This window comes from Achromobacter kerstersii, from assembly GCF_902859595.1.
In the GTDB taxonomy this organism is placed as follows: domain Bacteria; phylum Pseudomonadota; class Gammaproteobacteria; order Burkholderiales; family Burkholderiaceae_B; genus Achromobacter; species Achromobacter kerstersii.
Genome location: NZ_CADIJQ010000004.1, coordinates 1 through 56,322, shown reverse-complemented (window position 1 = coordinate 56,322; position 56,322 = coordinate 1). Strand labels below are relative to the sequence as shown.

Below are 56,322 nucleotides of genomic sequence, written 5' to 3'. Positions count from 1 at the left end.
CAAAGGCGTAAGGCGTGCCTTGGGTGGCCGACAGCACTTGCGGCGCGCCCGCCGCGCCGCGTGCCAGCACCACGTCCTGGCCCGCGTTGCGCGCCCAGCTCAACTCACGCGGGGCGGAGGGCAGGGCGGCGATCAGATCGCGTGGCGACGCCAGCGGCGCGTTGGCCGCCGCATTGGCCGACCCAGCGGCCCACCCATTGGGCGACCCAGCGGCAGCCCCAGCGGCAGACCCATCGGCAGACCCAGCGGCCGACCCATCGGCATAGGCGCTGCGCGCTAGCGGGGCGGCGGTGCTGGTGAACACCTTCCACGGGTTCATCGACATCAGCCCGCTGAAAATCCACGTGATGGTGATGGCGGCAAACAGCAAACCACTGATGTGATGCCAGCGCATCATGTTGTCGCGGTAGGGCGACCGGCTGCCACTGGCGTAAGGCCGCGAAAACCGCCAGCGCAGCATGCCCACGATGGTGCCCGTCAATGCCAGCACCACGCCCGCGACCGACAGCCACACCACGATGTCATGCCACCACGGGTCCAGCGCGTTGCCGCGAAACATGTACAGCCAATGGACCCACGCGCCCACATAATTCCAGGCGCGCTCGTTGCGGGTGGCGTCCAGCACCACCGCGCCCGTCGCCGACGACACGTACAAGCGCGTGCGCGCGGGGTCGCTCATGTCGATGCGGTGCAAAGGGCGATGCACATCCAGTGCGCCCGAGTGGGTATAGACGTCCTCGTCCACCAGCCCGTCGTAGTGCGCGGCGTACGCGTCACCGAACCAGGCAAGCGCCGTGGCCTGCGCTGTCGTGGCGTCCGCCTTGGGCAGCAGCAGGCCGGTGGCGGCGTCGACGACTTTGGGCGCGGCGGGGCTTGAACCCGGGGCGGAACCCGGCATCGACGCCGGCACCACATACACCGGCGCGCCGCCCTGGCTGGCAGATAGCTGCAAGCCGGGCGCGTCTGCGCGCGTTTTCCCGGCAGCCGCCAGCGCCTGCTCGGGCGTGATGGCGATCCGCGTGGCGTCCAACGGCGCCAGATGGGTCAGGCGTTCATGAGGCGTGAGCTTGGGATAACCCACATACATCATCACCACGCCGCTCACGAACCACATGGCGAAGAACAGGCACAGCACGACGCCGGCCCAGCGATGGATCAGATAGAGCCAGCGCTTGGCGCGCGTGGACAGCGGCGGCCCGGCGGGGCGAGCGGAAGAACGGGGCGATGTGGCGCTCATGGCATCTCTACACGGCGGAGCTAGGGGCGGACTAGAAGCGGGCTTGCAGCGACAGTTCAAACGTGCGCGGCGCGCCCAGGTAGAACATCGTCGGGCTGGCGTTGGCCGCGTAGACCTTGTCGGTCAGGTTGCGCACGCGCGCGGTCACGTTCAGGTTGCGGTTCACCCGATGCGACAAGGAGGCGTCAAACACCGTGTACGAGGGCGCCCACACCGTGTTGGCGGCATCCGCGTAGGCGCGGCCCACGTAGCGGGCGGCGACGCTGGCGTTCCAATCCGGCACGAACGCGTAGTCCAGCCACACGTTGGCCAGACGGCGCGGCGTGTTGACCGGCACGTTGCCATTGCGCGAGACGGACACGCCGCCCACCGATTGCGAGAAGTCGTCGTACTGCGGGTCAACAAAGGCCACGTTGCCTTGCAAGGACAGCTTGGACGTCAGCTGCAAACCGCCCGCCAGTTCAACGCCGCGCGCCGACTGTGCGCCCACCGGAACGCTCACGCCCGGGTTGTTGGGGTCGGTCGTCGAGATGTGTTTGCGCTTGATCTCGTAGAGCGCCACGGTGGCGGAACCGCGCCCGTCCCAGAAGTCGAACTTGCCGCCCACTTCGGCCTGCGTGCCGGTTGTGAGCTGGTCGTTGTTCAGCACGTCGGCAAACGATGCGGTGGCCAGCAGGCCCGACGGAGGGTCCGCCGCCGTGGCGTACTGCGCGTACAGCGACGCTTCGGGGCTGACCTGCCAGTTCACGCCCAGCCGCCCGGTCAGCGGCGAATAGCTGCGCGACGCGCTGGCGGGCGAGGCGGCGGTGACGGCGCGGCGGTTGGTCAGATCCAGGTCGATGAAGTCCTTGCGCAAGGCCGACACGATGGCCACGCCGGGCAGCACTTCGGTGCGGTTCTCCAGCGTCATCGCAAAGGTGCGGATGCGGTTGTCGCGGTCGGCTTTGTGGCCGCGCGTCATGCCGGGGATGTCGTAGAAGTTGCCGGGCGAAAAGTCATAAGGGTCGACGGCGTCGACTTGCGCGGGCAGGCTGGTGGGAAAGCGCGTGACCTTGTTCACGCTGATGTCGGCGCCAAACGACCAGTCGCTGGGCAGGCCGGCCACGGAAGAACGCACCAGCCCTTCCACACGGTTGCCCACCAGGCGTTGTTCGTGACGCTGCAACAGCGCGCCGGAGCGCTGCACCAGCGTGTTGCCCGTATTGAAGCGGTAAGTTTCCAGATTGCGGAAATCGCGCTCGGCCTGGTAGTAGTACAGCGTGTTCTTCATCGTCAGGGCCGAACTCGCGCGCCATTCGGTCATGGACCGCGCCCACCACACCGTCTGTTCGTACAGCCCATCATTGACGTTGTAGTTCTTGAAGCGCGTGCCATCCATGATGTGGCCCGCGCCTTGCACAACGCCCTGCGCGTTCGTCATCAGCGGCGTGCCCCAATACGGGCGGTCGACTTGTTCGCGTTGATATTCGAAGGCGAAGGTTTGCGTCACGTCGCTGCCCAGGTCGGACAACACCGATGCCGCAATCTGGCTGGCGTGCGAACGGTTGCCGTCCACCCAGCCGTGGCTGGACCCGGTGTTGGCGTCGATGCGCAGATAGTGGCCACGCCCGCCGGCATCGCCCGCCAGCTGCTGGTTCAAGCCCACCGACACCTGGCGGCTGTCGAAGGAACCCAGGCGCAACTGGCCGTCGTAAAACGTATCGCGCTCGGGCAGCTTGGTGACGTAGTTGATGGCGCCGCCCACCGCGCCCGCACCGAACAGGAAGGTCGACGGGCCGCCGATGGCTTCCACGCGGTCGTAGATCCAGCTGTCCACCGGACGCCCGGCAATGGCGTCGTATTGCACCGAGATGCCGTTGAACAACTGCGACACCTGGCCGCCCGAGAAACCCCGGTAGCTGACCGCGCCGGCGTTGCCGGGGGGCGATGCGTTGTCCACGCCGGGAATGCCGCGCGCAATCTCTTGCGTGCTGAGCGAGCCGCGCGCTTCGATCTGCTCGCGCGAGATCACGGTGACGCTGGCGGGCGTTTCGCGCAAGGTCAGGCCCAGGCGGCTGCCGGTGCTGTCGCGGGCATCCAGGTTGACGGGGCCGTTGGGCGCGGGGTCAACGTGGCCCGCGCCGTAGACGGTGGTGGCCGACAGCGTTTCCACGGCGGGTTCGGAGGTCAGCGCGTGGGCAGAGCCGCTGGCAAGCACGCCAAGCAGCAAGGTGTAGATCGTGGTGTGTTTCATGTCTGAAGCCGGCGGACCGGCGCACGGACCCCGCGCCCGGCCTGAACACAGGCGAGGCACAGCGGGCCACAAGGGTCTGGATGACGGCACGGCCGCCCGCGCATCAAGATGCGAGCAAGAGGCGAGCAGGGGGCGTGCAGCGGGGAGACGCGAGGGGCGGGCGCAAGCGTGCCGTCGTCAGACGGCAGACGTGCTCCGGGTCAGTTCGCGGGGGGCGCGCGCGGCTGGGCCGCGCTCCAGGCATGAAGGGGGGCGGCCGCCAGGAAGAACAGCGGCGGATACGTGATGGCGCGGCCCACGGGGGCGGGCACGACCGGCATGTTGGTGGGCAGGATGCCGACGTCTGCGTGCGGGTTGCGGCACAGCGGGCAGTGATGGCCGTCGGCGTGGGCGTCGGCTTGTGTAGAGTCTTGGGCGTCGTGGCTGTCGTGCGGGACGTCCAGCGTGACGGCGCCTTGCGCGTTGCCGTCGCCTTCGCTTGCGCAATAGTCAACGGTGATGCGGTGGATGTGGTGGCCGTCCGGAGACAGGCTCAGTGCTTGCGCGATCGACGGCGCCAACGACGCCCACAGGATCGCGGCAAGCGCGATCCACAGCGAGGGGCGGGTCAGGAAAGTAGCGAAGCACATGGAGCCGGATTATATCGGAGCAGATTTGAAATCTGCGCACAATCTCAAGGAAGGCTTAAGCGCCTGCCCGCGGCCCCGGTGTGAAGCGGCCCGGCCCCTGTGCGCAGTGACCCGGGCCCTGTGCGAAGCGAGCCGTCCCCGGTGCGAAGCGACTCTTCCCCCTGACGCCTACACCGACAGATGCCGGCGCACGTCATCGCCATCAATCGCGCTGCGGTCGCCGCTGGCCACCACTTCGCCGCGCGACAGCACCACGAACTGATCCGCCAGCTCGCGTGCAAAATCAAAATACTGTTCGCACAACAGAATGGCGATGTCGCCGCGCGCGCGCAGCATGTGAATCACGCGCGCAATGTCCTTGATGATGGACGGCTGGATGCCTTCGGTGGGCTCGTCCAGGATGATGAGCTTGGGCTCGGCCACCAGCGCCCGCGCAATCGCCAGCTGTTGCTGCTGTCCGCCCGACAAGTCACCGCCCCGGCGCGACAGCATGCTCTTCAACACGGGGAACAGTTCGAACACTTCTTCCTTGATGCGGCGGGCGCGCGCAGCGGGTTTGGTCGCCATGCCCATCAGGATGTTCTCTTCCACCGTCAGCCGCGCGAAGATGTCGCGGCCTTGCGGCACATAGGCCATGCCGCGCGCGGCGCGCTGATGCGGCGCAAGGCGGGTGATGTCGGCGCCATCGAAGCCGATGTTGCCGCTGGCCACCGGCAGCACGCCCATCACGCATTTCAGCAGCGTGGTCTTGCCCACGCCGTTGCGGCCCAGCAGCGCCAGGCATTCGCCCTGGCGTACGGATAGCGACACGCCGCGCAGCGTGTGGCTGCCGCCGTAGTATTGGTTGATTGTGCTTACGTCCAGCATCTCAGCGCCCCAGATAGACTTCGATCACGCGCGGATCGGCCTGCACCTTGCTCATCGGTCCTTCGGCCAATACCGAGCCTTCGTGCAGCACCGTGACTTTGCCGTCGCCCGCAATCTGGTTGACGAAGTCCATGTCGTGTTCCACCACCATCAGCGAATGGCGTCCGCGCAGTTCGTTCAACAATTCGCCGGTGCGTTCCGTTTCGGCGTCGGTCATGCCGGCGACCGGTTCGTCCAGCAGCAGCAGCTGCGGCTCTTGCATCAGCAGCATGCCGATTTCCAGCCATTGCTTCTGGCCGTGCGACAGCAGGCCGGCAGGGCGCCACACCTCGGGGCGCAGCCGGATCAGGTCCAGCGTTTCGCCGATCTTGTCGGCCTGCTCGCCCGTCAGGCGTGAAAACAGCGTGGGCCGCACGCGCTTGTCGGTCTTCATGGCCAGCTCCAGGTTTTCGAACACGGTGTGTTGTTCGAACACCGTGGGCCGCTGGAATTTCCGGCCGATGCCGGCGTGCGCAATCTGCGCTTCGTTCAGCGAAGTCAGGTCGATGCTTTGGCCGAAATAGGCAGTGCCAGAAGTGGGCCGCGTCTTGCCGGTGATAACGTCCATCATCGTTGTCTTGCCCGCGCCATTGGGGCCGATGATGCAGCGCAATTCACCCACGCCAATGTCCAGCGTCAGGTCGTTTAGCACCTTGAAGCCGTCGAAGCTGACGGTGATGCCTTCCAGGTACAGGATGGCGCCGTGGCTCGTGTCCAGGCCCTTGGGGCTGACGCGGCCATAACCGGCGTTGCCGCTGGGGCCGCCATCCAGCATGGCCGATTCGGTGTGCGTGCTGGTCATGCCTTCTTCTCCTGAAAGCGTGCCGCAATGCGGCGGGCCAGGCCGACGATGCCGGTGGGCAGGAACAGCGTGACCAGCACGAAGATCAGGCCCAGCGCATACAGCCAGAATTCCGGCAGTACGCTGGTGAACCAGGTCTTCAAGCCGTTGACCGCACCCGCGCCGATGATGGGGCCGATCAAGGTGCCGCGCCCGCCGGTGGCCACCCAGATCACCATTTCAATGGAAGTCTCGGTCGACATCTCACTGGGGTTGATGATGCCGACTTGCGGCACGTACAAGGCGCCTGCAATGCCGCACAGCACGGCCGACAAGGTCCAGACGAACAGCTTGAAGCCCAGCGGGTCGTAGCCGATGAAACGCAAGCGGCTTTCGGCATCGCGCACCGCCGTCAGCACGCGGCCCAGCTTCGATTGCGTGACCATGCGCGCCAGGATCAACGCGCCCGCCAACGCCGCCAGCGTGATCCAGTACAAGGTGGCGCGCGTGCCGGGCGCGGTGATGTCAAAGCCCAGGATGCGCTTGAAATCGGTAAAGCCGTTGTTGCCGCCAAACCCCGTGTCATTGCGAAAGAACAGCAGCATGGCGGCAAACGTCAACGCCTGCGTGATGATCGAGAAGTACACGCCCTTGATGCGCGAGCGGAAGGCGAAGTAGCCGAACACAAAGGCCAGCACGCCTGGCACCAGCACGACGAGCAGCATCGCGTACCAGAAGTGTTCGGTGAAGGACCAGTACCAGGGGTAGCTTTTCCAGTCCAGGAACACCATGAAGTCGGGCAGGTTGCTTTGGTAGACGCCGTCGCGGCCGATGGCGCGCATCAGGTACATGCCGTGCGCATAGCCGCCCAGCGCAAAGAACAGGCCGTGACCCAGCGACAGGATGCCGGCGTAACCCCACACCAGGTCAAGCGCAAGCGCGGCCATCGCGTAGCACATGAACTTGCCCAGCAGCGCCACCGCATAGGCCGACACATGCAGCGCGTGGCCGGGCGGGAAGACAAGATTCAACAGCGGCAGCAAGGCCAGCAGCGCCACGGCCACGGCCAGCGCCGTCCAGACACGGCCCGAAAAAAGAGGGCGGCGGGCCAGCAGGTTCAGATCGGTCAGCGCGGTCTGTTTCATTCAACGCTCCGGCCGCGGGGGGCGAACAGGCCTTGCGGCCGTTTTTGGACGAACAACACAATGAGCACCAGGATGGTGATCTTGGCCATGACGGCGCCCGCGTAGGGCTCCAGGAATTTGTTGACGCCGCCCAGGCCCAGCGCGGCGATCACGGTGCCGGCCAGCTGGCCAACGCCGCCCAGCACCACCACCATGAAGGAATCGACGATGTAGCTGCGGCCCAGGTCCGGCCCCACGTTGCCCAGCTGCGACAACGCCACGCCGGCCAGCCCCGCAATGCCGGAGCCCAGCCCGAAAGCCAGCATGTCCACCCGCCCGGTCGGCACGCCCACGCAATCAGCCATGCGGCGGTTCTGCGTGATGGCGCGCACGAACAGCCCCAGCCGCGTGTGGTTCAGCAGCACCCACACCAGGAACACCACGAAGAAGGCGAAGCCGATGATGACGATCCGGTTGTAGGTCAGCACCAAGCCGCCCAGCACCGTGAAGCCGCCCGACATCCAGCTGGGGTTGCCCACTTCCACGTTCTGCGCGCCGAACAGCGTGCGCACGCCTTGCATCAGCATCAGGCTGATGCCCCAGGTCGCCAACAGCGTTTCCAGCGGCCGGCCATACAGCCAGCGGATGACGGTGCGTTCCAGCGCCATGCCCACCAGCGCCGTCACCACGAAGGCCAGCGGCAGCGCGGCCACCACATACCAGTCGAGCCAGCCCGGCAGCCACGCGCGAAACAGCGTCTGCACCACGTAGGTCACGTAGGCACCGATCATCAGTAATTCACCGTGCGCCATGTTGATGACGCCCATCAGCCCGAAGGTGATGGCAAGACCCAGCGCAGCCAACAGCAGCACGCTGCCCAGGCTGATGCCGTAGAAAAGGTTGCCGGCCCATTCGATCGTGGCCAGATGCCGGTCGATCTGCTTGAGCGCGTTGGTGGCGGCTTCGCGCACGCTGGCGTCGGGTTCGGCGTACGCGCCATCGCGTTCCTGCGTCAGCGCGGCCAGCGTCGGGCGGAAGGCCGCGTTGCGTGTGTTGCCCAGCAACTCGACCGCATGGCGGCGCTTGGCGGGGTCGGCGCTTTTCAATTCCAGATTGGCCTGCGCGATCAACAACGCATCGCGCACGGCCTCATTTTTTTCAGACGCCAGCGCTTTTTCCAGCATGGGCAAGCGGGCGGGGTCGCCCGTCTGCTGCAGCCGGCGCGCGGCGTCCAGACGTTCGTTGGGCTTGTCCGAGAACAAGCGGGAACCGGCCAGCGCGGCTTCGATGGCGCGGCGCAGGCGGTTGTTGATGCTGACGGTGCCAGAACCTGAAGGCAGGTCCACGGCCGCGCCGGTGACGGGGTCGGTGGCGCGCGCGCTACCGTCGCCAATCAGCACGCGCCCGTCGGCGGTGGCATAGAGCTGGTCATTGCCCAGCGCTTGCAGCACCGCCGCCGCGGCGGGCTCTGGCAGTTGGCCCAACGCGGCAATCGCTTGCAGCTTGGCGTCGGTGTCGTCGCCGGCCAGCGGCGCCAGCAAGGCCGGGTCCACGCCAGCGGCTGCCGCGGGCGCGGTCAGCAGTGGCATGGCAAGCAGCCACGCAAGTAGGGAACGACGCAAGAAGTGTGCGATTGCCGCGATGTGCATGGCTGCTTTTCCGCTTAGAGGCCTTGCTTGCCTTCGTTACCCGGGATGTACGGGCTCCAGGGTTGAGCGCGGATCGGGCCCTTGCTCTTCCACACCACGTTGAACTGGCCGTCCGCCTTGATTTCACCGATGTAGACCGGCTTGTGCAGGTGGTGGTTGGTCTTGTCCATTTCGATGGTGTAGCCGTCAGGCGCGTTGAACTTCTGGCCGCCCATCGCCGCAATCACCTTGTCCACATCGGTGGTCTTGGCTTGCTCCACCGCCTGCTTCCACATGTAGATGCCGACGTAAGTGGCTTCCATCGGGTCATTCGTCACGACCGTGCTGGCGTTCGGCAGGTTCTTGGCCTTGGCATAGGCCTTCCACTTCTTGATGAATTCCTCGTTGACCGGGTTCTTCACCGACTGGAAGTAGTTCCACGCGGCCAGGTGGCCCACGAGCGGCTTGGTGTCGACGCCGCGCAGTTCTTCTTCGCCCACCGAGAACGCCACGACCGGCACGTCGGTGGCCTTCAGGCCTGCGTTGCCCAGTTCCTTGTAGAACGGCACGTTGGAGTCGCCGTTGATGGTGGAGATGACGGCCGTCTTGCCGCCGGTGGCGAACTTCTTGATGTTGGCGACGATGGTCTGGTAGTCGGAATGGCCGAAGGGGGTGTAGACCTCGTCGATGTCGCTGTCTTTGACGCCCTTGGAATGCAGGAAGGCGCGCAGGATCTTGTTGGTGGTGCGCGGGTAGACGTAGTCAGTGCCCAGCAGCACGAAGCGCTTGGCGCCGCCACCGTCTTCGCTCATCAGGTATTCAACGGCGGGAATCGCTTGCTGATTGGGCGCGGCGCCCGTGTAGAACACGTTCTTCTCAAGCTCTTCGCCTTCGTACTGCACCGGGTAGAAGAGCAGGCCATTCAGCTCTTTGAACACCGGCAGCACCGACTTGCGCGACACCGACGTCCAGCAGCCAAACACCGCCGCCACCTTGTCCTGCGACAACAGCTGGCGCGACTTCTCGGCAAACAGCGGCCAGTTCGAGGCCGGGTCCACCACCACGGCTTCCAGCTTCTTGCCCATCACGCCGCCGTTGGCGTTGATTTCGTCGATGGTCATCAGCGCGACGTCTTTCAACGACGTCTCCGAGATGGCCATGGTGCCCGACAGGGAATGCAGGATGCCGACCTTGATGGTGTCTTCGGCGGCAAATACCTGAGGCATCCATCCGGACATGGCCAACAGGCTCACGGCGGTCAGTTGCTTAAGGGCTAGTCTGCGTTTCATGGTGACTCCTGGATGGAATGTGCCGGCTTGGCCGGCAGGAACGATCTGAACAACACCCGACAACCTGGACATCAAAGCAAAAGGCATGCCAAGTGCGCGGCAGGGGTCGCGCCGCTGTATGAAGAGGGGGTGTTTACGTGAATGCGTGCGGCGTGTTTGCGCAGCGGCTGGGCGGTTCAAAACCGTGCTGCATGCACAAAACAGGTGCGCAGCTTGCCCGCTTGCGGTGCGCGCGATGCGATGAGGCGATGGTGCGGGAACGGGGTTCGGTGACGTCTACCCGGGGGTTCCAGAGGGAAAGCGAAAAAGCCCGCCAACATGGCACGGCGATTGCTTGGGTATCCGTACTTGTATACAAGAAAGGATTCCAGCATGAATGCCGCAGCAACGCAGAAAAGCCCCGTCGGTTGGACGATTGCGCAATGGCAGGCCGCCTATCGGGAAGACGGCGCGCAGCCCGATGTGCTGTTGGCCGCTTATGCGGACACCCCCGATGGCCCCGCCGACAACGCCTGGATTCAGCGGGTTGACCGCGCCACGCTGGACGAACAGCTGGACGGACTGCGTCTGATGCTGGAGGCCGTGGGTGGCGACATGGCGCGCTTGCCGCTGTTTGGCGTGCCGTTCGCCATCAAGGACAACATCGACGCGGCCGGCTGGCCCACGACCGCCGCCTGCCCCGAATTCGCGTACACGCCGGGTGAAGACGCCACCGTCGTGCAGCGGCTGCGCGCGGCCGGCGCCATCCTGATCGGCAAGACCAATCTGGATCAATTCGCGACCGGGCTCGTCGGCACGCGTTCGCCGCACGGTGCGGTGGCCAACACGTTCAACCCCGAGTACGTCAGCGGCGGCTCCAGCTCGGGCTCGGCCTCGGTGGTGGCGCGCGGCATCGCGGCGTTTTCGCTGGGCACCGACACGGCGGGCTCGGGCCGCGTGCCGGCAGGTTTCAACAACATCGTCGGGCTGAAGCCGACCAAGGGCTGGCTCAGCACGGCGGGCGTGGTGCCTGCGTGCCGCACGCTGGATTGCGTGTCGATCTTTGCGCTGACGGTGGCTGACGCCGAACTCGTGGCCGACGTCGCGGGCGGCTTTGATGAGCGCGACCCGTATTCGCGCGCCATGCCAGCCGGCGCATCGCTGCCGTGGCCGCGTGCGCCCAAGCTGGCGGTGCCTGCCACGCTGGAATTCTTCGGAGACGCCCAAGCCGCCGCCGTGTTCGAAGACGCCGTGCGCGCGCTGAAAGACACGGGCGCAGAAGTGGAGGCGATTGACTTCACCCCCTTCAATGAACTGGCCGCGCTGCTGTATCAAGGCCCGTGGGTGGCCGAGCGTTTCGCGGCCGTTGAAGCCTTGTGGAAAGCCACGCCAGAAGTCATCAACCCCGTTGTGCGCGGCATTGTCGAGCAGGCGGCGAACTACAACGCGGTGGACGCGTTCAAGGCCGAGTACCGCCGCGCGGAACTGACACGCCAGATTCATCAAGCACTGGCGGGGTTCGACGCGCTGGTGGTGCCGACGTCGCCGTCCATCTACACCATTGCCCAATTGCAGGCCGACCCGGTCACGCTGAATTCGCGGCTGGGCGTGTACACCAACTTTGCCAACCTGGCGGACTTGTCGGCGTTGGCGGTGCCGGCGGGCATGCGCGCCGATGGCTTGCCGTCGGGTATCACGCTGATCGGCCTGGCCTGGCAAGACCACGCGCTGGCGCAGTTTGGCCGCCTGTGGCAAGCGCAACGCGGCCTGCCGCTGGGCGCAACCGGTGCGCCGTTGCCCGCGGGTGTGGATGCCGCCAAGCCGCCTGCTGACACCGTGCGCGTGGCGGTGGTGGGTGCGCACCTGACGGGCATGCCGCTGAACCATCAACTGACCTCGCGCCACGCGGTGCTGGTGGAAAAGACGCGCACGGCGGACGACTACCGCCTGTATGCGCTGGCCAACACCACGCCGCCCAAGCCGGGGCTGGTCAAGTCCGAGTCGGGCGCGCCGATTGACGTGGAGCTTTGGGATGTGCCGGTGACGGCATTCGGCGCGTTCGTGGCCGAGATTCCCGCGCCGCTGGGCATCGGCACGCTGGAGCTGGAAGACGGCCGGCTGGTCAAGGGCTTCATCTGCGAGCCGCGCGGCCTGGATGGTGCGCGCGACATCACCGCTTTCGGCGGCTGGCGCGCCTACCTGGCCAGCCTGAATGCTGCCCGCTGATCTCCGATAACCCTGTACGCAAGACACTTGGGAGCCGCATCGTGTTCGATACCGTTCTGATTGCCAACCGCGGCGAGATCGCCGTCCGCGCCATCCGCACCTTGAAGCGGCTGGGCATCCGTAGCGTGGCCGTGTATTCCGACCCGGACCGCAATGCCGCGCACGTGCGCGAGGCCGACGTGGCCGTGGCGCTGGGCGGCGAGAAGGCCGCTGACAGCTATCTGCGCATGGACTTGTTGCTGGCCGCCGCGCGCGAGCATGGTGCGCAAGCCATCTACCCCGGCTACGGTTTTCTGTCTGAAAGCGCGGAGTTCGCCGACGCCTGCGAAGCGGCGGGCATCGCATTCGTCGGCCCCACGCCCTTGCAGATCCGCGAGTTCGGTTTGAAGCATCGCTCGCGCGAACTGGCGGCGGAAGCGGGCGTGCCGATGACGCCGGGCACTGGTCTGTTGGCCAGCCTGGGCGAAGCGCTGTCGCAGGCCGAACGCATCGGCTACCCGGTGATGTTGAAGAGCACGGCGGGCGGGGGCGGCATCGGCTTGTCGCGCTGCGAGAACGAGGCCGAACTGACGGTGGCGTTCGACAGCGTGCAGCGCATGGGCGAACACTTTTTTCGCGATGGCGGCGCATTCATTGAACGCTATGTGGATAACGCGCGGCACGTGGAAGTGCAGATTTTTGGCGACGGCGCGGGCCGCGTGCTGGCGCTGGGCGAACGCGATTGCTCGGTGCAGCGGCGCAATCAGAAAGTCATCGAGGAAACGCCCGCGCCCTTGTTGCCGGCTGCGACCCGCGCGGCGCTGCTGGCGGCCGCCGTGCAATTGGGCGAGTCGGTCAACTACCGCTCGGCCGGCACTGTGGAATTCATCTACGACCCGGCGCGCGACAGCTTCTATTTCCTTGAGGTCAACACGCGCTTGCAGGTGGAGCACCCGGTGACCGAAGCCGTCACCGGGCTGGACCTGGTGGAATGCATGCTGCGCGTGGCGGCGGGCGAAGCGCTGGATATCGACGCGATGTCGCGCGCGCCGCAGGGCGCCTCCATTGAAGTGCGCCTGTACGCTGAAGACCCGCTGCGCCAGTTCCAGCCGTCGCCCGGTGTGTTGACGGAAGTGTTCTTCCCAGACGGCGTGCGGGTCGATGGCTGGGTGGCCACCGGCACCGACGTGCCTGCGTTCTACGACCCCATGCTGGCCAAGCTGATCGTGCACGCGGACACGCGCGACGCCGCGCTGGACAAGCTGGCGGACGCCTTGGCGCGCACTCGCTTGCACGGCATTGCGACCAACCTGGATTACCTGCGCCAGATCGTTGACGACGAACGTTTCCGCGCGGGCAAGCTGTCCACGCGCTTTCTGGAAAGCTTCGCGTACCGGCCTGCGGCCATCGAAGTGCTGGAGGCCGGCACCTACACCAGCGTGCAGGATTACCCGGGGCGTGCGGGCTATTGGGATATCGGCGTGCCGCCATCAGGCCCGATGGACGACTACGCGTTTCGCGTGGCCAACCGCATCGTCGGCAATGCGCCAGATGCGGCAGGCATCGAAGCCACGCTCGTCGGACCCACGCTGCGCTTTCATGGCGACGCCATCGTGGCGCTGACAGGCGCTGAATGCGCCGCCACGCTGGACGGCGAACCGGTGCCGATGTGGCAGCCCATCGCGGTGAAGTCGGGGCAGGTGCTGGCCACCGGCCGCGCGCTGTCGGGCTGCCGCAGCTATCTGGCCGTGCGCAACGGCCTGGACGTGCCGGTCTATTTGGGCAGCCGCTCGACCTTCGCCTTGGGCCAGTTCGGCGGACACGCCGGCCGCACGCTGCGCGTAGGCGACATGCTGCCGCGGGTGCGCCCGGAGCTGGCTGGCCAGACGGCCACGCCGCCCGTGGCGGAGCCGCAAGGAGCGCCCGCCGATTTGATTCCCGTCTATGGCAACACCTGGGAAATCGGCGTGCTCTACGGTCCGCATGGCGCGCCAGACTTCTTCCAGCCCGAAGCCATCGAGACCTTCTTCGCGGCGGACTGGGAAGTGCACTACAACTCAAACCGTTTGGGCGTGCGATTGATCGGCCCCAAGCCCACCTGGGCGCGCGAGAACGGCGGTGAAGCCGGCTTGCACCCGTCCAACATCCACGATTGCGAATACGCGATTGGCAGCATCAACTTCACGGGCGACAGCCCTGTGATTCTGACGCGCGACGGCCCCAGCCTGGGCGGGTTTGTCTGCCCCGTCACGATTGCGCGCGCCGAGCTGTGGAAGGTGGGCCAGGTGAAACCGGGCGACCGCATCCGCTTTGTGCGCATCGACTATCCGCAAGCCGTGGCGCTGGAAGCCGCGCAGGATCAAAGCGTGGCGGCCTTGTCGTCCGTGGCGCCCGCTGCGACGGCCCCGTCACCGGTGCCGGCAACGGTGTCAGAGACGATCGTTGCCGCGCTGCCGGCGGAAGGCTCGCGCCCGTCGGTGTCGTACCGTCAGGCCGGTGATGGCTATTTGCTGCTGGAGTACGGCGACAACGTGCTCGACCTGGCGCTGCGCATGCGCATCCATTTGCTGATGGAAGCGCTGAACGCCGACCCCATCGCGGGCGTGCATGAGCTGTCGCCGGGCGTGCGTTCGCTGCAAATTCGTTATGACAGCCGCCAGATTCTGCAAGGCGCGCTGATTGCGCGGCTGCTGGAAATCGAAGCCGGGCTGGCCGATGTGGCTACGCTGAAGGTGCCGACGCGTGTTGTCTACCTGCCGATGGCATTTGAAGATTCGGCAACGCTGGGCGCCGTGCAGCGCTATCAGGAAACCGTGCGCGCCAACGCGCCCTGGTTGCCGAATAATGTGGACTTCATCCAGCGCATCAACGGGCTGGCCAGCCGTAACGACGTGCGCGATATCGTGTTCGACGCCAGCTACCTGATCATGGGGCTGGGCGATGTGTATCTGGGCGCGCCCTGCGCGGTGCCGATCGACCCGCGCCATCGTCTGTTGACGTCCAAGTACAACCCCGCGCGCACCTTCACGGCCGAAGGCACGGTGGGTATTGGCGGCGTGTACATGTGCATCTACGGCATGGATTCGCCGGGCGGCTATCAACTGGTGGGCCGTACCTTGCCCATCTGGAACAAATTCCTGAAGAACCCCGTGTTCCAGGACGGCAAACCGTGGCTGCTGCGCTTCTTTGATCAGGTGCGCTTCTATCCGGTGACCGAAGCCGAGCTCGACGTGTTGCGCGAAGACTTCCGCGAAGGCCGCGCCACGGTTCGCATCGAAGAAGAGGTGTTCGACTTCGCCGCGCACCAGCAGTTTTTGGCCGAACAGGCGGACAGCATCGCCGTATTCCAGAAGCGCCAGAAGAGCGCCTTCGACGCGGAAGTGGCCTTGTGGAAAACCGAGGATGTCGCGGCGGAGCAGACCGCCCTTGAACCCGAAGCCGAAGCCGAGACGGCCTTGCGTGACGGCGAACGCCTGGTCAGCGCCGACATGTGCGGCAACATCTGGAAGATTCCCGTCCAGGTGGGGCAGAGCGTGTCGGCGGGCGACACGCTGGTGGTGGTGGAAGCCATGAAGATGGAGCTGTCCGTCATCGCGCCGTCTTCGGGCATCGTCACCGCGATTCGCTGCGTGCCGGGTAAACCGGTCAATGCTGGCGACCCGCTGGTGGTGCTGGCAGAAGACGCGACCTGCACCGTGGCGGGATGATGCGTCTGGAATCCGTGCAGGTGAGCCCGGCAATCCGGCAGGCGCCAGCGCTTGCCGGGTCGCTGGCGGATCAGGTCTATCAGCGCATCAAGGACGACCTGTTCGACTTCCGCATGCTGCCCGGAGAACGCTTCACCGAAGCGGATCTGGTGGCGCGTCTTGGGGTCAGCCGCACGCCGGTGCGGCTGGGCCTGGCGCGGCTTGAGCGCGAAGGCTTTGTGCTGGCGCGCCCGCGCAGCGGCTGGCAGGTGCGGCCATTCGACTTCGAGCGCTTCGAAGCCCTGTACGACGTGCGCGTGGTGCTGGAGCAGGCGGCGGTGGATAAGTTGTGTGGGCGCGAAACCATGGATGAGTCCGGCATTCTGGGCGCGTTGAAAGACGTGTGGCTGGTGCCGCCGCCGCAACGCATTCTGGATGGGCGGCTGGTGGCGCAGCTGGATGAGGCGTTTCATTGTTCATTGGTGGCGGCCGCCGGCAACCCGGAGATGACGCAGATTCACCGCGACGTCACGGAGAAAATCCGTATCGTGCGGCGGCTGGACTTCACCAAGGATTTTCGCGTGGATGCCACCTACGATGAACATGCCGCGATCCTGCGCGCGGTGCTGGCGCGCCGGGGTGATGAGGCGGCGCGGATGCTGCGTTCGCATATCGAGATGAGCAAGGCAGAGGTGCGGAAAATTACGCTGCACATGCTGCATGAGGCGCGGGAGAAGGGCGGCGGCTGATGGGGCGGAAGCGACGGCTTGCGTGCCTGGAATCGTCGTTCAACACGCGGGTGCCGAACGCACGCCGTTCTTCACCCCTGCAATTGCTTGTAGACCTCTTCTGACACGCGCTGCAATTCATCCCGGCTGACCGCGCCAGACAGCGCGTAGCCGAACTGCCCCTCTACCCAATAAAACACCCGCACCGGCCCTTCCTGCGTGAACTGAAACGCCGTCTGTCCGCCTGCGGCTTCTCGCGTCACATAAAGCGTCAGGCGCTGGCCATCTGCCGCGCCGTACATGAATTGCGCCACCGGCCCGGAACCGCCGGGCAGCAAGCGCCCGCCCACCAGTTCATAACCCGTCTTTGACAAAGACGGCGCGCGCACCGGTGCGCCCATGCGCTTGGTCAACCACGTCACCAGGCCTTTTTCGTTATCGGCGCTGACTTCGACCGGGCGGCCCATGTCGGGCGCATACACGGCGTGCGCGATCGCCGCGCGTTGGGCATAGCCGCCCGCCGCGCGCTCGGGGCTGGCGGTGGCCAGCACGGTTTGCAGGTGCCGCGCGTCCATGGCGCCACGCGTCATCCAGGCGGCGCTGGCGCTGATGGCGGCAATGGCCACGCCCGCCGCCAACGCGCGCCACGGGAATTCGCGGGCCGGCGGTTTCAACGGCAAACGCAGCGGCAGCGGCTCATCCAGCACCGGGTCGAGCAGGGCGTGCAACGCACGGCGTTGCGCCTGCCAGTCGTTCACGCGGGTCTGGTCCTGCGGGTGCGCGGCCAGAAAGGCGTCAACCTCGGCGTGGCGGGCAGGGGGCAACTGGCCGTCTGCATAGGCATGCAGATCGGCTTCGGTAATGGGGGAACCCGTTGTCGGGATCGGATGCAGGTGTTTGTCGTTCATGTCATTTCACGCGATGCAGCCGGCTGACCGAGTCGCGTCCTTGCATCAGCGCGCCCAGCTTTTCACGGGCGCGCGATAGCCGGGACATGACCGTGCCAATCGGCACGTCCAGCACCTGCGCGGCTTCCTGGTAGGACAGGTCTTCCACGCAAATCAGCAACAGCACTTCCCGCTGCTCGGCCGGCAGGGCTTGCAGGCAGCGATCCAGGTCGCGCACCTCCAGGTGATCGGTTTGCGTGGCGCGTACCGGCGCATCGGGCATGTCACCCAGCGCGGCCTGATCCGCTCGCCTGCCATTGGCGCGCACGCCGTCGATGAAATGGTTATGCATGATGCCGAACATCCAGGCGCGAAGTTCACCGCGCCGTTGCCAACGCGAATAGCGGCTCCATGCGCGCTCCAGCGTGTCCTGAACCAGGTCATCGGCCCGGTGCGGGTCGCCCGTCAGCCCGCGGGCATAACGCCGCAGGCTGGGGATGCAGGCGAGGATCAGGGCTTCGTCTTCGGCGCGCATGGTGGGATACGGCGGCGCGGGCGGTCCGGATCAGGGCTTGATGACGTGCCAGACGTCCTTGAAGTTGTCACCGGTCTTGTCGCCCGGCTTTGTGTCCTTGGCGTACAGGTACACGGGCTTGCCCTTGTAGGCCCATTGCTTGGAGCCGTCGTCGCGGGTGATGACGGTCAGGTCGCCCATGGCTTTGGCGTCGGCGGGGGCGGCGACGGGCGGCCAGATCTTGGCGCACTGGTCGTTGCAGGCGCTCTTGCCTCCGGCGTCCTTGTCGAAGGTGTAGAGCGTCATGCCCGCGCTGTTGACCAGGACGCCGTCCTGGGTTTTGACGGCCTGGGCGTGGGCGCCGGCCGAGAACAGAGCGGCGGAACCAAGAACCAGGGCGGCGGCGATGTGTTTGCGCATGTTGTGCCTCGTAGATAGGAAAGTGGGGGAGACTGCCCTCTACAGACGCCAGCCGTTGAGGGAATATTCCCGTCTGGCCAAAAGAATTTGCAGAGTTCAGCCAACCGGCCGGACGGCGCCCGGCTCGTATCGCATTTCAAACTCCAGCTCGGTCTCCTCGATGGGGGTGAAGCCCAGCGCCGCGTACAGGCGTTGGGCGGGGTTGCCCTTGAGCACGCTAAGGGTGACGGGCGCGCCTTCGGCGTCGGCCTGGTCCAGCACGCCTTCAAGCAGGCGGCGGCCCAAGCCCTGGCCTTGAAACGCCGGGTCGATCTGGATCTGCACAATGCGCCAGCCGGCCGGGTCGCGGTAATGCTTGAAGAGGCCGGCAGGCCGGCCATCCAGCCAGACGATCTGGGCATCGTCAAAGTGGTACCGGATGCGCGCCAGATGGTGCTCGTCATCCAGCGGCGCACCCGCGCGCTGCAAGTGTTCCTGCATGGTGGCTTTGCGCAGCGCCAGCAGAAAGGGCAGATCGTCGTCGGACGCGGGTTGTAAAGCCAGGGAGTGGGTCAGGGTCATGAGGCTAGGGGTTGGGGGCGGGTTTGCGTTTGGCCGACTTGCCGGCTTGATGTATCAGGTTATAGAGCTGTTGGGCGGCGGGCGCCAGGGGGCGGCCGCGGCGGGCGATCAGCCCCAGCGTTCGCGTGACGCGCGGGTGTTCCAGCTTGACGCTGGTCAGCGTGGCGTGGCCCGCCTGCGGCATGGCCAGTTGCGGGACGGCGGCCACGCCCAGGCCGGCTTCCACCAGCCCCAGCAGCGTCATGATGTGGCTGACCTCGAATGCGCTGACCGTGCGTTTGCCGCTTTTGGCCAGCGCGTCGTCGATCAGCAGACGGTTTCCGCTTTCCTTGGCGACCGTCATGAATCGTTCCTGCGCCAGCGCTTCCCACGACACGCTGCGGCGGCTGGCCAGCGGATGGTCGCGGCGCACCGCCAGCACAAAGTCTTCGCGCAGCACCGCCTTGAAATCAACGTCGGGTTCCTGGGTGCCGAAAAAGCTGATGCCAAAGTCGGCGCGGCCGGTCACCACGCTGTTCAGCACGGTATTGGCGGTTTCGTCGATGATGCGCACGCGAATGCGGGGAAAGCGTTCGGTGTAGTCGCGGATGACGGACGGCAAAAAGTAATAGGCCACCGACGGCACGCAGGCCACCGTCACCAGCCCGCCCCGCTGCGCGGCCAGGTCGCCAATGCTGAGCACGGCGCTTTCCAATTCGTCGATGGCGGTGCGGGCGCGTTCGAGGAAGACGCGTCCGACTTGCGTCAACGCCACGCGCCGCGTCGTGCGTTCCAGAAGCCGCGCGCCCAGGATGCTTTCCAGTTTGTCGATACGGCGGCTGAGCGCAGGTTGCGACAGGTGCAGGTCGTCGGCGGCGGCGCGAAAGCTGGCGCGCTCCGCCACGGCCACAAAAGCCTGCAATTCCTGCAAATCAAAATTGATGCGTGCCATGCATTAATCCATCCGTAAGTTGCAATTCAAATAATAGCCGCGCCGTCGCAGAATGGCGTCCATGGAAACCGTAATCCCTTGCGTACTGATGCGCGGCGGCACGTCGCGTGGCCCCTTTTTCTTGGGCGACTGGCTGCCGGCCGACCCCGTCCAGCGCGACCAGCTGCTGCTGAGCGCCATGGGCTCGCCCCATGCCTTGCAAGTCGACGGCATTGGCGGCGGCAACACGCTGACCAGCAAAGTCGCGATTGTGTCGCGCTCGACGCGTCCCGATTGCGATATCGACTATCTGTTTGCGCAGGTGTCGGTAGACCGCGCCACGGTCGATACCCGCCCCAACTGCGGCAACATGCTGTCCGGCGCCGCGCCCTTTGCGATTGACGAAGGCTTGATCCCGGCGCGCCAAGGCGTGACCCCGGTTCGGGTGCACAACGTCAACACGGGCGCAATCATCGAAGCGGTGGTGCAAACGCCGGGTGGCCACCTGACCTACGAAGGTGACGCGCGTATCGACGGCGTGCCAGGCACCGCGGCGCCCGTGCGCTTGAATTTTCTGGATGCCTGGGGCGCGGTCACGGGCAAGCTGTTTCCCAGCGGATTGCGCCAGGAAACGGTGGACGGCGTTGCGGTGTCGCTGATCGACGCCGCCATGCCCATGGTGCTGATGCGCGCCAGTGATTTCGGCCTGCGCGGCGACGAAACGCCCGCGCAGCTGGATGCCGACACCGCGTTGCTGGAACGCATGGAGCCTATTCGCCTGGAGGCGGGACGCCGGATGGGCCTGGGCGATGTGTCCCAAAGCGTCATTCCCAAACCCGTGCTGCTGGCTCCGTCGGATTCCACCGGCGGGCTGGCCTTGCGATCCCGCTATTTCACGCCGCGCGCGTGCCATCGATCGCATGCGGCGACGGGGGCCGTGGGGGTGGCAAGCGCCTTCCTCATGCCCGGCACCGTGGCGCATGATTGCGGCGGCCCGGCCGTGCAGACGGGCTATCGCAGCGTGCGAATCGAGCACCCGTCAGGCGCCATGGATATTGATGTGGAACTGGACCCTGCAAGCGGCGTTGTGCGCGCGGCCGGCCTGGTGCGCACGGCGCGCAAGATCATGAAGGGCCTGTTGTACGTGCCGGGCCACTATGTGTTGGCCGGCGCGCAGCGCAACCAGGAGGTGCGCGCCGCCGCCTAGTTGCGGCGGACCACGCACGCGATACGTCTTGACCTTTGAAGCGGCCCGCAAAGAGGCCTCTTACACAAAAGCCAATGATCCCTCTGGAGACAAAATCATGAAGTGCCATTCCCTGAAAACCGCCTGCGCGGCAGCCCTGCTGCTGGCGCTGAGCGCAACGGCGCAAGCCGCCTATCCCGAACGCCCGATCACGCTGGTTGTGCCTACCGCCGCCGGTGGCGGCAACGATGTGCTGGCGCGCGTGGTCGGCCAGAAGGTGGGCGAGCTGCTGGGGCAGACCGTCATCGTCGTGAACAAGCCTGGGGCGCAGGGGGCCATCGCCTCTGACTACGTGGCGCGCCAGCCCGCTGATGGCTACACCTTGATACTCGGCTATATCGGCACGCACGGCATCAACCCCGCCATGCAGAAGCTGAACTACGATCCGGTCAAGGACTTCACGCCGATCGGCATGGTGGCGGATTCCCCCACCATCATGGTCGTGACCAGCCGCTTGCCGGTGAACGATGTGGCGGGCCTGGTGAAGTACGGCCACGACCATCCCGAGGGGCTCAGCTTCGCGTCCGCCGGGCCTGGCACCGCGCCGGCGATCGCGGGGGAACTCTTCAACATGGCGACGGGTACACAGATGCTGGACGTGCCGTACAAAGGCTCGGCGCCTGCTCTGACGGATACGCTGTCCGGCACCACGCAGGTGATGTTCCCCAGTTTGTTCAGCGTGTATCCGCACCTGAAGTCCGGCATGATCCAGGCGCTGGCGGTGGCGGGTGCCACCCGCACGGCGGCGCTGCCCGACTTGCCCACGCTGGCTGAAGCCGGTGTGCCGGGCGTGGATGTGCCGCAGTGGTACGCCATCTTCGCGCCGGCCAAGGCGGACGCCGCCGTGGTCACGACGTTGAACAAGGCGTTGAATCAGGCCTTGGCGGACCCGGCAGTCGTGAAGAAGATTGGCGAACAAGGCGCCGAGGTCCGCCACAGTACGCCCGCCGAATTGGGCGCGTTTGTTGAAAGCGAAGCCGTACGCTGGAAGCAATTGGCGGCCACGCGGAAGTTGGCGGCCAGGTAGCCAGGCGTCGTCGTCTGTGATGCGGGGGCGGGAATGTGCTTGCGCATCATGCACTGGGCAGCAGCGCCAACCCATCCGCATCAAAGTGCTTCAAGTTCGGAAACACCAGCCGCAATTCGTCGCGGCCGGCGCCGAACCAGCGGCCTAGCGACGCGCCCAGCTGGTCCACCGCCAGCGTGGGCAGCAGGCGGCCGTTGTCGACGAAACCGGGGCCATCCAGCGCGATCTCGGGATGCGTGCCGTAGCTGCGGCCGCCATTGACCGCGCCGCCCAGCACCAGATGGTGCGAGCCCCAGCCGTGGTCTGACCCATTGCCGTTGGACCCCAGCGTGCGGCCGAACTCGGACGCCGTGAAGGTGGTGACCTGATCCGCCACGCCCAACGTCGTCAACGCCTGCTGAAACACCGCCAAAGACTGCCCCAGTTCCCGCAGCAGCGCCGGGTGCGTGTCATTCAAACCGGTGTGGTTGTCATAGCCGTTTTGCGACACAAAGAACACCTGCCGACGTGCGCCCAGGGCTTGGCGCGCGCCGATGATGCGCGCCACGATCTTTAACTGCTGCGCCAGTGGCGAGCCGAAGTCGCCCGGCACCGCCACATCGGCCAGCGCGGCGCGCAAACGCGTGTCGGCATCAATGGATTGCGCGGCGATGCGGGATAGCTCGCGTTCCATCAGGTGCTCGCGCGGCTGCGTGATCAGTTGGCGTAGCAGCGCCGTGCAGGCGCTGGAGCCGTACATGTCGCGGTGCAGCAGTTCAATCGGCGTGGACCCGTTGATGCCGACGCGGTATCCGGCGACCTTGTGGCCAGCCAGCAGCACGGTGCTGCCGCCTGCCGTGATGCCGGTGAAGGTGCGCTGCGCGTTGGCGCTGGCGAACAAGTCGGTGAGCCGGCCGCCCCAGCCGGATGACGCGCCTTCGGGCGCCAGCGCCTGCCAATACGATTGCTGGTCGTTATGCGAAAACAGCTTGGGTGGCAACGGCACGCGGGCGCTGATGTATTCCGCTTTGGTGGTGGGGACCACCAGTGGCCCCACATTCAACAGCACCGCCATCTGGCCGTTTTCGTACAGCGGAGCCAGCGGGGCCAGCGCGGGCGCCAGCGCAAACTGTGCGCCGCCCGGCGTGGCCGCCTTGCCACGCAGCGCGGTGGCGCGCAGCGTGTCGCGCCGCAATGCGATGTCGGTGCGCGCCGCAGCGTAAGCGCGGTACGCAGCATCGTCAAACGGCACCAGCGTATTGAAGGGGTCGTTGCCGCCATACAGGAACACGCACACCAGCGCCTTGTACGAAGGCGGTGCGGACTGCGCGGCGGCTGCGCCCAGCGCCGCAAGGTTCAATGCCAGGGGGGCGGCTGCACCCGTCGCGCCCAAGGCGCAGGCGCGCAGCAGAAACGCGCGGCGGTCGGCATCGTGGGGCTGCGTCATTTCTGCACCAGGTATTCAGGGGTGGCGGCCACCAGCAATATCGCGGCGCGCACGCGGTCGCGCGGCCGGCTGGCGGGCAGGGTGGCGACGGCGTCGGCGATGCTGCGCGCCGTCTGCGCGCTGAACGCATCGCCCGCCAACAGCAGCACGATGCGTGCCACCAGCGCTTGCGGGTCGTTGGCCACGGCGATCTCTGGCGCGTATGACGTCTGCAAGTCTTCCCACCCCCGGTCGGCGTAGATCGCCAAAAAGTTCAGATAGCCCGCAATGCTGGTCTCGTCCGTGATCTGCATTTCTGGCGCCACCAGATGCCGCTTGGCCAGCTCGGTGACGGGCGGGGAATATCGGGGGCGGAAGAAGTTGAACACCGTGGCCGACCGCATCGGGCTTTGCGCCAGCCGAATCGTGTTGTCGGTGGTGTCGGGCATGGCCCACGCGCCATTCGTGGACGTGGCGCCGAAGGCGCGCGCCCAGCCCGAGAAACGCAGGATGGGTTCGCGCACCTTGCCCCAGGCGGGGTCGTTCAAATCGGGGTTGCGCGCTTCCGGGTCCAGCAAAATCGCGCGCACCACCGCTTTGAGGTTGCCGCGCACGCCCTTGCCGTCGTCATTGAACGCAGCCGACACGCGCGCCACATAAGCGGGGCTGGGGTTGCTGGTGACGAGCCGCTGGATCAGCTGCATGCCGATGAACGGCCCCACATTCGGATGCGCGCAGATGACATCCATGGCGCGCTTGAGCGACAGATGCCCATCCGTGCCGGACGGAATCACCGCGCCCAGGAAACGCTTTTCCGCCATCGAGTGCTGGGCGTTGTTCAGCGCCATGGGCCGCCGGTGAAATTCCACATCGGTCTCTGGCCCGTTGATGTCCCATCCCGTGAACACTTTCGCCAGCCCTTGCACGTCGGCGTTGTCGTACGTTTCGACGGGCGCGCCATTTTCTTTGCGGACGGTGCCATCGGGCGCTAGCTCCAGCAGGCCGATGCTGAACAATTGCATGACCTCGCGCGCATAGTTCTCGTCGGGGTGGCGGCCGGTCTTGGGGTCTTCCTTGCGGTTGCCGCGATAGGTCAGCATGCAGCCCATCGACAGGTTCTTGGTGACGGCGGTCAGCAGCGTTTGATAATTGCCCAGCGCGTGTTCCGCCAGCAAGTCCATGAAGCCCGCCGCGCCAAACAGCGGCCACGACGCGGTGATGGACTGCACCCCCACGACGAATATTTCCGACAGCGCAAACGCCACGCGCGTGCGCACCTGGTCGTCGGCGCTGATGAATTTGCGCCAGAGCGTGGATTCCAGCGGCGCATTGATGCCGTTGCCCTTGAAGGCCTCGGTGTTTTTCTTCTGTTGCAGCAGCCAGTCGAAATGCGTTTGCGACGGCGGCATCGCCAGCTGGGCATCCAGCCACGGGGCGTAGCCGTCGCGCACAACCGCATCAATCTGTGAGGGGGTGGGCCCGAAGGTGGCTTGCGCCAGAAAGCGCGACGCCTGGCCCGGGGTGACAGTCATCGCCAGCCTCTCGTCGAATGCGAAAAACTACGGTACTGAACCGCGCGGCGGGGTTCAATACGGTCATTCGGACGAGAGGCTTAGTCCATAAGCATGAGGCTCAGACCGAACGCGTGATGCCGCCGTCGATGCGGATGTTCTGGCCGGTGATGTAGGACGATGCGTCGGACGCCAGGAAGGCGATCAGGCCGGCCACTTCTTCGGCCGTGCCGTAGCGCCCCATCGGGATGCGCACGCGGCGGTCTTCTTTTTCCGGCAGGCTGTCGATAAAGCCCGGCAGCACGTTGTTCATGCGCACATTGTGTTCGGCGTATTCGTCCGAGAACACTTTCGTGAAGGCGGCCAGACCCGCGCGGAACACGCCGGAGGTCGGGAACAGCGCTTCGGGTTCGAACGTGGCGTACGTGGAAATGTTGACGATGGCGCCGGACTTCTGCTGCTTCATCACCGGGGCGACCAAGCGGGTGATGCGCACCACGTTCAGCAGGTAGAACTCCATGCCCAGGTGCCAGTCGTCATCGCTGATCTCAAGCAGCGGACCCTTGGGGCCGTGGCCGGCGCTGTTCACGACGGCATCCACGCGGCCCCATTTTTGCAGCGTGGTCTCGACCAGACGGGCCAGGTCTTCGGGCGAACGGTTCGAGCCAGTCACGCCCAGCCCGCCCAGTTCCTGCGCCAGCGATTCGCCCTTGCCGGACGAAGACAAAATGGCCACGCGGTATCCGTCGGCCGCCAGCTTGCGCGCCGCGGCTGCGCCCATGCCGCTGCCGCCCGCCGTCACGATCGCTACTTTTTCCGTGCTCATGCCTGCTCCTTTTCCGTGTGTTCGAGGCTCAGGCATTGTAGGGGTGGCCGAATGGAAACGGGCTCCTTACCCCTGGCGGACCAGGGGCAAGGAGCCCGTGCAGGCAAGCGCCGGTCAGTCGACCAGTTTCAGAGTGCCCTTCATTAGCGCGAAGTGGCCGGGGAAGGAGCAGAAGTACGTGTAGTCGGTGCCGGCAGCGAGTTTGCTGACGTCGAACGTGACGGAATCGCTTTGGCCGCCGCCAATCACCTTGGTGTGGGCGATGACGCGGGCGTCGTCTTTCTTCACGTAGTCGTTGTCCAGGCCCGCAGCCATGCCGTCGTTCACGGCGCCTTGCATGTCGGCGGTTTTGGTCAGCACCCAGTTGTGGCCCATGACGTTCTTGGCCAGCGTGCCGGGGTGCTTCAGGTTCACGGTGAACTGCTTGCAGCTTTTGCTGACCGTGATTTCCTTCTTGTCGAACTGCATCTGGTCATTGCCAGCGATATCGATCGAGCATTCGGCGGCCAGGACCGGGGCCGACGCAACAGCGAGGACCGCTGCAACGCACAATTTCTTGAACACCATATTCATGCCTCCAATGTTTCGAGGGGAGCGGACTGCCGGCGGCGCGATGCGCTGGAAACCGGCGATACGACATTCTCGCGCTACTGTAGGCCAGAAAGCGGAATCGCGCGTGCGGCCGTTTGACCCAGCGCAAGCCGGCGCCATTGAGTTGCGCCGGCCGCACAACCGGATCAGGGTTTGGGGCTGACGCGCCAGATCACATTGCCCACATCGTCGGCCACCAGCAGATCGCCCTGGCGGTCGATGGCAACGCCCACCGGCCGGCCTTGCGCCTGGCCGCTTTCATTCAGGAAGCCCGTCAGCACATCACGCGCTGTACCGTCGGGCGTGTTTTGCGCGAAGGGCACGAAGATGACCTTGTAGCCGCTGCGCGGGTCGCGGTTCCACGACCCGTGCTGGCCCACGAACATGCCGTGTGCAAAGGGCGCGGGCAGCCGGCTGTTGCCTGACCACGCCAGCCCCAGCGACGCCGTGTGCGGCCCCAGCGCGTAGTCGGGCACGATGGCGGTGGCCACCAAGTCAGGCCGAGGCGGCGTGACACGGGTGTCCACGTGCTGCCCGAAGTAGCTGTAGGGCCAGCCATAGAAGCCCCCGTCACGCACGGACGTCATGTAGTCAGGCACCAGGTCGCTGCCTAATTCGTCGCGCTCGTTCACAGCGGTCCATAAGGTTTTGTTATCTGGCGCCCAGGCCATGCCGACCGGGTTGCGCAGGCCCGTGGCATACAGCCGCTTGTTGCCGCTGGCCACATCGATTTCCCAGATGGCGGCGCGGCCGGCTTCGATCTCCATGCCGTTTTCCGCGACGTTGCTGTTCGAGCCAACGGACACATAAAGCTTGCTGCCGTCCGGGCTGGCGATCAGGTTCTTGGTCCAGTGGTGATTGATGCCGGCGGGCAGATCGGTGACCTTCACCCCCGCCGCCGAGATTTGCGTTTGGCCCGGTTCATAGGGAAAGCGCAAGACGGCGTCGGCATTGGCTACGTACAGTTGGTTGCCAACTAGCGCCATGCCGAAGGGCGAATTCAAGCCTTGCAGCAACACGCTGCGCGTGTCGGCCACGCCATCGTGGTCGGTGTCGCGCAACAGCGTGATGCGATTGGCGCTGGGGGTCTTGGCCCCCGCGCGCTTCATGACGATGCCGCTGGCCCATTCCTTCAGCCCGCCCGAGGCCTCTTCGGGCTTGGGCGGCGCGTTGGTCTCGGCGACTAGCACATCGCCATTGGGCAGCACGTACAGCCAGCGCGGATGGTCCAGTCCGCTGGCGTACGCGTTGACGCCCAGGCCGGCCGCCGCCACGGGTTGCGTGCCGGCGATCCAGCCCACGGCTTTGGCCGTGTTGACGGTGGGAATCAGGGTGGTGTTGGGGGCGGGCAGTTTTGGGGTCGGCCCCATGCCCGATTCAACGGGCAAGGTGGCGACTTCGCCGCAGGCGCTAAGCGTAACCAGCGTGAGGCCGGCCGCTGCGAGACGCAGGGTGGGCATGATGCGACTCCGTAATCTTGAATGGATTCATCATACTCACCCCAAAGATCGTCTTTACTCCGCCGTGTTTACCCCGCCGTGTTTACCCCGGCGCGGTTGACCCACTGCGTTCAGTCGTCGAAGCGGCTGCGCGTGACTGCGCCCGATTGCGGATCAACGCGCAGCTTCACGCGCTGGCCCTGCGGGTCGTACGCCTTGACCTCGTAGCCGTGCTTGCTGGAACGTTCGATCTCGGAGATATTGCGGTAGCCGGCGGCTTCCATCTTGTCGTAGACCTGGCGAATCGTCAGCATCGGGGCGGCGGGCGCGGCGGCAGGTGCAGTCTGAGCGGCCGGCGTCGGCGCAGCCTGAGCGGCCTGAGCGGCCTGAGCCGGAGCCTGAGCCGGAGCCGCGGTTTGCGCCTGGGCGGCGGCGCCAGCGACCAAAGCGGATGCGCCAATTGCCAGGGCGGCCAGGGTTTTCTGAATGCGCGTCATGATGGGATATCTCCTAAGGGTAAGGGGGAAAATGCTGGCCGTTGCAGCGACCATGTGCCCATTATTCGGGTTGGCGCATGAACCTATTCTGAAGCCGCCGTTCATCCCAGGTTCATCCTCGGCGCGGTATAAAAGACGCTCCCTTTCCCCCTTATTCGCCCACCAAAGAGGTCCGGCATTGCGGTTTTTTCCCCTGACATGGTCCAAGCGCGGCGGCCTGTTGCTGTCGGGCTGCGCCTTGGCGCTTGCGCTGATCGCAGGCCCCGTCAGCGGGCTGGCCGGCGAAAGCGACCACGAACGCGCACGCCAGGCGCTGGAAGCCGGCAAGGTGCTGCCGCTGGGCGCGGTGCTGGACATCGTTGAACGCGATTTTCCCGGGCAGGTCGTCAAGGTGGAATTCGAAGAAGACGATGACGAATTCATCTACGAGATCCGCGTGCTGCAAAGCGGCGGCGGCATCCTCAAACTGAAGCTCGATGCGCGCGACGGCACCTTGTTGTCCGTCAAGGGCCGCGACATCAAATTCAAGGGCAAGGACTGATGCGCATCCTGGTGGTTGAAGATGAACCCACGCTGGCCGGCCAACTGGCCGACGCGCTGCGCGGCGCGGGCTATACGGTGGATGTGTCGGGCGATGGCGAATCCGCCCGCTTTCTGGGCGATGTGGAAGCGTTCGATGCCGTGGTGCTGGACTTGGGCTTGCCGGTGATGGATGGGCTGACGGTGCTGAAGCAATGGCGCGCCGCCCAGCGCAACATGCCGGTGCTGATCCTGACCGCGCGCGACAACTGGCACGAAAAGGTGGCCGGCATCGACGCAGGCGCGGACGATTACCTGACCAAGCCTTTTCACATGGAAGAGTTGCTGGCGCGGGTGCGCGCGCTGCTACGCCGCAGCACCGCGCACGCCAGCGCGCAATGGCGTTGCGGCCCGCTGATGCTGGATACGCGCCAGGCCAAGGTCACGATCGACGGCCAGGCGCTGACCCTGACCAGCCACGAGTTCAAGGTGTTGTCGGTACTGATGCAGCGCGCGGGCGAGGTGGTGTCGCGCACGGAATTGATCGACCACGTGTACGCGCAGGACTTCGACCGCGACTCCAACACCATCGAGGTCTTCATCGGCCGGCTGCGCAAAAAACTGCCGCCTGACACCATCGAAACGGTGCGCGGGCTGGGCTACCGGTTGGCGGCGCACGAATGATGACGCGGCGCGCGGGCGTGCTGGGCTCGCTGCGGCTGCGCCTGCTGGCCGGTACGCTGGCCTGGATTCTGGTGGCGGTGGTGATGGCGGGGTGGGGGCTTTCCAGCCTGTTTCGCCAGCACATCACGCAGCAGTTGCAGGCCGAGCTGACCTTGCATCTGAACCAGCTCACCGCCGCCATCAACATGGGCGCCGACGGGCGTCCGGTGGTGTCGCCGCCGCTGAGCGACCCGCGGTTGGAGCAGCCGCTGTCGGGTTTGTATTGGCAGGTGGACCGGCTGGCGGATGGCGGCAAGCCGGCGGCCATGGGCGTGGCGCGCTCGCGGTCCTTGTGGGACCAGACACTGGACGCGCCCCTGAAACCCGTGCCGCGCGATGCCGATAGCGGCGATCAGGTTTATGACCTTACCGGCCCCGCCGGACGCAGCCTGACCGCGCTTGCACGCGTGCTGAAGCCGGCTGAAGAAGACGCCGCGCCCTTGCGCCTGATTGTGGCCGCCGACCGCAACGTGCTGGCCGAACCCATCGAGCGCTTCAACCATATGCTGGCGATTGCCTTGGGCGCGTTGGCCGTTGGCTTGACGGCGGCCGCCGTGGTGCAGGTGGTGGTGGGTTTGCGGCCCTTGGCTCGGCTGCGGCGGCAATTGGCGAAACAGGATGCGGGCAGCAGCCGCATCGACGGCCAGTTCCCCAGCGAGATCCAACCCCTGGTGGACGATTTCAACCAGGTGCTGGCGATGAACGCCGACATCGTGCAGCGCGCCCGCACGCAAGCGGGCAATCTGGCGCACGCCGTCAAGACGCCGCTGACCATTCTTGCCAACGCCGCCTCGCGCGACGCGAGCGTGCCAGCGGCATTGGTCGAAGAACAAGTGGCGATGGCCAACCGCCAGATCAACTATCACCTGGCCCGCGCACGCGCCGCCGCCGCATCAGGCGCGGCCGATGGGCGCGCGCCGTTGCAGGACGCGGCGGCGGGGCTGGTGCGCGTCATGCAGCGCCTGTATGCGCAGCGCGGTTTGCAGATCAGCATGCAAGGCTTTACCGGCACGCAAGTGTTTCGTGGCGAGCCGCAGGATTTGCAGGAAATGTTGGGCAACCTGCTGGATAACGCCTGCAAATGGGCACGCAGCCAGGTGGTGATATCGGTGGAACCGGCAAGCGGCGCGCGCTTGCTGATGCATATCGATGACGACGGCCCAGGCATCGAAGACGATGCCCGCGAGCGCATCTTTCTGCGCGGCGTGCGCATGGACGAACAACTGCCCGGCTCGGGCCTGGGGCTGGACATTGTGCGCGATCTGGTCGGCACGTATGGCGGCGAGGTTCACGCGAGCCCATCGCCGTTGGGCGGGCTGCGCGTGTCCTTGTCGTTGCCGGGGCTTGCCGACGCGATATGAATACTAAAAACGCGCCAGCCCGACGCGTTACTTCACCAGCGTGACCGGCACGTCCGACAGTTGCAGCACCTGATTGGCGACCGAGCCGATCAGGATGTTGACCAGGTTGCCATGGCCGCGCGTGCCCATCACGATGCGGGCGCAGCCTTGGTCGCGCGCGTAGCCGGCGATCTCGGTGGCGGCGTGGCCGAATTCGATGTGGCTGGTGTAGTCGGTGCCAGTGGTGTCCAGCAGCTGGCGCGCCTCGTCGGTGGCCTCCTGGCCTTCGCGGGCGTAGAACTCGTCGATCATGTCTTGCGTGATCAGACGGGAAACGCCGGCGCGCCCTTGCGTGGGCGTTTGCACGTTAAGCAGATGGATGCGCGCGGCGGGCGCGCCTTGGGCCAGTTGGCGGGCGTACAGCACGGCGCGGTTGGCATTGTCGGAGCCGTCGACGGGGACCAGGATGTTCAGCATGGATGCTCCTTGATGCATTACTTGACCAGGGTGACGGGCAATTCCGTCAGGTGCAGGACGCGCGTGGCAACGGACCCCATGAACAGCGACGAGACCGACCCCAGGCCACGCGACCCCATGAAGATTTCGTCAGCGCCGGATTCGCCGGCGATGCGGACGATGGTTTCAGCGGCCTCACCGATTTCAACATGCACGGCGAAGGGCACGCCCGCTTGCGACAGCAGGCGGCTGGCTTCCTGCAAGGCGGCCTGGCCTTCGTCCTGGTAGTAGGCGTCAATGTCTGCTTGAGACAGGCCGCGGCCGATCTTGCCGGACTTCAGAGGTATCTGGACGCTGAGCAGGTCCACGCGTTCGACGGGGTCGTAGGCGCGGGCTGCCAGCAGGGCTTGGACGGCGTGGACGGCGGGTTTGGAACCGTCGACGGGAATCAGGACGCGTTTCATGGTCGTCTCCTTGTTATGTGCGAGCCGCGAGAGGCTGTGCGATCACTGTATTCCAATTATTCGCCGATTTCGCGCAAGGGACGCTGCGCAGGATCAACCCGCGCGCGGGCAGGCAAGCGATCAGCGCCAGCGTTCGGGCGTGGCCGCCGCCTCATGCGGCTTGCCCAGTAAGCGGCTGGCCAGGGCCGCCAGCGCGGGGACGCTGCCTGTGGTTTCCAGATGCAGGTCTGCGGCGCCGGTTGCGCGTAGCAAGCCCTTTTCCTGCAACTGATGCCGCAGCCAGCGCGCCACGGGGGCGCCGGTTTCCAGCAAGGGCACGCTGGGGCCGGCCGCCGCCTGGATGGCGTCGCGCAGGAAGGGGAAATGGGTGCAGCCCAGCACCAGCACGTCGGCGCCGGCCGCGCGCAATTCCGCCACGGGCGCTTGTACGGCGGCATCGACGGCGGGGCCGGTGAGTTCGCCTTGCTCCACCAGCCGCACCCATTCCGGGCAAGGCCGCAGCAGGATGCGGACTTCGGGTGCTTCGCGCTGGACCAGCGCGGCGAACTTGGGGCTGGCCAAGGTGCCGGTGGTGGCGAACACCCCCACGACGCCGCTGTGCGTCAGATGCGCGGCGGGCTTGATGGCGGGTTCGACGCCAATGATGATCAGGCCGGGGTGGCGCTTGCGCAGTTGGGCAATGGCGGCGGCGGTGGCGGTGTTGCACGCGACGACCATGGCTTTTGCCTGGCGCGACACGAAATAATCCGCCAGCGCAAAGGCGCGTTGCAGGACGAACTCTTGCGTCTTTTCGCCATAAGGCACGTGCGCGGAGTCGGCCACGTACAGCAGCGATTCATGGGGCAGGGCGTCGCGAATGGCGCGCAGCACGCTCAGGCCGCCAACGCCGGAGTCATAGATACCGATGGGGGATTCTGAAAGCATGGTGTTGGATTATCCGCGAGTCAGGCCGGGGTCTTCGGCGCGATGCCGGCGCACTTCGTCGATCAGCTTGCGGGTGGCGCCTGACATCGGCGTGTCGCGCCAGATCAGGTTCAGTTGCGCGCGCAGCGCCACGGGGCCGGTGACATTGACGTACACCACGCCTTCGATGTTCACGCGGCGCAGCGACGCCGGCACCAGCGACACGCCCAGGCCGGCCGCCACCAGGCTCAGCGTGGACAACATGCGCGGCGCTTCTTGCGCTACGCGCGGGCTGAACCCCGATGCGCTGCACGCGGTGATGATGGCGTCGTATAAACCGGGGCCGCTATGGCGGCGGTAAAGGATCAAGGATTCTTCGGCCAGTTCGGACAGCGCGATCTGGCTGCGCGCGCGTCCCTTGACGGCGGGATGGTCGGCGGGAAAAGCCGCCAGCATGGTTTCTTCCAACACGGTTTCTTCGGACACGCCCGAACCCGTGCCGTGCGCGCCGCGAATGAAAGCGACGTCCACGCGGCCTTCGCTGACGGCTTCGCGCAGTTCGCCGGTGCTGCTTTCTTCCAGCACCAGCCGCACATTGGGCGCGCTTTCGCGAAAACGGCGGATGACCGTGGGCACAAAGGGATGGAACGCGGCCGACCCGGTGAACCCCACCGTCAGCCGGCCGGCTTCGCCTTGTGACACGCGGCGCACGCCATCGACCGCCTGGTCCACCAGCGCAAGGATGTTGCGCGCATCGTCCACCAGCGCGCGCCCGCTTTCAGTCAGTTCCATGCCGCGCGGCAGGCGGTGAAACAGGGTCACGCCCAGCTCTTGTTCCAGCACGCGAATCTGCTGGCTAAGCGGCGGCTGCCGGATGCCAAGCCGGGCGGCGGCCTTGGTCAGATGGGATTCCTCGGCCACTGCCAGGAAGTAACGCAGCAGGCGCAAGTCGACCGATGCCATATGGGTTGGATATGAGTGGTTAAGTGGTCATATATTAGACATTATCTTGAGCGAAGAGTAGGCTTCCCACTCGGTATTTCTCTGTCAGCGCGGCGACGCGCCAGCCCCTGCTTACCGGCCCCAAGACCGGCCCTTACACCATGAATGCAGCACCCTCCACCCTAGAGGCCGAGTGTCGGCCTGCGCCCACTTGCGGGCAGTTGTTTTACGGATTCCTCATGCTTGGCCTGACGGCCTTCGGCGGCGCGCTGCCGCTGGCGCGCCGCATGGTCGTTGAAAAACACGGCTGGTTAAGCGGGCCGGAATTCACTGACCTGCTGGGCCTGTGCCAGTTCCTGCCAGGCGGCAACATCATCAACCTGTCGGTGGCGCTGGGCATGAAATTCCGCGGCCCGCGCGGCGCCTTTTCGGCGTTGATGGGGCTGATCCTGGCGCCGTCGGCCATCGTCATTCTGCTGGGCATGGTGTATGACCGCTTTCAAAGCGATCCGCACATCCAGCACCTGTTTGCGGGCTTGGCGGCCGCGGCGGCGGGGTTGCTGATTTCGATGGCGGTCAAGATTGGCGTGCCGGTGATCAAGCGCCGCGACTGGCTGGCTGGGGTGGTGGCCACGATCTGCTTCGTGGCCATCGCCGTGTTGCGCATTCCCTTGCTGCCGACAATGGCGGTGCTGACGCCGCTGAGCATCCTGGCCGTGTGGAGGCAACGTCGATGATCCATACGCTGATTGCGCTGGCCCTGATCTTTTCCCAGCTGTCCGTGCTGGCGTTCGGCGGCGGCAACACGATCCTGCCCGAGATGCAGCGCCAGGTGGTCGAGGTGCACGGCTGGATGAGCGCGGCCGATTTTTCGGCCCTGTTCGCCCTGGGCCAGGCCGCGCCCGGCCCCAACCTGATGGTGGTGACGCTGGTGGGCTGGCACGTGGCGGGGTGGTGGGGGATGCTGGTCACGACCATCGCCAAGTTCGGCCCGTCGTCGTTGATCACCATCCTGGCGCTGGGCTTGTGGGAACGCTTCAAAGACCGCCCCTGGCGCGGCGTAATCCAGGCGGGTATTTTTCCGATGACCGTCGGGCTGGTCGCGGCCAGCGCGTCGCTCATCACCGAGGCGTCGGCGCATACCTGGCTGCTGGGCGCGATCACCGCCGTGGTGGCGGTGCTGGGCAGCACCACGCGCATCCACCCGCTATGGTTGCTGTTCGGCGGCGCGCTGGTGGGTTTGGTGGCGATCGGTTAGCGTAAGGATCTTGCCGCACGCAGGAGCCCGCATGACGAAGCCGATCCCGGACGAGCCGCAGCACGACGGCCAGAACGAAGGCCAACACGAAGGCCAACACGAAGGCCAACACGAAGGCCAGGACGAAGATCAACACGACAAGCCGCAGGGCAACTCCCACGACGGCCCCCACGATAATCCCGCCGCGGCCGTCGACAGGCTGCCGTTCTTCCATGCGCACCGCCGGCTGGTGATGTGCGGCCTGTTGTTCGTGGTGGCGGGTGGCGCGGCCTACGCGCTGGGCCGTTCGCCCAGCCTGGCGCTGCTGCTGGGTTTTGACGCCGCGGCGCTGGTCTTCCTGGTCTTGACCGCCAGGGTGTTCGGCCAGGCCAGCTCGGCCTCGATGCGGGTGCACGCCAAGCAGCAGGATGTCGGGCGCATGGGCGTGCTCTGGAGCAGCGTGGCGCTGTCCATCATGGTGCTGGTGGCGCTGTGGGTGGAATTGCGCGGCGAAAGCAGCGTGGGCGGCGTGGTGGACATGCTGGCGGCTGCGGCTACCATCGTGCTGTCGTGGCTCTACATGAACATGATCTTTGCGCTGCACTACGCGCATGGCTACTACGGCCATCGCAGCGGCACGCACAAGGGGCTGGATTTCCCCGGCACGCAGGAACCGGATTACTGGGACTTCGCCTATTTTGCGATGGTGCTGGGCATGACCTTCCAGGTGTCTGACGTGCAGATCGTCAACCGGCGGGTGCGGCGCATGGCGCTGGTGCACAGCGTCATCGCGTTCTTCTTCAACGTGTTCATCATTGCGATCAGCGTGAACGTGGCTGCGGGCAAGGCCTGAAAAAAACGCGGCCCGAAGAACAGTCTTCGGGCCGCGTTATGGTTCATGCATTCATGCGTTCATGCGTTCATGCGTTCATGCGTTCATGCGCGCATGCGTGCGGGTCAGGCTACCAATCAGGCGACTTATCAGGCAGTCAATCAGGCAGTCAATCAAGCAGCCGGTGCAGCCGCCGCGCCCAATCTCCACAACGACGTCACTTCCTTCGAACGCGCCGCGTACAGCGGGTCGCTCGGGTCTTTGGCGCGTGCGTGCGTGGGGCGCGTGTCGATGCGTTCGATGACGCGCAGCCCGGCCGCATCAATCATTTCCATCAACTGTTCGCGCGTGCGCAGGCCCAGGTGTTCGGCCAGGTCCGACAGAATCAGCCAGCCTTCGCCGTTGGGCGTCAGGTGCTCGGTCAGCCCATTCAGAAAGCCGCGCAGCATGCGGCTGTCGGGGTCATACACGGCGTGTTCAACCGGGGAACTCGGACGGGCGGGCAGCCACGGCGGGTTGCAGACGATCAACGACACGCGGCCTTCGGGGAAGAGGTCGGCTTCCACGATGTCGACCTGCTTGGACAGGCCCAGCCGTTCCAGGTTTTCGCGGGCGCAAGCAAGCGCGCGCGGGTCCTGGTCGGTGCCGATGACGCGCTTGCCGCCACGGCGCGCAATCACGGCGGCCAGGACGCCGGTGCCGGTGCCGATATCAAAGGCCACGCTGCCGCGCGGCATCGGGGTGTTGGCCACGAGTTCGACGTATTCGCCGCGCAGGGGCGAGAACACGCCGTAGTGCGGGTGGATGCGGTTGTTCAGGACGGGAATTTCCACGCCCTTCTTGCGCCATTCGAAGGCGCCGATCATGCCCAGTAGTTCGCGCAGCGATGCCACGTAGGGCTCGTCGGCGGGGCCGTGGACTTCTTCGCAGGCTTGGCGCGCGTCGGGCGCGCGGCGCAGCGAAATGCCGTGGCCGGCGTCAAACGGAATCAGCAGCATGCCCAGGATGCGGGCGCGCTGGGATTGAATCTGGCGGTGCTGGTTGAAGGCTTCCAGCAGCGTGTCGACCGGCTTGCGCGGGCGCTTGTCCACGCGGCGGGTCATGGCTTGCAGCAGCAGACGCGCGTTCTGGAAGTCGCCGCGCCACAGCAGGCCGACGCCTTCGCAGGCCTGGCGGTAGGCCATGTCCGCGGTCAGGGTGTCGTCCACCACGACCACGCGCTTGGGCGGCGTGGCGCCGGTTTCAGAGAGCCAGCGGGCGGAGCGGGGGGCGTCTTGTTCTACCCAGTGCAGTTCAGGGGCGGTCAATGTGTCGCTCCAGCAAGGACGGGGGGACGGGGCAGGATCATGTAGGGGAGATAAAAAGAAAGGGCGCGGGCTGCCAATGTAGCAGTTTCGCGCCCCGGGGCGGTGCGCGGCGCGCCAGGCGCCGCGCGGATGTGCCGCTTTCAGTGGAACAGGACAACCGCCTTTTGCAGCGTGATCCAGATGCCCCAGGCTAGCGGAATCCCCACGCAGGCCCAGGCGAACAGCACCAGGGCGGCGGGCGTGCGGAAGGTCGAGCGCCCCACGCCGTGCGTTTCAGCGGCGGCTGCGCGTTCGTGCGCCAGGGCTTTTTCCTGCGCCAGTTCGGCGTCCGTCATGAAGTATTTGGGGTTGACCGGGCGAATCGCCAGATTGCACAGAAAGCCCAGCACCAGCATGCCGGCCAGGATGTACATGGTGATGTCGTACACCTGCGCGCGCGGCACGCCAATCGACAACTGGTATTCGCGGATGTAGTTCACCAGCACCGGGCCAAAGATGCCGGCCGCCGACCACGCCGTGAGCAGCCGGCCGTGGATGGCGCCCACCATCTGCGTGCCGAACAGGTCGGCCAGGTACGCCGGCACGGTCGCGAAGCCGCCGCCGTACATCGACAGGATCACGCAGAACGCGGCCACGAACAGGGCCAGCGCGCCCATGTGCGCCGTCCACGGAATGGCGGCGTACAACACGAAGCCCAGCACGAAGAAAATCAGATAGGTCAGCTTGCGGCCCAGCTTGTCAGACAGGCTGGCCCAGAAGAACCGCCCGCCAATGTTGAACAGGCTGAGCAGGCCGGTAAAGCCCGCGGCAATGGCGGCAATGGCGGCCAGCTGATCCTTGTCCAATTGGGCGTAGCCCAGTTCCGGCTTGTTGATCAGGCCGCCGCCAAACACTTCCTGCAAAAGCGGGGACGCCATGCCCAGGATGCCAATGCCGGCCGTCACGTTCAGGCACAGCACCAGCCAGACGAGCCAGAATTGCGGCACGCCCCAGACGCGCTTCACGTGCACGTGGCCCTTGGTGATCATCGCGTTGTTGGCATGCTTGGCAGGCGCCGTCCAGCCTTCCGGCTTCCAGCCCGTGGGGGGCACGCGGTAGCCCAGCGCGCCCGACATCATGAAGATGAAGTACACGACGGCCATCGTCAGGAAGGTCTGCCAGACGCCGGGCGACGTGGGGGTGGCGAAGTGGCGCATCAGCAGGTCGGCAAGGGGCGCGCCTATCATTGCGCCGCCGCCAAAGCCCATGATGGCCATGCCGGTCGCCATGCCGCGGCGGTCGGGAAACCATTTGATCAGCGTGCTGACGGGCGAGATATACCCCAGCCCCAGCCCGATGCCGCCGATGACGCCCGACCCCAGCCACAGCATCCACATCTGATGCAGGTACACGCCGATGGCCGAAATGACCAGGCCGCCGCACCAGCACAGCGCCGACACCACGCCCGCCTTGCGCGGACCGGCGCGTTCCAGCCAGCCGCCCCAGAGCGCGGCGGAACACCCCAGCAGCACGAAGAACAGCGTGTACATCCACCCCATGGTGGAAATCTTCCAGTCGCAGCTGGTGGTGAAGAGTTCTGCGGCCAGGCTCATGTCGGCCGGGCAGGCTAGCGGCTTGGCGCCGCCCACCACCTTGGACAGGGGCAGCCAGAACACCGAGAAACCGTAGGCCATGCCGATGCAAAGATGGATGGCCAACGCGGCAGGAGGCACCAGCCAGCGCGAGAATCCAGGCCCGGCGATCGTGCGTTCTTTGTCAAAAAAACCCGGCTTTGAGCCGGGCAGGTCCAAGGTGGCGGTACTTTCCATGGGGTCTCCTCGTGGGGTGCGGCTTTATCGCTCGCGCCGACCGGAAATAGAACGGGGGCGCGGCCTCTTTTATTGAATCCGTCACTGCGTGCTGCGAACTGACTGCGGTAAAGCGGTGCCGCCTGAACTACCCCACTCGGGGAGCCGGGGTCAGGCGCTGGCGGTTCTGCGTGACCGCGTCCAGCACCAGCGGGTGCAACTGTTCATCGCCAGCGTCGCCATTGGGGCTGGCCGCCAGAAAACCCAGCAGCTCGTTGCGCATGCGGGGCTCCCAGAATTTGTGGATATGGTTGGCCACGCCTTCCAGGGCTTCGTGGCGGTCCGGCATGGCGTCAAAGAATTGGCCGATGCGGTTGGCCATGCGGATCAGATTGCCGATTTCCATTGCGTGTCAGGGTTCCGTTCAGGGGGTGAAGCGTTCGGGATGGGCGTACAGCGTGGCGTCGCCGCCGCGCAGAAAGCCCACCAGGCTGACGTTGGCGTCTTCTGCCAGGCGGATGGCCAGCGCCGTGGGGGCGGACACCGCCGCCAAGACCGCCACGCCGGCCGCCGCCGTTTTTTGCACCATTTCGAAACTGGCGCGGCTGGACACCAGCACGATGCCGCCGCCGGCATGCATGGCCTGGCGCGCCAAGGCACCGATGAGTTTGTCCAGCGCGTTGTGCCGGCCCACGTCTTCACGCACCAGGGCGATGGCGCCGTCGGCGCCCGCCCAGCCCGCCGCGTGCGTGGCGCCCGTGATGTCGTGCAGCGCCTGACGTGCGCGCATGTCGCGCATGGCGGCCAAAACGGCCTGGATACGCACTGTCGACCCGTTGGTCACGGGCGCGACGGGGCGCAGCACTTCGGGCAGCGTTTCCACCCCGCACAGCCCGCAGCCCGTGCGGCCGGCCATGGCGCGGCGGCGTGTCTTTAACCGCACTTCGCAAGCGGTGGAGATCTCCAGCTGCACGACGATGCCGTCGCATTGCGGCAGCACGTCAATGCCGCGCACGTCGCTGACGCTGTCGATGATGCCTTCCGACAGCGAAAAGCCCACCGCAAAGTCTTCCAGGTCTGCGGGCGTGGCCAGCATGGTGGCGTGGCTGATGCCGTTGAACTCCAGCGCCACCGGCGTTTCCTCGGCCACGAAGTCGAGCTCGGGGGCGGGGGCGATGGCCCCGTCCCGCACGCGGGTGACCGGGGTCTGCGTGCAGTCGGGGCGGGAGGGCGAGGACGGGGGCGTAGACGGCGGCATAGTCATGGCATCCAGGGCGGTCGAGGCCGGCAGGGGTTATTTCCCGGTCAGCGTCGCTTCGTTTTCGCGCGATCGCTCGCGCAGCAGCTTGTGCTGGATGTCTTCAAAGCGCGACCATTGGCGCTGCCATTCCGAAGGCTGGGACACGCGCGTGACCTGCACGGCGGTGACCTTGTATTCGGGGCAGTTGGTCGCCCAGTCGGAGCTGTCCGTCGTAACGACGTTGGCGCCGGACTCGGGAAAGTGGAACGTGGTGTATACCACGCCCGGCTGCACCCGGTCGGTCAGCGTGGCGCGCAACACGGTCTCGCCTGCGCGGCTCTGGATGCCCACCCAATCGCCTTCGGCCACCCCCCGGTCTTCGGCGTCTTGCGGATGCAGTTCCAGCACGTCTTCGCCATGCCACATCACGTTGGGCGTGCGCCGGGTCTGCGCGCCCACGTTGTATTGCGACAGGATGCGGCCGGTGGTCAGCAGCAGCGGGAAGCGCCGCGTGCTGCGTTCGTCGGTCGGCACGTACTTGGTGATCATGAACTTGCCCTTGCCGCGCACGAAGGCGTCGATGTGCATGATGGGCGTGCCTTCCGGCGCGTCGTCATTGCACGGCCATTGCAGGCTGCCCAGCTTGTCCAGCTTCTCGTAGCTGACCCCCGCGAACGTGGGCGTCAGCCGCGCGATCTCTTCCATGATTTCGCGCGGGTGCGTGTAGGGCATGGGATAGCCCAGCGCGTTGGACAGCGCGACGGTCACTTCCCAGTCCGCCTTGCCGTTCTTGGGTTCCATCACCTTGCGCACGCGCGAGATGCGGCGTTCGGCATTGGTAAACGTGCCGTCTTTTTCCAGGAACGACGAGCCCGGCAGGAACACATGGGCGTACTTGGCGGTCTCGTTCAGGAACAAGTCCTGCACCACGATGCATTCCATTGCGGCAAGGGACGCCGCCACGTGCTGCGTGTTGGGATCGGACTGCACGATGTCTTCGCCCTGGCAGTACAGGCCCTTGAACGTGCCGCCCAACGCCGCTTCGAACATATTGGGTATGCGCAGCCCGGGTTCGGGCTGCAAGGTCACGCCCCAGTCCTGTTCGAATTGCGCGCGCACGACGTTGTCGGAAATGTGGCGGTAGCCGGGCAGTTCGTGCGGGAACGAACCCATGTCGCACGAGCCTTGCACGTTGTTCTGGCCGCGCAGCGGGTTCACGCCCACGCCTTCGCGGCCGACGTTGCCGGTGGCCATGGCCAGGTTGGCAATCGCCATGACGGTGGTGGAGCCCTGGCTGTGTTCGGTGACACCCAGGCCGTAATAGATCGAGCCATTGCCGCCGGTGGCGAACAAGCGCGCCGCGCCACGCACGGCTTGCGCCGGCACGCCGGTGATTTCCTCCATCGCTTCCGGTGAATTTTCCGGCAGCGAGACGAAGTCGCGCCATTCGTTGAACGCCTTGGTGTCGCAGCGTTCGGCCACGTAGTCTTCGGCGATCAGGCCTTCGGTGGCGATCACATGCGCCAGCGACGACAGCAGCGCCGTGTTGGTGCCGGGCCGCACCTGCAAGTGGAAGTCGGCCTTGATGTGCGGCGAGCTCACCAGTTCGATGCGGCGCGGGTCAATCACGATCAGACGCGCGCCTTGCCGCAGCCGCCGCTTCAGCCGCGATGCGAACACGGGGTGGCCGCTGCTGGGGTTGGCGCCCATCACGATGACCACGTCGGTATGCATGACGGAATCGAACGTCTGCGTGCCGGCGGATTCGCCCAGCGTCTGCTTCAGTCCGTACCCTGTGGGCGAATGGCACACGCGGGCGCAGGTGTCGACGTTATTGGTGCCGAACGCGGCACGCACCAGCTTTTGCACCAGCCACGTTTCTTCGTTGGTGCAGCGTGACGACGTGATGCCGCCCACGGCGTCGCGGCCGTACTGGCTTTGGATGCGGCGGAACTCGGACGCCGCATAGTTGATGGCCTCGTCCCAGGACACTTCCTTCCAGGAATCGGTGATGTGCTTGCGGATCATGGGCTTCAACACGCGCTCTTTATGCGTGGTGTAGCCCCAGGCAAAGCGGCCCTTCACGCAGGAATGCCCGCGGTTGGCCTGGCCGTCTTTCCACGGCACCATGCGTACGACTTCCTGGCCCTTCATCTCGGCCTTGAAACCGCAGCCCACGCCGCAATACGCGCAGGTGGTCACCACCGAGTGTTCGGCCTGGCCCATCATGATGACGGTCTTTTCTTGCAGCGTAGAGGTCGGACAGGCTTGCACGCACGCGCCACAGGACACGCATTCGCTGTCCAGGAAAGGCTGGTCCTGCCCCGGCGATACACGCGATTCGAAGCCTTTGCCCGAGATCGTCAGCGCGAACGTGCCTTGCGTTTCTTCGCAGGCGCGCACGCAGCGGTTGCACACGATGCACTTGGACGCGTCGTAGCTGAAGTAGGGGTTGGAATCGTCGGTCTTGGCGTCCAGGTGGTTGGCGCCGTCATAGCCGTAGCGCACGTTGCGCAGGCCCACCACGCCCGCCATGTCCTGCAATTCGCAATCGCCGTTGGCGGGGCAGGTCAGGCAGTCCAGCGGGTGGTCCGAGATGTACAGCTCCATCACGCCGCGGCGCAGTTCGTGCAGCTTGGGCGTCTCGGTAAAGACCACCATGCCGTTTTCAGCGGGCGTGGTGCATGACGCCGGATAACCGCGCCGGCCTTCGATCTGCACCAGGCACAGCCGGCACGAGCCAAAGGGTTCCAGGCTGTCTGTTGCGCACAGCTTCGGGATGTTGATGCCCGCTTCGGCGGCGGCGCGCATCAGCGAGGTGCCTTCGGCCACCTGGATTTCCTGGCCGTCGATGGTCAGGGTGATGGTTTTTTCAGAGACGCGCGCCGGCGTGCCCATGTCGCGGTCGCGCTTGATGACGGTTTCTAGCATGGTGGTCTCTCGGGTTCAGGCCGCGTGCGCGGCAGACTGCGGGGACTCGATGCCGAAGTCCTGCGGAAAATGGTTCAGCGCCGACAGCACGGGGTAGGGCGCCATGCCCCCCAATGCGCAGAGCGAACCGCCCATCATCGTGTCGCACAAGTCGCGCAGCAGATGCACCTGCTGTTCACGTTGTTTGGTGTCGGCCCCGCCTGCTGCGATCTTGTCGATGGTTTCGACGCCGCGCGTGGAGCCGATGCGGCACGGCGTGCATTTGCCACAGGATTCGATGGCGCAGAACTCCATCGCGTATCGCGCCATGCGCGCCATGTCGACGGTGTCATCAAACGCCACCAGCCCGCCGTGGCCGATCATGGCCGAGATCTGGATGTAGGCCTCGTAGTCCAGCGGCACGTCCCATTGCGATTCGGGCAGATACGCGCCCAAGGGGCCGCCCACCTGCACGGCGCGCAGGGGCCGTCCCGATGCGCTGCCGCCGCCAAACGTGTAGAGCAGATCGCGCAGGCTCAGGCCGAAGGCCTTTTCCACCAGGCCGCCTTGCTTCAGGTTGCCCGCCAGCTGAAACGGCAGCGTGCCGTGCGAGCGGCCCACGCCGTAGTCGCGGTAGTACGCCGCGCCCTTGGCCAGGATGATGGGCACCGTCGCCAGCGAGATCACGTTGTTGATCACGGTGGGCTTGCCGAACAGGCCCGATATCGCGGGCAGCGGCGGCTTGGCGCGCACCACGCCGCGCTTGCCTTCCAGGCTTTCCAGCAGGGATGTTTCTTCGCCGCAGATGTAGGCGCCCGCGCCCTTGCGCACTTCCAGGTCGAACTGGCGGCCGCTGCCGTGCACGTCTTGGCCCAGCCAGCCCACGCTGCGGGCGCGCGCGATGGCGGCTTCCAGCGTCTCGATGGCGTGCGGGTATTCGGAGCGCACGTAGATGTAGCCATAGGTGGCGCCCACGGCCAACCCGGCAATCGTCATGCCTTCGATCAGCACATAGGGGTCGCCTTCCATCAGCAGGCGGTCGGCGAAGGTGCCGGAATCGCCTTCATCAGCGTTGCAGACGATGTATTTCTGATCGCTGGGCGAACCCGCCACCGTCTTCCATTTGATGCCTGTCGGAAACGCTGCGCCGCCGCGGCCGCGCAAGCCCGAGGTGACCATTTCGTCGATGATCTCGGCCGGCTGCATCGCCAGCGCCCGCTTCAGCCCGGCCAGGCCGCCATGCGCGGCGTAGTCCTGGATGGATAGCGGGTCGATCACGCCCACGCGGGCGAAGGTCAGGCGTTCCTGCTGTTTCAGATAGGGGATATCTTCGGTCAGCCCCAGGCGCAGCGCGTGCGCGTCACCCGTAAGCCAGCCTGCATCGAACAAGCCGCCCACGTCTTCGGGCGCTACCGGCCCGTAGGCGATGCGGCCTTCGGGCGTGGCGATTTCAACCAGCGGTTCCAGCCACAGCAGCCCGCGCGAGCCGTTGCGCACCACCTGCACGGACAGCCCGCGCTCGTCAGCAATGCGTTCAATGGCGTGCGCTACGGCGTTGGCGTCCATGGCCAGCGCCGCGGCGTCGCGCGGCACGTAGATGACGATGGGGGCGCTCATGACGTGGTCTCCAGCGTGCGGGTCAGCAAGCGGTCGAGCTTGTCGGGGGTGACGCGGGCATGCGGCTGGCCATCAATCATCACGGCGGGCGACTGCGCGCACAGCCCCAGGCAGTACACGGGCTCCAGCGTGAAATTGCCGTCAGACGTGCTGGCGTGGAAACCGCAACCCAGTTTGGCCTGCGCATGGGCGGCCAAATCGTCGCCGCCCATGGCCTGGCAGGATTCCGCGCGGCACACTTCCAGCGTATGGCGCGCGGCCGGCTGGCTGCGGAAATGGGGGTAGAAGGTGATGACGCCGTGGACTTCGGCGCGGGACAGGTTCAGGGCCTCGGCGATGGTTTGCACCGCCTCGGCCGGAATACAGCCCAATTCGTGTTGCACCTGGTGCAGCACCGGCAGCAAGGGGCCGGGCAGGTCTTTCAGGCTGGCCACGATGCGGGCGGTGGCCGCAATGGCGGGGGTGGCGGAATGCTGAGCGGCGTCAAGGGCCAGGGGGCCGCCCCGGGCGCCCCCGCTGGACGCCAGATCGGATTTTGCCTCGCGCTGATGCACGGTGGTCTCCTCCAGGTGAACTGGGTGTTGTTGTGGGCCGGAATACGTGGCGTTTAATATGTTTTTAAAAACATAATAAATGCCCGTCCGCCGCGTTATTTGTGTACTCTAACCACGTACTTGAACGCCTTCAATAAGAAATAAATGACATATAAGTTCCGAATCGGCCTGCGGCCGCAATGGACATTGGGGACAGACGACGATTCGGCGCCCGTGCCATTGCAGGACATGCTGGCCTTGCTGGCCGCCATCGACGCCACCGGCAACATCACGGGCGCGTGCCGCGCCTGCGGGTTGTCTTACCGGCACGCGTGGGGCGTATTGCGCCGCTTCGAGACCATCTTCGGCACGCAATTGCTCATCACCAATCGCCGCCAAGGCACGCAGCTGGCGCCGTTTGCGCAACGTCTGCTTTGGGCCAACCGCCGCATCGAAGCGCGGCTGATGCCCACGCTGGACAGCATGGCGTCCGAATTGCAGGAAGAGCTGGAACGGCTGCTGCCCGAAAGCGGCCCGCACTTGCGGCTGCATGCCAGCCACGGTTTTGCGGTGGAATCGCTGATGCAGCACATGGGCGGCAGAAAGCCCGGGCTGGAACTGCGCTACCGCACGGCGATCGAGGCGCTGGCCTCGCTAGAGCGTCATGAATGCGATCTGGCGGGGTTTCAGGTGCCGCAGGGCGATTTCGAATCGCCCATCATGGAACGCTACGCGCAGTGGCTGCACGCCGACGAATACCTGCTGATCCACCTGGCCGTGCGCAACACGGGTCTGTTCGTGACGGCGGGCAACCCCAAGCAGATTCGCGGCATGGCCGACCTGGCGCGCCCCGATGTGCGCTTCGTGAACCGCCAGATCGGGTCCAGCACGCGTTACCTGGTGGGGCTGATGCTGCAACGCGCGGGCGTCTCCATCGGCGAGGTCCAGGGCTACGAAACCAACGAATTCACCCATATGGCGATTGCCGCGCACATTGCCAGCGGCATGGCGGACACGGGCGTGGGCGTTGAAACCGCCGCCTGCCGTTTCGGGCTGGACTTCATCCCGCTGGTGCGCGAGCGCTACTTTTTCGCCATCCGCAAATCGTCGCTGGAAACCCCGGCCATGCAGGATTTGCTGAGCATCATGCGTAGCGCCGATTACGTAGGGTACGTGGGGCAACTGGTTGGCTACGACGCCCGGGACACCGGGCGCTTACAAACGCTGGAAGAGGCCTTTGCCTGAAGGGCGATGCCCCTGCCTTCAGGATGACCTTGCGCCAGTGCAACGTGATGCCGAGATATGATCACCCCATGAGCAAAGTGATTTTCCTTGCCGACCGCCGGTCTGACCGCTCGGCCTGGCCCGCGCCCGGCGAACTGCCGCCGGCTGGCCAGCCCGCGCGGGATGCGCGCGGGCGCCCCTTGCGCGACTTGCGAATTTCGGTCACGGACCGCTGCAACTTCCGCTGCACGTACTGCATGCCGCGCGAAGTGTTCGACAGCAGCTACACCTTCATGCCGCATGCCGACCTGCTGTCGTTTGAAGAGATCAGCCGCCTGGCCGGCATCTTCACGCAGCTGGGTGTGGAAAAAATCCGCCTGACTGGCGGCGAGCCCTTGCTGCGCAAACACATCGAAAACCTGGTGGGCCAACTGGCCAGCTTGCGCACGCTGGAAGGCAGTCCTCTGGACTTGACGCTGACGACCAACGGCAGCGTGCTGGCGCGCAAGGCCGCGGCGCTGAAGGCGGCTGGCCTGACGCGGGTCACCGTCAGCCTGGACGCGCTGGACGCCGCCATGTTCCAGGACATGAGCGACAGCGGCTTCACGCCCGATGACGTGCTGCGCGGCATCGATGCCGCCGCCGAAGCCGGGCTGGCGCCTGTGAAGGTCAACATGGTGGTGCGGCGCGGGTTGAACGACGCGCAAATCCTGCCGATGGCCGAACGCTTCCGTCACAGCGGCCACATCCTGCGCTTCATCGAATACATGGACGTGGGCAACACCAACGGCTGGAACCTGGCCGAAGTGGTGCCCAGCCAGGAAGTGCTGGACCGCATCGGCGCCGTTCATGCGCTGGAACCCGTGCAAACCACCGAGATGGGCCGCGTCGCCGAACGCTGGCGCTATGTGGATGGCGGCGGCGAAATCGGCGTCATCTCCAGCGTCACGCATGCGTTTTGCGGCGGCTGTACGCGCGCGCGCCTGTCACCGGAAGGCAAGCTCTTCCTGTGCCTGTTCGCACACGAAGGCTACGACTTGCGCGCACCCTTGCGCGATGGCGCAAGCGACGCCGAATTGGCGGCCATCCTGGCGGGCATCTGGTCGGGGCGCAACGATCATTACTCGGAACTGCGCGGCCGCAACATGGCCGACCCCACGCCCGACCCCGGCCGCAAAGTTGAAATGAGCTACATCGGTGGCTGACCCCGCAACGCCGCACACGCGCATCGCCGGCCTGATCCTGGCGGGCGGGCAGGGGTCTCGGATGCAGCATCAGGACAAGGGGCTGGTCGAGTTGAACGGCGAGCCGATGGTGGCGCACGTGGCGCGCCGCCTGGCGCCGCAGGTGGGGCGCGTGATCATCAGCGCCAACCGGCATCTGGACCGCTATGCGCAATACGGCCAGGTGGTGGCCGACGGGGAGCCCGAGCTGGGCGCGTTTCAAGGCCCGTTGGTGGGCATCGCGGCAGGGCTGGCTGCCGCCGCCGCTGAACACGATGATTGGCTGGTGGTGACGCCGTGCGATACGCCTTTTCTACCTGATGATCTGGCGGCGCGGCTGATCGCTGCGGCGGCATCGGCCGATGCACCGCTGGCGCACGCCGTGGCTGGCGGCCAGCAGCATTCGGCCTGCATGGCCTTACGCACGACGCTGCTGCCGGCCTTGCTTGAATATCTGCGGGCGGGCGACCGCAAAGTGGGCTTGTGGCAAGCCCGCATGGGCGGCGTCGAAGCGCGTTTTGACGACACGCCCGACGCCTTCATGAACGTCAACACGGCGGAGGAATTGGCCGCGGCGGCGCAATACGCCAGCCGTCATGCGACCGCCGCGGCGCCAGCCGCCAAGTAAGCCGCCCAGTAAGCCGCCACGCCAGCCGCTACGTCACCCGCTACGCCAGCCAGTGGCGCAAGTCGTAGTACGGCACACGATCCTGATCGTTGACCAGGACATCGGCCGGCAAGCGCGCCAGCCCTGTTGCCCACGGCATTGAGCTGATCACGCCTGACCCCTGGTGGCCGTAAGGCACCAATTCACTGCCGCCATGCTCGGCCGTGCGGCACTGGACGCGCAGGAATTCTTCGCGGCCATCCTGACGCGGACGCTCGGTGCGCAAAGGCAGCAGGCTGACAGGCGGGAAGATGGTTTCGCGGCCCTGCATGCGGCGCACCAGCGGCGACACCAGCATCGCAAACACGGCATAGGCCGACACCGGATTGCCGGGCAGGCTGACGACGGGCGTGCCGCCAATCTTTGCCAGCGCGACCGGTTTGCCGGGCTTCATGCGCACCTTCCACAGCGACAGTTCACCGCCCAACGTGGCCAGCGCCGGCTTGACCAGGTCGCGCTCGCCGACGGACACGCCGCCCACGCTCAGCACCAAGTCGCAATCGGCCAGCAAGGTCTTGAAGGCAGCAAGCAGATCGGCTTCCGTATCGCGCGCATGCAAGACGTGCACGGGCAGGGCGCCCAGGCCGCGCACCAGTGCGGCCAGCATCGGGCCGTTGGAGTTGTAGATCTGTTCCGGCGCGCGCGGCGTGCCGGGCGGCACGAGCTCATCGCCGGTGGTCAGGATGCCAACGCGCAACTGGCCCAAGACCGGCACGCTGGCCAGCCCTTGCGACGCCAGCAGCGCCACGTGCGCCGCTTGCAGCAGCGTGCCTGCGGCCAGCAAGGGCGCGCCGGTCAGCGTGTCTTCGCCACGGCGGCGAATGTGCTGGTTGGGCGCGGGCTGGCGTGTGATCTCGACCTGGTTGTCGGCTTCGACCGTGTCTTCCTGCATGACGACGGTATCGGCGCCATCGGGAATCAGGCTGCCCGTGAACAGGCGGATGGCGTGGCCGGGTTTGAGCGGTTCGGGCACGTCGCCGGCATAGCAGCGTTGCTGGATGGGCAGGCGGGCGCCGGCTTGCCAATCGGCCACGCGCAGCGCATAGCCGTCCATGGCGCTGTTGTCGGCCGGCGGGATGTCCACGGTGGCTTCCAGGTCGGTCGCCAGCACGCGGCCCGCGGCGTCGTTCAGGGGGATGTCGTCGCGGCGTTGCAGCGGCCCTGCGGCATTGGCCAGCAGGGTCTGGGCATGATCAAAATCCAGCATGGGTCAGTGGTCTTCTTCAGTGGGCTTGAAGTGCGAGGCGAAGTTGCACGGGCGGTGGCTGCTGTCGAACTGCTCGCGCAGGATCTGCGCCCAGGCGGTTTCGCAGGCATTGTTCGACCCGGGCAGGCAGAAAATCAGCGTCTGGTTGGCCGACCCGGCAAACGCGCGCGACTGGATGGTGGAGCTGCCAATCTCGGTGTAGGAAATCTGGCGGAACAGTTCACCAAAGCCGGGAATCTCGCGGTCCAGGAGCGGCAGGATGGCCGCCGGCGTATGGTCGCGATGCGAAAAGCCCGTGCCGCCTGTCGTCAGGATGATCTGCACGTCGGGGTCGGCGATCCAGTCGCTGATGACACGGCGGATCTGGTAGATGTCGTCGCGCACGATATCGCGGCGCACACACTGGTGGCCCGCATGCGCCAGGTTATGGGCCAGCAGGTTGCCGGACGTGTCGTCACCCGCGCTGCGGGTATCGCTGACCGTCAGGACGGCGCAGGCCAGAGAGACGGGGATGGCTTCGCTCATGGGCGTTCCTTCGAGGGGGCGGTGTCTTCATCCCAGGAGTCCGTGCGGTCCTGGTCGGATTGGCGTTGTTCGACCCAGAAGCTGCTGCCGCCCGCAAGCGTCTCGCGCTTCCAGAAGGGGGCGCGCGTCTTCAGCGCGTCGATGATGTATTCGCAGCCGCGAAAGGCGTCGCCGCGATGAGCGCTGGCGGCCGCCACGAACACAATCTGGGCATTGCGGTGCAACGCGCCCACCCGGTGCACGATCACGGTGCCGGCCAGCTTCCAGCGTTCGCGGGCGGTGGCGGCAATGGCTTCGAGCTCGCGCTCGCACATGCCGGGGTAGTGTTCAAGAAAGAGCGTGTCGGTGGGCGCATCGGGCGCGTAGTCGCGCACATAGCCCACGAAGGTGACGATGCCGCCCACGCCGGGGCCGGCGCTGTCACGCAGCGCGGCCGTCAGCGCGGCGCCGTCGAAATCGGCTTCCTGGACGCTGATCATGGCGTTCAACCTCCGGTGACGGGTTCGAACACGGCGACCTCATCGCCCGGGCGAATCGCGGCCGTCGGTTTGGAATGGGTCTGGTTGATGGCCAGCTTCAAACGGCTGGCAGGTTCCAGCTGGGGATAACGCGCGCCCAGCGCGGACAGCAGTTGCGCGCCCGTGGAGTCGCCATCCAGCGGCCAGCTTTCCGTGCGCTTGCCGACCAGCTCCGCCACGCGGGCGAAGTACAGGAGATTAATCGTTGCGCCATTCACCGCTTTTTCCTCCCGCCTTGTACTTAAGGCGAACTTGTTCAACCACGATGCCCTTGTCGGCCGCTTTGCACATGTCGTAGATGGTCAGCGCGGCCACGCTGCACGCCATCATGGCTTCCATTTCCACGCCCGTCTTGTAGCTGGTGCGGCACGTGGCCAGGATGTCGATGCGATGCGCGGCGTCGTCCAAAGAAAAGTCCACGCCGACGAACGCCAGCGGCAGGCTGTGGCACAGCGGGATCAGCTCGGCGCAGCGCTTGGCGGCCAGCACGGCGGCCACGCGCGCGGTGTTGAGCACTTCGCCCTTGCCTTGGCCCGGCTGCGTCAACAGCCCATAGGCCACGGCATTCATGCGGACGCTGGCGGTGGCAATCGCTACGCGCTCGGTGTCCGTCTTGGCGATGACGTCGACCATGCGGACCTGGCCGGCTTCATCCAGATGACTCAAAGTGGGGGTGGTCGGGGGCATGGGAATCGGGATCGAGAATTGTTAATGTTTGAAAAGTGCGGTCCCGGCAGGCCGGGCGGGCCGCTGTTGCGCCTATGATAGACGAGCGTTAACCAGGGCGCGATAATCGCCTTCAACTCGTATCAGGAGACTCTCGATGCCCGTGCGGATGCCAAAGCTTCGGCTCACCCGGCGCGCCGGCAAGATCCTGGTGGGCATCGTGGCGTTTGTGCTGATCCTGTTCGGCGTTGCCGCCTGGCAAGTCCCCAAGGTACTGCACAACGTCCTGACGGACGACGTATCCAAGATGATTGGCCGCGACGTTTCCGTCGGCAAGATCAGCTTCAATCCCTTCACGCTCACCCTCCGCGCCCGCGACCTGGCCGTTGCCCAGCCGGGTTCGCAGACACCGCTGCTGACGCTGGCCGAACTGGATGCCAGCGCCGCCTGGAGCTCGCTGTTCTGGTTTGCGCCCGTCGTTGATCGTCTGACGCTGCGTCAGCCTACCATCAGCGTCGTGCGCGAAGACGTCACGCGTTTCAACTTCTCTGATATTTCCCAACGCATCGAGGAATTGTCTGCCGCCAAGCCCGCAGAACCGCCCAAGCCTGATGAAGGCCTGCCGCGTTTTTCGCTGAACAACATGGTGATCGAGGGTGGCACCATCACGCTGGATGACAAGGTCACCGGCCGCAAGCAGGTGGTGGATGAGCTGGCCGTGGGCGTGCCGTTCATTTCCAACTTCGGTTACGCCACCGACATCGACGTGCAGCCCCGGCTGCACTTGCGCATCAACGGCAGCCCGTTCGACCTGACGGGCGTGGCCCGCCCGTTCGACAAGGTGCCGTCATCAACCCTGCGCGTGGCCTTCAACGGCCTGCAACTGGAAAAGTGGGCGGACGTGTGGCCGATGCCGCTGCCGTTCAAGCTGGACAGCGCGCTGCTGGATTCCAATCTTCAAGTCGTGTTCGAGCAGCCCAAGGACGCGCCGCCGAAAATCCGCGTGGTGGGTGATCTGGGCCTGCGCCGCTTTGATCTGCATGACACCGCTGGTGACCGCCTGGCCGCCTGGAGCGCGCTGACGGTCACGCGTCTTGAACTGGAGCCGATTGCACGCCAGCTTTATATCGGCGAAATCGGCCTGTGGGCGCCGCAGATTCATGTGCGCCGCTATACGAACGAACATCTGAATTGGCAGGACGTCGTCGCCAAGCTGAAGGAGCTGGGTGGCGTGGCGCCGACTGAAACGCCGGTCGCAGACAAGCTCAAGCGCGACATGGGGCTGAAGGTGGAGCCCAAAGGGGCGGCGGCGAAGGCTGAGGGGGAAACGAAGGCCCAGGTCTCCCCGGAGGCCGGTGCGGCACAAACCCCGGCCACGCCTGACGCGGCCGCCGTGCCCAGCAAGCCCGGCGTACCCAGCACATCGAACACGCCGGCCTCGCCCGGCACACCCACCACACCGAACACGCCGGCCTCGCCCGGCACATCCACCACCCCGAACACGCCGCCCGCGCCCGGCACATCCCCCACACCGAACACGCCCGCCGCACCCGGCGCACCCGCTACCGCCGCCACCACGCCGCCAGCCCCCGCTCCCGCGGAATGGAAAGTGACGCTGGATGCCTTCAACCTGCACGAAGGCGAGCTCTACGTCACCGATGCGATCAGCAAGCTCGATTACGTCATGACCGGCATGGCCGTCACTGTGGAAGGCGTGGAGATCCCCGAGGTCAAGGACCAGCCTGTCAACCTCTGGCTGACCGTGGACAACAGCACCGACGGCGGCTGGATACGCGCCAAGGGGCCGCTGGAGCTGAAGCCGCTGTCGCTGGAATTGGGCGTACGGATGGGCAACATCGCCTTGGCGCCGCTTGCGCCCGCCGTGCGCAGCGTGGCGCCGATCCTGCTGCAAGATGGCCGCTTGGGCGCCTCTGCGCAGGTCCATGTCAAAGAAAAGGGCGGCGTGATTGATGCGTCCGCCACGGCCGTGCAAGCCGACCTGACGCAATTCAAGGCGCGCGATGAATCGCTCAAGCCCGCGCTGGATATCGCCCTGCAAACGCTGCACGTCACCGCCGACCGCCTGGCCATGGGCCCGGGGCAAAGCAACTTCACGGTGGCCGCCGCCGGCATCCAGGGCAACGGCAAGCTGGACTTGAAGGGCGCGTTCACCCCGCAGCCGCTGACGCTGAAGTCGTCGGTGGACTTGTCCGAGCTGAACGTGGCCGCGTTCGCGCCTTATGCCGCATCCAGCCTGAATGCGACGGTGCGCGCCATTACGTTGGGCGCGAAGGGCAACGTCGACTTCGCGGCCGCGGCCGGCAATGCGCCGATGAAGGTCAACTGGAAGGGCGGCGTCGAAGTCACCGGCGTCGACTTGCAAGACCGCGTCAACAACGACGACTTCCTGAACTGGAAGCGCCTGGGTTTCGTGGGCATGGACGTGTCGGTGGCGGGTGACAAGATCGCGGCCAAGCTGGGCGACATCGCGCTGGAAGACTTCTACGGCCGCATCCTGCTGAACGCGCAGGGCCGGCTGAACGTGATGGACCTGATCGCCGCGCCTGGGCAGGCAGGCGGCTCGATCACGCAAGACACGCAGACGCCGGGCCGGCAAGCGTCCCCGCCCGCTGCCGCGCCTGCTGCCGCAGCCAAGGGCAGCTCGGGCAGTGCAAGCGCGGGCATGCCGGACATTGCGGTCAACAGCGTCACGCTGACGCGCGGCCGCATGACGTTTACCGACCGCTTCGTCAAACCGAATTACGTGGCGGAGTTGTCCGCCATCGAAGGCGCAATCACGGCCGTATCGTCCACCAATCCGCAGCCCGCCAAGGTCAAGGTGACGGGCCGCGTCTACACCACGGCGCCTTTGTCGATCAGCGGCATCGTGCAGCCCTTCGCCAAGTTCCTGACGCTGGACTTGAAGGCGTCGGCCAAGGGCGTGGACTTGCCGCGCTTCAACACGTATTCGGCCAAGTACGTCGGCTACCCGATCAAGCGCGGCAAGCTGTCGGTGGACTTGGAATACAAGATCAAGGACCGCGCGCTGCAAGCCTCGAACCACGTGGTGCTGAACCAGCTGACGTTCGGCGACAAGACCAACAGCCCCGACGCCACCAAGCTGCCGGTGCTGCTGGCCGTGGCGCTGTTGAAGGATTCGCGCGGCAATATCGATATCAACCTGCCGATCTCGGGTTCGCTGGACGACCCCGAGTTCTCGGTGGGCGGCATCGTGGTGCGGGTGCTGATGAACCTGGTGGTCAAAGCGGTGACGTCGCCGTTCAGCCTGCTGGCCTCTGCTTTCGGGGGCGGCGAAGAACTGTCCTACGTGGAGTTCGCGCCTGGCAGCGCGGCGCTGACGGAAGACACGCTCAAGCGTATCGACACGCTGACCAAAGCGCTGACGGATCGCCCTGCATTGAAGATGGACATCAGCGGCCGCGCTGACCCAAAGACCGATCTGGACGGCCTGCGCCAAGCTTGGGTCGACAACCAGATCCGCGCCGCCAAGGCCGCCGACACCACGCCGCGCGGCAAGAAGCCGAACGTGGCGGGCGTCAAGGTTTCGCCCGCTGAACGCGCGAAGTATCTGGAAGCCGTCTACGACGACGCCGACATCAAGGACAAGCCGCGCAACTTCATCGGCATGTCGAAGTCGGTGCCGCCGGACCAGATGGAAGCGATGTTGCGCAGCGTGGCGCCGGTGGGGGATGAGCAGTTACGCCAATTGGCGGATGCCCGCGCGCAGGCGGTGTATGAGAAGTTGCAAGCCCAGGAAGGACTCGCGGATCGTGTCTTCATCGTTGCGCCGCAGCTGGACGCGGACGGCATCAAGGACGAGGGGCAACCCTCGCGCGTGGACTTCTCCCTGAAGTGAAACCAGCCGGTCAATCGGGGGTGCGCATCGCGTCCCCCGGCCTACTTTTGCCAGGAGATTCTCGATGAAAGATCAGGACGCGCACTTCGACAGCCTGTTGCCGCCTTTGCGGCTGGACCGCCGGGGTTTCATCGCCACAACCGTCGCCGCCGGCTTTTCGCTGGCAGCCGGCCCCGCCGTGGCCCAGACCGCCATCGCCACGGACGCCAAGGGGCTGACGGCCGGCAAGATCGATATCCCCACGACTGACGGCAAGATGCCCGCGTATCGCGCCGCGCCGCAAGGCAAGAAGAATCTGCCGACGGTGATTGTGGTGTCCGAGATTTTCGGGGTGCATGAATATGTCCAGGACGTCTGCCGCCGTCTGGCTCACCTGGGCTATCTGGCGATTGCCCCGGAGCTGTTCGCGCGCCAGGGCGATCCGTCGAAGTACACCGAGATTCCAAAGCTGCAAGCCGAGGTGATCGGCAAGGTGCCAGACATTCAAGTGCAGGGCGACCTGGATGCGACGGCGAAATGGGCGGCGGCGAATGGCGGCGACGCTGACAAGCTGGGCATCGTGGGCTTCTGCTGGGGTGGCCGCCAAGTGTGGCTGTACGCAGCCCACAACCCGAAACTGAAAGCCGGCGCGGCGTTCTACGGCCAATTGGCGGGCGAACCGAGCGAGCTGAAGCCGAAGTCGGTGTTGAGCCTGGTGAACGAGCTGAAGGCGCCGGTGCTGGGCGCGTACGGCGGCAAGGACGCAGGGATTCCGCAGACGGACGTGGATAAGATGCGGATCGAACTGGCGAAGGGGCCGGCTGCGGCCAAGGCGTCAAGGATCGATGTCTATCCGGATGCGCCGCATGCGTTTCATGCGGACTATCGGCCGTCTTATCGGAAGGCGGAGGCGGAGCAGGCTTGGACGCGGATGTTGGATTGGTTCAAGCAGAACGGGCTTGGAGTTTAGGGGGAGTTTTTTTTGCGGCGGTTGACGGTCTTCGTGGGGTGGTCGATGGTCTTCGTGGGGCGGTTGACGGTCTTCGTGGGGTGGTCGATGGTCTTCGTGGGACGGTTGACGGTCTTCGTGGGACGGTTGGCGGTCTTCGTGGGGTGGTCGATGGTCTTCGTGGGACGGTTGACGGTCTTCGTAGGTCGCCCGTCGGCGCAGTGGCCCTGACTGCGCGCGCCCACGATTGCGGTCCGGAGCCTTCGCTCCGGACTGCCCCGTTGTCATCCTCGTCCGCCTTCGGCTCCCTTGTATCTTGAGCCCTGGAATGGTTAGCTACCATTCCACGAGAGACAGGTGAGTTTCTGCGGCTCCCTTAGGTGGTCGACCCTGTTCTGAAGACTAAACCCCTGTCTCT

The 56,322-nt window shown here is 65.8% G+C and carries 52 protein-coding genes (1 of these 52 only partly in view); 16 read left to right on the top strand and 36 right to left on the bottom strand.

Annotated elements, in window-relative coordinates; translation table 11 throughout:
• The 8 genes from HV765_RS14025 to urtA form a co-directional block, all read right to left on the bottom strand.
• Positions 1–1,237, bottom strand: partial view of a PepSY domain-containing protein gene (locus HV765_RS14025; protein ID WP_175170061.1) — the 5' portion only. The gene continues 410 nt to the left of window position 1, outside the view; only the first 1,237 of its 1,647 coding nucleotides appear in the window; its start codon is at positions 1,235–1,237; the stop codon falls past the left edge of the window.
• A gap of 31 nt (positions 1,238–1,268) precedes the next feature.
• On the bottom strand, positions 1,269–3,470 hold the full coding sequence (locus tag HV765_RS14020; RefSeq protein ID WP_175170060.1) for a TonB-dependent receptor: 2,202 nt from the start codon (positions 3,468–3,470) through the stop codon (positions 1,269–1,271).
• A 200-nt stretch (positions 3,471–3,670) separates the two neighbouring features.
• Positions 3,671–4,099: a DUF2946 domain-containing protein gene (locus tag HV765_RS14015; protein WP_054422616.1), complete on the bottom strand. Its 429-nt coding sequence runs from the start codon at positions 4,097–4,099 to the stop codon at positions 3,671–3,673.
• A 168-nt stretch (positions 4,100–4,267) separates the two neighbouring features.
• Positions 4,268–4,966 carry an urea ABC transporter ATP-binding subunit UrtE gene (urtE, locus tag HV765_RS14010; protein WP_054422615.1) on the bottom strand — a complete coding sequence of 233 codons (699 nt, stop codon included), beginning with the start codon at positions 4,964–4,966 and terminating at the stop codon, positions 4,268–4,270.
• 1 nt (position 4,967) lies between these two features.
• On the bottom strand, positions 4,968–5,807 hold the full coding sequence (gene urtD / locus HV765_RS14005; protein ID WP_175170059.1) for an urea ABC transporter ATP-binding protein UrtD: 840 nt from the start codon (positions 5,805–5,807) through the stop codon (positions 4,968–4,970).
• The gene (urtC, locus tag HV765_RS14000; RefSeq protein ID WP_175170058.1) at positions 5,804–6,931 is read right to left on the bottom strand and encodes an urea ABC transporter permease subunit UrtC; all 1,128 of its coding nucleotides are present in this window, start codon (positions 6,929–6,931) and stop codon (positions 5,804–5,806) included. Before urtC ends, urtD begins: the two co-directional genes overlap by 4 nt.
• Positions 6,928–8,559, bottom strand: coding sequence for an urea ABC transporter permease subunit UrtB (gene urtB / locus HV765_RS13995; protein ID WP_175170057.1), 1,632 nt, complete (start codon positions 8,557–8,559; stop codon positions 6,928–6,930). The genes urtC and urtB overlap by 4 nt, the downstream gene beginning before the upstream one ends.
• A gap of 14 nt (positions 8,560–8,573) precedes the next feature.
• Positions 8,574–9,827 carry an urea ABC transporter substrate-binding protein gene (urtA, locus tag HV765_RS13990; RefSeq protein ID WP_054422611.1) on the bottom strand — a complete coding sequence of 418 codons (1,254 nt, stop codon included), beginning with the start codon at positions 9,825–9,827 and terminating at the stop codon, positions 8,574–8,576.
• Positions 9,828–10,199: 372 nt separating this feature from the next.
• Here urtA and atzF point away from each other — a divergent pair, with 372 nt between their 5' ends.
• Genes atzF through HV765_RS13975 form a run of 3 tightly spaced genes read left to right on the top strand, consistent with a single transcriptional unit; the run spans position 10,200 to position 16,446 of the window.
• A complete protein-coding gene (gene atzF / locus HV765_RS13985) occupies positions 10,200–12,032 on the top strand; it encodes an allophanate hydrolase (protein ID WP_175170056.1) in 1,833 nt (610 codons plus the stop codon).
• A 41-nt stretch (positions 12,033–12,073) separates the two neighbouring features.
• Positions 12,074–15,718 (top strand): urea carboxylase, encoded by a 3,645-nt coding sequence (uca, locus tag HV765_RS13980; protein ID WP_175170055.1) that lies wholly within the window; start codon positions 12,074–12,076, stop codon positions 15,716–15,718.
• A complete protein-coding gene (locus HV765_RS13975) occupies positions 15,715–16,446 on the top strand; it encodes a GntR family transcriptional regulator (RefSeq protein WP_054422608.1) in 732 nt (243 codons plus the stop codon). The genes uca and HV765_RS13975 overlap by 4 nt, the downstream gene beginning before the upstream one ends.
• Positions 16,447–16,517: 71 nt before the next feature.
• Here HV765_RS13975 and HV765_RS13970 read toward each other — a convergent pair whose 3' ends face one another.
• The 5 genes from HV765_RS13970 to HV765_RS13950 form a co-directional block, all read right to left on the bottom strand.
• Positions 16,518–17,333 (bottom strand): anti-sigma factor family protein, encoded by an 816-nt coding sequence (locus HV765_RS13970; RefSeq protein ID WP_175170054.1) that lies wholly within the window; start codon positions 17,331–17,333, stop codon positions 16,518–16,520.
• A 1-nt stretch (position 17,334) separates the two neighbouring features.
• Positions 17,335–17,847: an RNA polymerase sigma factor gene (locus tag HV765_RS13965; protein ID WP_054422606.1), complete on the bottom strand. Its 513-nt coding sequence runs from the start codon at positions 17,845–17,847 to the stop codon at positions 17,335–17,337.
• Positions 17,848–17,877: 30 nt separating this feature from the next.
• Positions 17,878–18,246 (bottom strand): COG4315 family predicted lipoprotein, encoded by a 369-nt coding sequence (locus HV765_RS13960; protein WP_054422605.1) that lies wholly within the window; start codon positions 18,244–18,246, stop codon positions 17,878–17,880.
• A gap of 96 nt (positions 18,247–18,342) precedes the next feature.
• Positions 18,343–18,807 (bottom strand): GNAT family N-acetyltransferase, encoded by a 465-nt coding sequence (locus HV765_RS13955; protein WP_054422604.1) that lies wholly within the window; start codon positions 18,805–18,807, stop codon positions 18,343–18,345.
• Between the two features lie 4 nt (positions 18,808–18,811).
• Positions 18,812–19,738: a LysR family transcriptional regulator gene (locus tag HV765_RS13950; RefSeq protein WP_054422603.1), complete on the bottom strand. Its 927-nt coding sequence runs from the start codon at positions 19,736–19,738 to the stop codon at positions 18,812–18,814.
• Between the two features lie 61 nt (positions 19,739–19,799).
• On the opposite strand from HV765_RS13950, the gene HV765_RS13945 reads away from it, so the two are divergent.
• Together HV765_RS13945 and HV765_RS13940 are read left to right on the top strand one after the other, a co-directional pair.
• The gene (locus HV765_RS13945) at positions 19,800–20,924 is read left to right on the top strand and encodes a 4-oxalomesaconate tautomerase (protein ID WP_175170053.1); all 1,125 of its coding nucleotides are present in this window, start codon (positions 19,800–19,802) and stop codon (positions 20,922–20,924) included.
• Between the two features lie 97 nt (positions 20,925–21,021).
• On the top strand, positions 21,022–21,990 hold the full coding sequence (locus HV765_RS13940) for a Bug family tripartite tricarboxylate transporter substrate binding protein (RefSeq protein WP_175170052.1): 969 nt from the start codon (positions 21,022–21,024) through the stop codon (positions 21,988–21,990).
• A gap of 46 nt (positions 21,991–22,036) precedes the next feature.
• Here HV765_RS13940 and HV765_RS13935 read toward each other — a convergent pair whose 3' ends face one another.
• From HV765_RS13935 to HV765_RS13910, 6 genes are all read right to left on the bottom strand, one after another.
• Complete coding sequence (locus HV765_RS13935) at positions 22,037–23,416, bottom strand: DUF1501 domain-containing protein (protein WP_175170051.1); 1,380 nt, start codon at positions 23,414–23,416, stop codon at positions 22,037–22,039.
• Complete coding sequence (locus HV765_RS13930) at positions 23,413–24,927, bottom strand: DUF1800 domain-containing protein (RefSeq protein ID WP_175170050.1); 1,515 nt, start codon at positions 24,925–24,927, stop codon at positions 23,413–23,415. Before HV765_RS13930 ends, HV765_RS13935 begins: the two co-directional genes overlap by 4 nt.
• A 100-nt stretch (positions 24,928–25,027) precedes the next feature.
• Positions 25,028–25,732 carry an SDR family oxidoreductase gene (locus HV765_RS13925; RefSeq protein WP_054422599.1) on the bottom strand — a complete coding sequence of 235 codons (705 nt, stop codon included), beginning with the start codon at positions 25,730–25,732 and terminating at the stop codon, positions 25,028–25,030.
• 114 nt (positions 25,733–25,846) lie between these two features.
• Positions 25,847–26,299, bottom strand: coding sequence for an azurin (gene azu / locus HV765_RS13920; RefSeq protein WP_175170049.1), 453 nt, complete (start codon positions 26,297–26,299; stop codon positions 25,847–25,849).
• A 170-nt stretch (positions 26,300–26,469) separates the two neighbouring features.
• Positions 26,470–27,783, bottom strand: a complete 1,314-nt coding sequence (locus tag HV765_RS13915) for a PQQ-dependent sugar dehydrogenase (protein ID WP_175170048.1) — start codon at positions 27,781–27,783, stop codon at positions 26,470–26,472.
• Positions 27,784–27,893: 110 nt separating this feature from the next.
• Positions 27,894–28,259 (bottom strand): PepSY domain-containing protein, encoded by a 366-nt coding sequence (locus HV765_RS13910; protein ID WP_175170047.1) that lies wholly within the window; start codon positions 28,257–28,259, stop codon positions 27,894–27,896.
• 178 nt (positions 28,260–28,437) lie between these two features.
• On the opposite strand from HV765_RS13910, the gene HV765_RS13905 reads away from it, so the two are divergent.
• Genes HV765_RS13905 through HV765_RS13895 form a run of 3 tightly spaced genes read left to right on the top strand, consistent with a single transcriptional unit; the run spans position 28,438 to position 30,862 of the window.
• Positions 28,438–28,800 carry a PepSY domain-containing protein gene (locus HV765_RS13905; protein ID WP_420840118.1) on the top strand — a complete coding sequence of 121 codons (363 nt, stop codon included), beginning with the start codon at positions 28,438–28,440 and terminating at the stop codon, positions 28,798–28,800.
• Positions 28,800–29,462 (top strand): response regulator transcription factor, encoded by a 663-nt coding sequence (locus HV765_RS13900; RefSeq protein WP_175170046.1) that lies wholly within the window; start codon positions 28,800–28,802, stop codon positions 29,460–29,462. Before HV765_RS13905 ends, HV765_RS13900 begins: the two co-directional genes overlap by 1 nt.
• Positions 29,459–30,862 carry a sensor histidine kinase gene (locus tag HV765_RS13895; protein ID WP_175170045.1) on the top strand — a complete coding sequence of 468 codons (1,404 nt, stop codon included), beginning with the start codon at positions 29,459–29,461 and terminating at the stop codon, positions 30,860–30,862. The genes HV765_RS13900 and HV765_RS13895 overlap by 4 nt, the downstream gene beginning before the upstream one ends.
• A 27-nt stretch (positions 30,863–30,889) precedes the next feature.
• Here the strand turns inward: HV765_RS13895 and HV765_RS13890 are convergent, their stop codons facing one another.
• The 4 genes from HV765_RS13890 to HV765_RS13875 form a co-directional block, all read right to left on the bottom strand.
• A complete protein-coding gene (locus HV765_RS13890; RefSeq protein WP_054422594.1) occupies positions 30,890–31,318 on the bottom strand; it encodes a universal stress protein in 429 nt (142 codons plus the stop codon).
• 17 nt (positions 31,319–31,335) lie between these two features.
• Positions 31,336–31,761 carry a universal stress protein gene (locus tag HV765_RS13885; protein WP_054422593.1) on the bottom strand — a complete coding sequence of 142 codons (426 nt, stop codon included), beginning with the start codon at positions 31,759–31,761 and terminating at the stop codon, positions 31,336–31,338.
• 120 nt (positions 31,762–31,881) lie between these two features.
• A complete protein-coding gene (gene murI, locus HV765_RS13880) occupies positions 31,882–32,685 on the bottom strand; it encodes a glutamate racemase (RefSeq protein WP_175170044.1) in 804 nt (267 codons plus the stop codon).
• A gap of 9 nt (positions 32,686–32,694) precedes the next feature.
• On the bottom strand, positions 32,695–33,627 hold the full coding sequence (locus tag HV765_RS13875; RefSeq protein WP_054422591.1) for a LysR family transcriptional regulator: 933 nt from the start codon (positions 33,625–33,627) through the stop codon (positions 32,695–32,697).
• 140 nt (positions 33,628–33,767) lie between these two features.
• Between HV765_RS13875 and HV765_RS13870 the strand changes: the two genes are divergently transcribed.
• The 3 genes from HV765_RS13870 to HV765_RS13860 are packed head-to-tail and all read left to right on the top strand — an operon-like array spanning position 33,768 to position 35,696.
• Positions 33,768–34,343 carry a chromate transporter gene (locus HV765_RS13870; RefSeq protein ID WP_054422590.1) on the top strand — a complete coding sequence of 192 codons (576 nt, stop codon included), beginning with the start codon at positions 33,768–33,770 and terminating at the stop codon, positions 34,341–34,343.
• Complete coding sequence (locus HV765_RS13865; protein WP_054422589.1) at positions 34,340–34,864, top strand: chromate transporter; 525 nt, start codon at positions 34,340–34,342, stop codon at positions 34,862–34,864. Before HV765_RS13870 ends, HV765_RS13865 begins: the two co-directional genes overlap by 4 nt.
• A gap of 31 nt (positions 34,865–34,895) precedes the next feature.
• Positions 34,896–35,696 (top strand): DUF1345 domain-containing protein, encoded by an 801-nt coding sequence (locus HV765_RS13860; protein ID WP_254600566.1) that lies wholly within the window; start codon positions 34,896–34,898, stop codon positions 35,694–35,696.
• 152 nt (positions 35,697–35,848) lie between these two features.
• Here HV765_RS13860 and HV765_RS13855 read toward each other — a convergent pair whose 3' ends face one another.
• The 7 genes from HV765_RS13855 to HV765_RS13825 form a co-directional block, all read right to left on the bottom strand.
• Complete coding sequence (locus HV765_RS13855; RefSeq protein ID WP_054422588.1) at positions 35,849–36,982, bottom strand: methyltransferase; 1,134 nt, start codon at positions 36,980–36,982, stop codon at positions 35,849–35,851.
• 140 nt (positions 36,983–37,122) lie between these two features.
• On the bottom strand, positions 37,123–38,790 hold the full coding sequence (locus HV765_RS13850; protein WP_175170043.1) for an OFA family MFS transporter: 1,668 nt from the start codon (positions 38,788–38,790) through the stop codon (positions 37,123–37,125).
• A gap of 127 nt (positions 38,791–38,917) precedes the next feature.
• Complete coding sequence (locus tag HV765_RS13845) at positions 38,918–39,175, bottom strand: formate dehydrogenase subunit delta (protein WP_054422586.1); 258 nt, start codon at positions 39,173–39,175, stop codon at positions 38,918–38,920.
• Between the two features lie 18 nt (positions 39,176–39,193).
• Complete coding sequence (gene fdhD, locus HV765_RS13840; RefSeq protein WP_054422585.1) at positions 39,194–40,027, bottom strand: formate dehydrogenase accessory sulfurtransferase FdhD; 834 nt, start codon at positions 40,025–40,027, stop codon at positions 39,194–39,196.
• Between the two features lie 36 nt (positions 40,028–40,063).
• Complete coding sequence (gene fdhF, locus HV765_RS13835) at positions 40,064–42,940, bottom strand: formate dehydrogenase subunit alpha (protein WP_175170042.1); 2,877 nt, start codon at positions 42,938–42,940, stop codon at positions 40,064–40,066.
• A gap of 15 nt (positions 42,941–42,955) precedes the next feature.
• Positions 42,956–44,536, bottom strand: coding sequence for a formate dehydrogenase beta subunit (locus tag HV765_RS13830; RefSeq protein ID WP_175170041.1), 1,581 nt, complete (start codon positions 44,534–44,536; stop codon positions 42,956–42,958).
• A complete protein-coding gene (locus HV765_RS13825; RefSeq protein ID WP_175170040.1) occupies positions 44,533–45,090 on the bottom strand; it encodes a formate dehydrogenase subunit gamma in 558 nt (185 codons plus the stop codon). Before HV765_RS13825 ends, HV765_RS13830 begins: the two co-directional genes overlap by 4 nt.
• Before the next feature lie 144 nt (positions 45,091–45,234).
• Between HV765_RS13825 and HV765_RS13820 the strand changes: the two genes are divergently transcribed.
• The 3 genes from HV765_RS13820 to mobA all read left to right on the top strand — a co-directional run bounded on the left by HV765_RS13820 (position 45,235) and on the right by mobA (position 48,144).
• Positions 45,235–46,314, top strand: coding sequence for a substrate-binding domain-containing protein (locus HV765_RS13820; protein ID WP_054422581.1), 1,080 nt, complete (start codon positions 45,235–45,237; stop codon positions 46,312–46,314).
• Between the two features lie 68 nt (positions 46,315–46,382).
• Positions 46,383–47,498, top strand: coding sequence for a GTP 3',8-cyclase MoaA (moaA, locus tag HV765_RS13815; RefSeq protein ID WP_175170039.1), 1,116 nt, complete (start codon positions 46,383–46,385; stop codon positions 47,496–47,498).
• Complete coding sequence (gene mobA, locus HV765_RS13810) at positions 47,491–48,144, top strand: molybdenum cofactor guanylyltransferase MobA (protein WP_276529730.1); 654 nt, start codon at positions 47,491–47,493, stop codon at positions 48,142–48,144. Before moaA ends, mobA begins: the two co-directional genes overlap by 8 nt.
• Positions 48,145–48,184: 40 nt before the next feature.
• Here mobA and HV765_RS13805 read toward each other — a convergent pair whose 3' ends face one another.
• Genes HV765_RS13805 through moaC form a run of 5 tightly spaced genes read right to left on the bottom strand, consistent with a single transcriptional unit; the run spans position 48,185 to position 51,120 of the window.
• On the bottom strand, positions 48,185–49,390 hold the full coding sequence (locus tag HV765_RS13805; protein WP_175170038.1) for a molybdopterin molybdotransferase MoeA: 1,206 nt from the start codon (positions 49,388–49,390) through the stop codon (positions 48,185–48,187).
• A gap of 3 nt (positions 49,391–49,393) precedes the next feature.
• On the bottom strand, positions 49,394–49,915 hold the full coding sequence (moaB, locus tag HV765_RS13800; protein WP_175170037.1) for a molybdenum cofactor biosynthesis protein B: 522 nt from the start codon (positions 49,913–49,915) through the stop codon (positions 49,394–49,396).
• Positions 49,912–50,394 (bottom strand): molybdenum cofactor biosynthesis protein MoaE, encoded by a 483-nt coding sequence (locus HV765_RS13795; protein WP_054423294.1) that lies wholly within the window; start codon positions 50,392–50,394, stop codon positions 49,912–49,914. The genes moaB and HV765_RS13795 overlap by 4 nt, the downstream gene beginning before the upstream one ends.
• Before the next feature lie 5 nt (positions 50,395–50,399).
• The gene (locus HV765_RS13790) at positions 50,400–50,651 is read right to left on the bottom strand and encodes a MoaD/ThiS family protein (protein ID WP_054422576.1); all 252 of its coding nucleotides are present in this window, start codon (positions 50,649–50,651) and stop codon (positions 50,400–50,402) included.
• Positions 50,632–51,120: a cyclic pyranopterin monophosphate synthase MoaC gene (moaC, locus tag HV765_RS13785; protein WP_175170036.1), complete on the bottom strand. Its 489-nt coding sequence runs from the start codon at positions 51,118–51,120 to the stop codon at positions 50,632–50,634. Before moaC ends, HV765_RS13790 begins: the two co-directional genes overlap by 20 nt.
• A gap of 136 nt (positions 51,121–51,256) precedes the next feature.
• Between moaC and HV765_RS13780 the strand changes: the two genes are divergently transcribed.
• Both HV765_RS13780 and HV765_RS13775 read left to right on the top strand, forming a co-directional pair.
• Positions 51,257–54,976, top strand: a complete 3,720-nt coding sequence (locus HV765_RS13780) for a DUF748 domain-containing protein (protein WP_175170035.1) — start codon at positions 51,257–51,259, stop codon at positions 54,974–54,976.
• Between the two features lie 64 nt (positions 54,977–55,040).
• Positions 55,041–55,925 carry a dienelactone hydrolase family protein gene (locus HV765_RS13775; RefSeq protein WP_054422573.1) on the top strand — a complete coding sequence of 295 codons (885 nt, stop codon included), beginning with the start codon at positions 55,041–55,043 and terminating at the stop codon, positions 55,923–55,925.
• Here HV765_RS13775 and HV765_RS13770 read toward each other — a convergent pair.
• Positions 55,922–56,149, bottom strand: a complete 228-nt coding sequence (locus HV765_RS13770; protein ID WP_175170034.1) for a hypothetical protein — start codon at positions 56,147–56,149, stop codon at positions 55,922–55,924. The two genes, HV765_RS13775 and HV765_RS13770, sit on opposite strands and share 4 nt — an antisense overlap.
• Positions 56,150–56,322 lie beyond the last annotated feature (173 nt).

Coding starts and splice junctions, on each gene's coding strand:
- HV765_RS13975 (WP_054422608.1), top strand. CDS start 15,715: ATGATGCGTCTGGAATCCGTGCAGGTGAGCCCGGCAATCCGGCAGGCG.
- HV765_RS13895 (WP_175170045.1), top strand. CDS start 29,459: ATGATGACGCGGCGCGCGGGCGTGCTGGGCTCGCTGCGGCTGCGCCTG.
- HV765_RS13935 (WP_175170051.1), bottom strand. CDS start 23,416: ATGACGCAGCCCCACGATGCCGACCGCCGCGCGTTTCTGCTGCGCGCC.
- HV765_RS13960 (WP_054422605.1), bottom strand. CDS start 18,246: ATGCGCAAACACATCGCCGCCGCCCTGGTTCTTGGTTCCGCCGCTCTG.
- HV765_RS13940 (WP_175170052.1), top strand. CDS start 21,022: ATGAAGTGCCATTCCCTGAAAACCGCCTGCGCGGCAGCCCTGCTGCTG.
- HV765_RS13910 (WP_175170047.1), bottom strand. CDS start 28,259: ATGACGCGCATTCAGAAAACCCTGGCCGCCCTGGCAATTGGCGCATCC.
- HV765_RS13795 (WP_054423294.1), bottom strand. CDS start 50,394: ATGATCAGCGTCCAGGAAGCCGATTTCGACGGCGCCGCGCTGACGGCC.
- HV765_RS13970 (WP_175170054.1), bottom strand. CDS start 17,333: ATGAACGACAAACACCTGCATCCGATCCCGACAACGGGTTCCCCCATT.
- azu (WP_175170049.1), bottom strand. CDS start 26,299: ATGGTGTTCAAGAAATTGTGCGTTGCAGCGGTCCTCGCTGTTGCGTCG.
- urtE (WP_054422615.1), bottom strand. CDS start 4,966: ATGCTGGACGTAAGCACAATCAACCAATACTACGGCGGCAGCCACACG.
- urtB (WP_175170057.1), bottom strand. CDS start 8,559: ATGCACATCGCGGCAATCGCACACTTCTTGCGTCGTTCCCTACTTGCG.
- urtC (WP_175170058.1), bottom strand. CDS start 6,931: ATGAAACAGACCGCGCTGACCGATCTGAACCTGCTGGCCCGCCGCCCT.
- HV765_RS13930 (WP_175170050.1), bottom strand. CDS start 24,927: ATGACTGTCACCCCGGGCCAGGCGTCGCGCTTTCTGGCGCAAGCCACC.
- moaA (WP_175170039.1), top strand. CDS start 46,383: ATGAGCAAAGTGATTTTCCTTGCCGACCGCCGGTCTGACCGCTCGGCC.
- urtD (WP_175170059.1), bottom strand. CDS start 5,807: ATGACCAGCACGCACACCGAATCGGCCATGCTGGATGGCGGCCCCAGC.
- HV765_RS13870 (WP_054422590.1), top strand. CDS start 33,768: ATGAATGCAGCACCCTCCACCCTAGAGGCCGAGTGTCGGCCTGCGCCC.
- HV765_RS13850 (WP_175170043.1), bottom strand. CDS start 38,790: ATGGAAAGTACCGCCACCTTGGACCTGCCCGGCTCAAAGCCGGGTTTT.
- HV765_RS13950 (WP_054422603.1), bottom strand. CDS start 19,738: ATGGCACGCATCAATTTTGATTTGCAGGAATTGCAGGCTTTTGTGGCC.
- HV765_RS13955 (WP_054422604.1), bottom strand. CDS start 18,807: ATGACCCTGACCCACTCCCTGGCTTTACAACCCGCGTCCGACGACGAT.
- HV765_RS13820 (WP_054422581.1), top strand. CDS start 45,235: ATGACATATAAGTTCCGAATCGGCCTGCGGCCGCAATGGACATTGGGG.
- HV765_RS13865 (WP_054422589.1), top strand. CDS start 34,340: ATGATCCATACGCTGATTGCGCTGGCCCTGATCTTTTCCCAGCTGTCC.
- HV765_RS13775 (WP_054422573.1), top strand. CDS start 55,041: ATGAAAGATCAGGACGCGCACTTCGACAGCCTGTTGCCGCCTTTGCGG.
- HV765_RS13875 (WP_054422591.1), bottom strand. CDS start 33,627: ATGGCATCGGTCGACTTGCGCCTGCTGCGTTACTTCCTGGCAGTGGCC.
- HV765_RS14015 (WP_054422616.1), bottom strand. CDS start 4,099: ATGTGCTTCGCTACTTTCCTGACCCGCCCCTCGCTGTGGATCGCGCTT.
- HV765_RS13915 (WP_175170048.1), bottom strand. CDS start 27,783: ATGCCCACCCTGCGTCTCGCAGCGGCCGGCCTCACGCTGGTTACGCTT.
- moaB (WP_175170037.1), bottom strand. CDS start 49,915: ATGAGCGAAGCCATCCCCGTCTCTCTGGCCTGCGCCGTCCTGACGGTC.
- HV765_RS13965 (WP_054422606.1), bottom strand. CDS start 17,847: ATGCGCGCCGAAGACGAAGCCCTGATCCTCGCCTGCATCCCCAGCCTG.
- HV765_RS13780 (WP_175170035.1), top strand. CDS start 51,257: ATGCCCGTGCGGATGCCAAAGCTTCGGCTCACCCGGCGCGCCGGCAAG.
- urtA (WP_054422611.1), bottom strand. CDS start 9,827: ATGAAACGCAGACTAGCCCTTAAGCAACTGACCGCCGTGAGCCTGTTG.
- murI (WP_175170044.1), bottom strand. CDS start 32,685: ATGCTTTCAGAATCCCCCATCGGTATCTATGACTCCGGCGTTGGCGGC.
- HV765_RS13925 (WP_054422599.1), bottom strand. CDS start 25,732: ATGAGCACGGAAAAAGTAGCGATCGTGACGGCGGGCGGCAGCGGCATG.
- fdhF (WP_175170042.1), bottom strand. CDS start 42,940: ATGCTAGAAACCGTCATCAAGCGCGACCGCGACATGGGCACGCCGGCG.
- HV765_RS13900 (WP_175170046.1), top strand. CDS start 28,800: ATGCGCATCCTGGTGGTTGAAGATGAACCCACGCTGGCCGGCCAACTG.
- HV765_RS14020 (WP_175170060.1), bottom strand. CDS start 3,470: ATGAAACACACCACGATCTACACCTTGCTGCTTGGCGTGCTTGCCAGC.
- HV765_RS13885 (WP_054422593.1), bottom strand. CDS start 31,761: ATGAAACGCGTCCTGATTCCCGTCGACGGTTCCAAACCCGCCGTCCAC.
- HV765_RS13845 (WP_054422586.1), bottom strand. CDS start 39,175: ATGGAAATCGGCAATCTGATCCGCATGGCCAACCGCATCGGCCAATTC.
- atzF (WP_175170056.1), top strand. CDS start 10,200: ATGAATGCCGCAGCAACGCAGAAAAGCCCCGTCGGTTGGACGATTGCG.
- HV765_RS13890 (WP_054422594.1), bottom strand. CDS start 31,318: ATGCTGAACATCCTGGTCCCCGTCGACGGCTCCGACAATGCCAACCGC.
- moaC (WP_175170036.1), bottom strand. CDS start 51,120: ATGCCCCCGACCACCCCCACTTTGAGTCATCTGGATGAAGCCGGCCAG.
- HV765_RS13860 (WP_254600566.1), top strand. CDS start 34,896: ATGACGAAGCCGATCCCGGACGAGCCGCAGCACGACGGCCAGAACGAA.
- HV765_RS13830 (WP_175170041.1), bottom strand. CDS start 44,536: ATGAGCGCCCCCATCGTCATCTACGTGCCGCGCGACGCCGCGGCGCTG.
- HV765_RS13945 (WP_175170053.1), top strand. CDS start 19,800: ATGGAAACCGTAATCCCTTGCGTACTGATGCGCGGCGGCACGTCGCGT.
- HV765_RS13805 (WP_175170038.1), bottom strand. CDS start 49,390: ATGCTGGATTTTGATCATGCCCAGACCCTGCTGGCCAATGCCGCAGGG.
- fdhD (WP_054422585.1), bottom strand. CDS start 40,027: ATGCCGCCGTCTACGCCCCCGTCCTCGCCCTCCCGCCCCGACTGCACG.